The organism is Paracidovorax oryzae ATCC 19882, assembly GCF_000687165.1.
GTDB classification, from domain to species: domain Bacteria; phylum Pseudomonadota; class Gammaproteobacteria; order Burkholderiales; family Burkholderiaceae_C; genus Paracidovorax; species Paracidovorax oryzae.
The window spans coordinates 1-55,902 of sequence record NZ_JMKU01000006.1; the positions used below are offsets into that span (position 1 = coordinate 1).

A 55,902-nucleotide genomic window follows, 5' to 3' on the forward strand; every position below is an offset into this window, starting at 1 on the left:
AGGCACCGTACGCCCTGTGGTGATGCCGAACTGCTCGCTGAGCTGCGGCAGGAAATTGCAGAGCTTCCCAGCTACGGCTACCGGCGTGCCTGTGCCTTGGTCAACCGCCAGCGCGCTGCGAAGGGTGCTCCCAGAGTCAATGCCAAGCGCGTCTATCGCGTGATGGCCGGGGCCGGCCTGCTGCTGCCCAAGGCGCCACGCCGACGCCAGTCCGCCCGCACTCATGAGGGCCGGGTGGCGGTCTCGCGCAGCGACCTGCGCTGGTGTTCTGATGGCCTGGAAATCAAGTGCGACTCGGGTCAGACTGTGACGGCTACCTTCACCAAGGACTGCTGCGACCGCGAGGTCATGGCCTGGAGGGCCTGGGAGGGCAAGGGACTGCCCGGCGAGCCGGTACGCGAGATGCTCATCGAAGCGGTCGAGCGTCGCTTCGGTGCAGTAGAGGCGGTGCCGGCAGGCCAGGAGTTGGAGTTCCTGAGCGACAACGGCGGGGCCTACATCGCCGCCGAGACGAGGGCGCTGGCACGCACGTTGGGCCTGAAACCCATCCACACGCCCGTGTGCAGCCCGCAGAGCAACGGGATTGCCGAGAGCTTCGTCAACACCTTCAAACGGGACTACGTGGCCCGCATGGACCTGCGTGATGCAAGGACGGTGCTGGCCCAACTGCCGGCTGCCTTCGAGCACTTCAACGAGGTGCACCCACACTCGTCGCTGAAAATGTGTTCGCCTCGTGAGTTCAGGCGGCAGCAGGCCGCCCGGGTGCGGCTGGAGCCATCGGTGGACCAGACGCTTTATTGCGAATAGGACGGGACCGGGAATACGGGGGCAACATCACCGCACCAGCCCCCACGACTGCAGTTCCTTGAGCCCGATGCTCACATTGGATCGGGAAATGCCCAACTGTTCGCCGATGTCGTCGGCATGAAGCTGCCGCTCCGTAAGCGTCCGGCGAACCCATCTTGAACGCTGAGGCGGGACCAGCCAGGATGGTGTCCACCAAACGAGATAGGTGGACACCATGCCTGACGCCAAGCCGGACACGCGCCGGCGCCACGACCCGGAACTGAAGCGGCAAGTCCTGGCCGAATGCGCCGCGCCTGGCGCTTCGGTGGCCAAGGTGGCGATGAGCCATGGCCTGAACGCCAACCTCGTCCACAAGTGGAGGCGCTTGGCGGCCCTGGATCGTGATGTCGCCATCGCCAGTGCGTTCGTGCCGGTGAGCGTCGTGCCGGAGACACCGCCAGCCGTCGAGATGCCCCGGTTCATCGAGGTTGACCTGCAACGCGGCCCGGTCGCCGTGCAGGTGCGCTGGCCGATGGCGAGCGCAGCATCTTGCGGCACTTGGCTGCGCGAGATGCTGCGTTGATCCGGGTGGATGCGCTGTGGCTGGCGGTCGAGCCGCTGGACATGCGGGCCGGCACCGAGGCCGCCCTGGCGCGGGTGGTCTCCGTCTTCGGCGCAGCACGGCCGCACCATGCTTATCTGTTCGCCAACCGCCGGGCCAACCGGATGAAGGTGTTGGTCCATGACGGCATAGGCGTGTGGCTGGCCGCGCGGCGCCTGAATGCCGGCCGCTTCGTCTGGCCTTGCGACGTATCCGGCACCTTGAGCCTGAACCGCGCCCAGTTCGATGCCTTGGTGCTGGGGCTACCCTGGCAGCGCGTCGGCGAAGCGGGCGTCATCACGCTGCTGTAGCCGCACGTGCAATTGCGGCATGTGCCGATGGCGCGCGCGGCATCGCTGCGGCACGATCCCTTCTCGTTATCTCCGACGACCTCGACACCCTCGATGCCCAACAACTGCGCGACGCCTTGCGCGTGGCGCGCTCCGAGGTGGCGTTCAAGCAGGCCGTCCTCGACAAGCTCACCCACGAGAACGCGATGCTCAAGCGCTTGAAGTTCGCGGCGCAGAGCGAGAGGTTCAGCGCCGAGCAGAAGAGCCTGCTGGACGAGACGCTGGATGCCGACCTGGCAGCCGTGGCCGCCGAGATCGAAGCCTTGCAGCCCGCTCGGCCTGCCGGCGAGCGCCAGCAGCCCCGGCGCGAGAAGCTGCCGGCGCACCTGCCGCGCCGCGACGTGTGCCACGAACCCGAGAACACCACCTGCGGATGTGGCCAGACCATGCGGCGCATCGGCGAGGACGTTGCCGAGAAGCTGGACTACCAGCCGGGCGTGTTCACGGTAGAGCGCCACATCCGCGGCAAGTGGGTGTGCAAGTGCTGCGAGCGCATCGTGCAGGCGCCGGTTGCGCCGCACGTCATCGACAAGGGCCTGCCGAGCAGCGGCCTGCTGGCCCAGGTCCTCGTCGCCAAGTATCTCGACCACCTGCCGCTGTGCCGCCAGGAGGCCATCTTCGAGCGTGCCGGACACGCCATCGCGCGCTCGACGCTGGCGCAATGGGTGGGCGAATGTGGCGTACAACTGCAGCCGCTGGTGGACGCGCTTACCCGGGAACTGCTCAGCCAGGGCGTGCTGCACGCGGACGAGACGCCGGTGGCGATGCTCAAGCCGGGCCATGGCAAGACGCACCGCGCCTACCTATGGAGCTACTGCACGACGCAGTTCAGCCCGCTGCAGGCCGTGGTCTTCGACTTCGCGGACAGCCGTGGCGGCCAGCATGCCCGCGGGTTCCTGGGGTTACCAGGGACGCCAGCTCAATCCGGCTGGCGGGGCCATCTCGTCTGCGACGACTTCGCCGGCTACAAGGCCTGCTTCGAGCTGGGTGTGACCGAGGTCGGGTGCATGGCCCATGCGCGGCGCAAGTTCCACGAGCTCTGGGCCAACCACGGCAGCCAAGTCGGCGAGCAGGCACTAAAGTTCTTCGGCCAGCTCTACGAGGTCGAGCGCGGGGTCGCCAACGCCGGCAGACAAGCCCGGCATGAGGCTAGACAGGCGGCCCGGCCGCTGGCCGATGCGCTGCATCAGTGGCTACGACAGCAGCGCCAGCGCGTGCCGGATGGCTCAGCCACCGCCCGAGCTATCGACTACAGCCTCAAACGCTGGGTGGCGCTGACGCGCTACCTCGACGACGGCGACCTGCCCATCGACAACAACTGGGTGGAGAACCGCATCCGCCCCATCGCGCTGGGGCGGCAGAACTGGCTCTTCGCCGGGAGCTTGCGCGCCGGCAAACGGGCTGCGGCCGTGATGAGCCTGATCCATTCGGCCAAGCTCAATGGGCTTGATCCCTACGCCTACATCCGCGACGTGCTGCAGCGGATGCCGACGACGTCAGCCAGCCGCATTGGCGACTTGCTGCCGCACCGATGGCGAGCTGGTGCTGCGACACTGGCCGGATGAGCACCAAGTTCCAGCGCGCCCAGCCCCGCATCGCCTACCAGCTGCGCATTGAGCTGCAGCACATCGAGCCCCTGATCTGGCGGCGCATCCTCGTACCCGACAGCGTCAAGCTTGCCAAGCTCGACCGCATCGTGCAGGCCGCCATGGGCTGGACCAACAGCCATCTGCACGACTGGCACATCGAGCGGCAACGCTACGGCATCCCGGACGACGAATGGGCGGGCAGTGGTCACATGCGGGACGAGCGCAAGTTCACCATCGGCGCGGTGCTGGGCGAACTGGTCAACGAGTTCATGTACAGCTACGACTTTGGCGACGGGTGGGATCATCGCATCACGGTCGAGGAGCGGCAGCCGATCCAGGAGAGCCGCAACGGCTGGCCGATGTGCCTGGCCGGTGAGAACGCCTGCCCGCCGGAGGACGTCGGAGGCCCACCGGGCTACAGGGACTTCCTGCAGGCCATGCTTGACCCGCAGCATGAGCAGCACGCCGACTACTGGTCTTGGTGGGGCGGCCCGTTCGACCCGAAGGGCTTCGGAATCAATGCGGCCAACATGGTGATCCGCAAGCTGCGCTGAACCGCGCTTACCTCAAGGTGGGGTTCACCGGACGCTTACGACGTTCCAGCCGTACGACCCGAGCCAGGCGATGGGGAGCATGGATCCGGTGTTGCCGGTGCCGGCGAACGGGGGCGGGTGCGGGGGGATCGGGGCGATCATCATGATCGTCATCGCAGTGGTCGCGACGATCTACACGGCGGGGTTGCTCACCGGGGCTTCCGGAGCCTTGGGCGAGACGCTCGTGGCCGGCGCCCAGGCCATGTTGCCCGGAGGCATGACCATCGCCGAAGGAGCGATCGCCGGAGCCGTGGGATCGGTCGCCAGCCAGGCCGTCGGCATCGCCATTGGCGCGCAGAAGGGCTTCAATTGGAAAAGCGTGGGGCTCGCAGCCGTGAGTAGCGGAGTGACCGCGGGATTGGGCAACCCCAGCTGGTTGCCCGACCTGGGCACCTTCGGCAATGCGGCGATGAAGCAGGCTGTCTCGGGCACGATCTCCCAAGGCATCGGCACCGTGCTGGGCCTGCAGCCACGCTTCGACTGGAAGGGGGTGGTGGCTGGCGCCATTGGCGCCGGCGTGGGAGCTACCGTGGGCAGCGCTCTGGACAAAGCCAACGCGTTCGGAAGCTGGGGAAGCGATTTCGCGACGGGGTTGGCCCGCGGAACCGTGTCGGGCTTCGCTGCAGGGATGACCACCGCGGTGCTGAAGGGCGGGCGTGTCCGCGTGCAGCAGGTGGCGACTGATGCATTTGGCCATGCGTTGGGTAGCAGCCTCGCGGAGGCCTCGCGGCCCGAAACTCAAGGGCAAGGTCCGTGGTCGGATGCCGGCTACCGCAACGGGTCCGACATCGAGAGCGACAACTACAACCCCGCAAGCGCCTACGGCTACCGCAATGGCGCGGACATTGAAAGCGACAACTTCAATCCAGCCTCGGCCTATGGCTATCGCAATGGCATGGACATGGAGAGCGATGCGTTCAATCCGGCCAGCGCGTATGGCTACCGAAACGGAATGGATGTGGCGAGTGACACGTACAACGGAAGCCGTCGCACCGTTACTATCGGCGAGGGCCAAGGGCCGCTCGCGGCAATGGCCGCGATGGGCTTCAACGAGCAGCAGCAGCGCGCGATGTATGGTCAGCTTGTAAGCAGCGGTCAACTCTCGTTCGATGCCAAGGGCATGCCGGTGGTCCAGTCAGGCCAGGAGCTGTATGTAGACCTGGACGACATGAGCGGCGCTCGCCTGGGTGGGCGCTTGATTGCGGCTGAAAGCGGCAATCGTGCGGCCATCGCTGCGGCCGAACAGCGCGCGTACTGGGACTCGCTGCAGGTCGGTGCCTGGAGCGGTAGGACCGGCGAAGGCGGGCCTGTGTGGCATGTGGGCGGTGCGGGCACAGCAGGAGGCTCTCTCGATGTGCGCGGGGTGGTTGATAGAGCCAACAACCTGGCGTACAGCAAGGACCTGACGCGCGAACAGTTGCTGGGAGCGCTGGGTGAGGTTCGGTCCGCCATGGGGAGTGCAGGCTCGAATGAGCAGCAGTTATGGCTGCAAGGTGCTGCACTGAGCCTGCATGAGGCCGGCGCGAGCCGCGGGCTGATGCGGCCTGGTGAAACGGTCAACAGTCCCGAGATGCTGGGTCTGGGTGTGGTGTCAATGGCATTCGGCGGTTCGAGTGGGTCTGCGCCTAAGAGCGTCCTGCCAAGCAGCGGGTATGCAGGGCCATCGTACAGGTCGGCGTTCCGAGCCTTCAATTCTCCAGATGAGGTTGTGACCTTCCCGAACCGCTTCTCGGAGGATGCGATTGAGTTGCGGTCGGTCCCCGCGTTGACTCCTGAGCAGGCGTTGAGGATGCCGAAAAACATCCTGTACGTGGTCAAGGAAGATGGCGGGCTGGTGATTGCGCCTAGGCCGAAGGACTTCTCGTATGGGCACGTGGACTTGGCCCGTGGAGAGAACGTTCTTGCCGCTGGCGAAGGCAAGGTGTTTTGGGGTGAGGTCAAGTTCATCGACAACGCTTCAGGGCACTACTTGCCGCAAGGCCCGGCGGCTCAGTCTGCAGCAGTGAAGGCATTTACTGACTATGGCTTCAAGGTTCCTAGCGGGGCGTATCAAGATAAGGTCTACGACTTCAAGTTGCGAAAGTGGGTGGCCAAATGAAGAACCAAGTGCTTGATGAATTCGACGCGCTGAGCAAGAGAGTTGCTCAGTTGGCGGGGCCGACTCTCGGTGAAGATGAGTTGGAGCCCTTGTACGAAGAGGTGCTGGGCTTCCTAGAGGCACATCCAGCACATAGGGCAGAGCTGGCTCAACGCCTCATTGACGTGATGGGCGCCTATCGCTTCGGTCGAGAGAGGCAGGAAGCCTTGCTGCCTAGCACTGCCATCGCTTACAGCATGCATGTGCTGCGATGGCCAGAAGTACTTGCGTTCGCGGAGCAAGAGCACCGCGCCTTCTACGCTCCAAAGATGGCAACGTTGATGACGGCCATCATGGCGGCCTTTGAGGACGACTGGGAGGACAGGGACTTCTACAAGCGCTTCCAAAGCGAAAGCTGAACTTCTCTGACCTGCTCCCTGTAGCCGTACCAATCATTGGGAGAGAGGCTCAGGGTTTTGCAGGTCACCAGGAATGGTGCTGACCCGAAGGAGCGTTTGCCGAGCGCCAGCGGGGCGGCGCAGCTGGATGCCTTACCGGCCCTCATCCCCCAACCTCCCCCTCAAAAAATCCACAAACACCCGCACCTTCGGCGACAACTGCCGGCTCGCCGGCCACACCGCCCGGAACCGTCCCGCCGGCCGTCGCTCCGGATCCGGCAGCACCTGCCGCAAGGCCCCTTCCCGCAAAGGCCCCTCCACCAGGAAATCCGGCATGCACCCGATCCCCAGGCCGCCCAGCGTCGCGCCGCGCACGGCCTCCATGTTGTTGAATCCGAGGACCCGGCGCAGGCGGGGCAGGGGGGATGGCGATGGCGCCGACGACAACATCGACAGCGGTGGAGGCGGCTCTTCTGGCGCGGTGGCCCCGCCGGTTTCCGGCAGCGGCCAGGGCAGCCACTGCCCTGAATTGGGATAGCGGAACGCAATGCCGTCGTGGTCCGCGAGGTCGCCCACGGTGGCCGGGGTGCCGCGCCGCGCCAGGTAGTCGGGCGATGCGCAGAGCAGGGACCGGTAGTGCCGCAGGGGCAGGCTCCTGAGCCGCGAATCGGGCAGGTCGCCGCTGCGGATGGCGATGTCCACGCCTTCGCCGATCAGGTCCACGATGCGGTCGTTGAAGTCGATGTCCAGTTCCACCTCGGGGTAGCGCTCCAGGAACTCCGGCAGCCGGGGCAGGAGGAGGTGGTAGGCGACGATGGGTACGCTCACCCGCAGGCGGCCGCGCGGCGCGGCGGCCGACTGCGACACCATGGCGCGGGCGTCGTCCAGGTCGTCCAGGATGCGGCGGCAGCGTTCGTGGAACTGCCGGCCTTCTTCCGTCAGGGCGATGCGGCGGGTGCTGCGCTGGAGCAGGCGCACGCCCAGTTCCTGTTCCAGCTTCGCGACAGCCTTGCCGACGGCCGAGGCCGAGATGCCGAGCGCGCGGCCGGCCGCGACAAAGCTGCCCAGCTCCGCAGTGCGCACGAAGGCCAGGAGGGCGGAGAGGCTGGAGGGGGTGTCCATGGGATTGCGGCCTGGGTTTTGCTGGGACTGCGCTGAAGCGCATTGATTGCGGAATTTTCTTCCGGATTGATCGGAGGCGAGGCCTGTTTTTCATCGAATGCGGAAGTTCTATCTTCGCCGCATCGGGGCCGGCACCGCTTGGTGCTGTGGCCTGGTCCTTCCTTTCTTGGCCGTTTCGCATTCCTGTGCCGCCTCCGGGCGCTCTTCCACCATGTCCCAACTGTCCTCCGACACCCCGACTTTCTCGCTGGCGTCCCCCGGCACCCCGCCCGATCCCGACCGCGGCCGGCGCCTGCGTGTGCTCGCCTGCGTCTGCATGGCTTCGGCGACGATGCCGATGGTGTTCACCGGGCCGGCCGTGGCCCTGGGCGGCATCGCCGATGCGCTGCATGCGTCCGCCGCGTCGCTGGCCTGGGTGACGAATGCCTTCATGCTGGCCTTCGGCAGCTGCCTGCTGGCGGCCGGGGCGCTGGCGGACCGCATCGGGCGGCGCCGGGTGTTTTTGGCGGGGGCGTGGCTGTTCCTGGTGGCGTCGGCGGCATTGCCGTTCGCCACGGGCATGGCGGTATTCAACGCGCTGCGGGGCCTGCAGGGGCTGGCGGGGGCGGCGGTGTTCGCGGGCGGTGCCGCTGCGCTGGCCCAGGAGTTCGAGGGCGAGGCCCGCACCCGCGCGTTCAGCTGGCTGGGCACGGCGTTCGGCGTCGGGCTGGTGCTGGGGCCGGTCACGGCCGGTGCGCTGGCGGGGGCGTTCGGGTGGCGGGCGATTTTCGGGCTGGTGATGGGGGCCATGGGCGTGGCGGTGCTGTTGGGCCGGGGCGCGTTGCGGGAGACCCGGGCCCCTGCGATGCACGCTTTCGACACGGGCGGCGCGATGGCGTTCACGCTGGCGCTCAGCGTGCTGACCTGCGCCGTGCTGGTGGCGGCGCAGGCGGGATGGGCAAATCCCCGTGTGATCGGCGGCCTCGCGGTGGCAGGGCTGCTGTTCGCCGTTTTCGCGCGCATCGAGCAGCGGGGCACCGCGCCGTTGCTGGATCTGTCGCTGCTGCGCTACCGGCGCTTTCTCGGTATCCAGTTGCTGGCCGCTGCGCCGGCCTATGCCTTCGTCGTGCTGCTGGTGTTGCTGCCGATGCGTTTCGCGGGCATCGAAGGGATGGGCGCGGGCCGTGCGGGATGGATGATGGCGGCCCTGTCGGCGCCGTTGCTGGTGCTGCCGCTCGCGGCCGGGCGGCTGGCGCGCCGCTGGTTACCGGCCGGGTTGTGTGGCGTGGGCCTGCTGGCCTGCGCGGCCGGGCTGCTGTGGCTGGCGGCGGCGCGGACGGGGCTGCAGGCCCTGCCGGCGATGGTGGTGATCGGTGCGGGCATCAGCCTGCCCTGGGGATTGATGGATGGCCTCGCCGTCAGCGTGGTGCCGCCGGAGCGCGCGGGCATGGCGGCGGGGATGTTCAGCACCACGCGGGTGGCGGGCGAGGGGGTGGCGCTGGCGGTGGTCGGTTCCGTGCTGGCGGGGCTGATCCAGGCCCGGCTGCCCGGCGCCGCGCAGGGGCAGCCGGTGGCGCAGTTGCTGGGGGCGGGGCGGCTGGAGGATGCGATGGCCCTGGTGCCGGCGGTGGCCCCGCACATGCTGGTGGAGGCTTACGAAGCGGCGTTTTCGCGGCTGGCGCAGGGCCTGGCGGTGGTGACGGCCGTGACGGCGCTGGCCGTGTGGGCCTGCCTGGGGCGGGGCGGCCTGCGGCAGGAGGGCGGTGCGCCCGCGGAAGGGGGGAGGAAAACTGGAGCGGGTGAAGGGAATCGAACCCTCGTATGAAGCTTGGGAAGCTGCCGTTCTACCATTGAACTACACCCGCGCGTGGCGCCATTGCGGCGCACGACGGGCTGGATTCTAGCGCTACTTTCACGTGGGCCAGTGCAGGGAGAGCACGGAGCCTCCGCCGGGCGCGGCCTGGCAGGTGGCGTGGCCGCCGTGGGCCTCCGCGATGGCCTTGACCACGGCCAGGCCCAGGCCGCTGCCGCCGGCCTGCTGTGGGCGGGTGGGGTCTCCGCGGTGGAAGGCCTCGAAGACCTGGGCGGCGAGTTCCTCGCTCATGCCCGGGCCCTCGTCTTCCACGCCGAGGTGGCACTGGCCGTCCGCCACGCGGGCGTGGATGCGCACCAGGCCCGGGTCGGCATGCTTGCGCACGTTTTCCAGCAGGGCGATCAGGGCCTGGCGGATGCGCACGGGGTCGCAGGTCACGGTGCAGGGCGATGCGATGTCGGCCTGCACGGTGAAGCCGCGCGCATGCAGGTCCGGCCCGAAGGCATGCACGACGGAGGCGACTTCCTGCGCGAGGTCCGCCTGCATTTGCTCCAGTTCCAGGTGCCCGCTGTCGCGCAGGCCCAGCATGCGCAGGTCTTCGATCAGCCGGCTCAGGCCTTGCACATGGCGCAGCAGGCCCTGGAACAGCTCGGGCCGCGGCTCGAAGACGCCTTCCGTCAGCCCCTGCAGGCGCCCGTGCAGGATGGTGACGGGGGTGCGCAGTTCGTGGGCGATGGCGGCGTTCCAGAAGGTGCGCTGCTTTTCCATGGCCTGCAGGCGTTCGGCCATGGCGTTGAAGTCGCGCACCAGCTGGGCGGTCTCTCCCATGGAGTGCTCGTCCGTGGCGGCGCGGGCCTGCAGGTCGCCCTGGGCCACCTTGCGCAGGCTTTCGGCCACGGCGTTCAGCGGCGCGAGGATGCGGCGCGAGAGCCGAACGGCGACGGCGATGGCGATGGCCAGCGCGGCGAGCAGGGTGGCCAGCATCCAGGCCAGCTCCACCCGCGACGGCACCCAGGTTTCGGAAATGCTCGACGGCGAATAGGCCATGAGCACGGAATAGAAGCCGTAGGAGCCGATCACCGAGATCAGGATGATGCCCAGGGCCATGACGCCCAGCGACAGCATGACCTGCCGGCGCAGGCCGGGGGTGCTGCTCATTCGCCGCTCCCCAGGCGGTAGCCCACGCCGCGCACGCTGACGGGAAGGCCCTCCACGCCCAGCGGCTCGAGCTTCTTGCGCAGCTTGCTGATGTGGCTGTCCACCGTGCGCTCCAGGGTGTCGCCCTCGGGCAGGCAGGCTTCCAGCAGTTCGAGCCGGGTGAAGACGCGGCGGGGCGAGCGCATGAGGCAGGCGAGCAGCTTGAATTCGGTGAGCGTCAGGTCCAGCAGGTGGCGCTGCCCGTCCAGGTGCACGCTGGCCTCGTGGGTCTCGGGGTCGATCTGGAAGATGCCGGCGCGCAGCACCGCCTGGGCGTTCGCGCCGCCCCCGGCGCCCCGGCTGCGGCGCAGCACTGCCTGCACGCGGGCCACGACCTCGGCGGCGTTGAAGGGCTTGACCACGTAGTCGTCCGCGCCGATGCGCAGGCCCATGAGCTTGTCGATGTCCTGGTCCATGGCCGTCAGCATGACCACGGGCGTGTCGCCGCGGTGGCGGATTTCGCTGAGCACCTTCCAGCCGTCCACGCGGGGCATCTGCACGTCGAGCAGGACGAGGTCGGGCTTGAGTGCCTGGTGCATCGCGAGCGCGGCCTGGCCGTCCGGCGCATGCACGGTCTGCAGTCCGTCGCGCGCCAGGTAGGCGGCGAGGATCTCGGCGATTTCGGGCTCGTCCTCCGCGATGAGCACGAGCGCCTGGGACGCGGATTCCCGGAAGATGCGGTGGGGTGGGATCGACACGCAGCGCACTCTACCGAGATTTTCCGGCTCCATCGCATCTCCACACAACGCCCAATCCTTCGCAGCCGTGGGGCGCCACAGTAGCGCCTTTTTCGCACGCGAAGGATTCCCTGGATATGCACACCCCCCGACGGCGGCAGGCCGCGATGATGGCGGCGGCGCTGGCCGCGCTGGTATTGGCGGGCTGCGGCACCGACGAGGCGCAGGACGCCCCCGCGCCGCCGGTGCAGGTGTCCGTGGCCACGCTGGTGCCCGGCGATCTCGTGGTGGCCGACGACCTGCCCGGCCGCGTGGCCGCGGTGCGCACGGCGGAGATCCGGCCACAGGTCGGGGGCATCGTGCAGCGCCGGCTGTTCGAGCAGGGCGCGGAGATCCGGCAGGGCGCGGCGCTCTTCCGGATCAACCCCGCGCCGTTCCAGGCCGATGCCGACCTGGCGGAGGCGGCGCTGCAGCGCGCGCAGGCGGCCTGGGCCCGGGCACGCCTGCAGGCCGAACGGCTGGAGCCGCTGGTGCAGGCCGATGCCGTGAGCCGGCAGGCCTATGACGACGCGGTCTCGCAGCGCGACCAGGCCGCAGCCGAGGTGGCGCAGGCCCGCGCCACGCTCGCGCGCCGGCGGCTGGACCTGCGCTTCGCGACGGTGGAGGCGCCGATCGCGGGGCGGGTGGACCAGGCGCTGGTGACGGAAGGCGCGCTGGTCTCGCCCACCGATGCCTCGCCCATGGCGCGCATCCACCAGATCGGGCAGGTGTACGTGGACGTGCGCCAGCCGGCGTCGGCGCTGGACGGCCTGCGGGCGGCGGCGCGGCCGGAAGGCGGCGCGCCGGAGGCCCCCGTGCAGATCCTGCGCGGCAATGGCGAGCCCTTCGGGATGCAGGGGCGCTTGCTGTTTTCCGGCATCACGGTGGATGCCGGCACCGGCGAGGTGCTGCTGCGCATCCTGGTGGACAACCCGCAGCGGCGCCTGCTGCCCGGCATGTTCGTGCAGGCGCGCGTGCCGCGGGCGGCCTATGCCCGGGCGCTCACGGTGCCGCAGCAGGCGGTGGTGCGCACGGGCGGCCAGGCCAGCGTCTGGGTGGTCGATGCACAGCGGCGCGCGCATGCGGTGCCCGTGCAGCTGGGTGAACTGGTGGACCGGCGCTACCGCATCGCGGCCGGGCTGCAGGAAGGGCAGCAGGTGGTGGTGGAGGGTGCGGAGCGCCTGACCGACGGCGCGGAAGTGCAGCCGCGCGACTGGGCGGTGCCCGGCGCGGCAGCCGCGTCCGCGAGCGTACCCGCATCGTCCCCCGCGCCCGCGGCCAGCCGCTGAACACCGAGCCGAGCCATGCCCCAGTTCTTCATTCGCCGCCCGGTGTTCGCCTGGGTGATTGCCCTGTTCATCGTGCTGTTCGGCGCCATCGCCATTCCGCAGTTGCCGATCGCGCGCTACCCGGCGGTGGCGCCGCCGGCCGTGAGCCTGTTCGCGTCCTATCCGGGCGCCACGCCCCAGACCCTGAACGATTCCGTGGTGAGCCTGATCGAGCGCGAGCTCTCGGGTGTCAAGAACCTGCTGTACTTCGAGTCGTCGGTCGATACCTCGGGCTCGGCGCAGATCACTGCCACCTTCAAGCCGGGCACCAACCCGGAACTGGCGCAGGTGGATGTGCAGAACCGCATCAAGGCCGTGGAGCCGCGCCTGCCGCAGGCCGTGCGCCAGAGCGGCCTGCAGGTGGAATCCGCCTCGTCCGGCTTCCTGATGCTGGTCGGCATGACCTCGCGCGACGGCCGCTACGACGAGGTGGGGCTCAACGACTACATGGCCCGCAACATCGTGCAGGAGCTGCGCCGCATCGACGGCGTGGGCCGCGTGCAATTGTTCGGCGCCGAACAGGCGATGCGGGTCTGGGTGGATCCGGCCCGGCTGCTGTCCTACGGCCTGGCGATGGGCGATGTCACCCAGGCCATCGAGCAGCAGAACGCGCAGGTCGCCCCCGGGCGGGTGGGCGATGCGCCGACGCTGCCGGGCCAGCGCGTCACCGTGCCGCTCACGGTACAGGGCCAGCTGTCCACGCCGGAGCAGTTCGCGGCGATCGTGCTCAAGGCCGGCACCGACGGCTCGAAGGTGGTGCTGGGCGACGTCGCCCGGGTGGAGCTGGGCGCGCAGTCGTACGCCTTCGCCAACCGCGAGAACGGGCGGGTGGCCACCAGTGCCGCCATCCAGCTCTCGCCCGGCGCGAACGCAGTGCGCACCGCGCAGGCTGTGCAGGACCGGCTGGACGAACTGGCGCGCACCATGCCCGCGGGCATGGAGGTGTCGGTGCCGTTCAATACCGCGCCCTTCGTGAAGATCTCCATCGAGAAAGTGCTCCACACGCTGCTGGAGGCGATGGTGCTGGTGTTCGCGGTGATGTTCCTGTTCCTGCAGAACGTCCGCTACACGCTGATCCCGGCCATCGTGGCGCCCATCGCGCTGCTCGGCACGTTCACCGTGATGCTGGTGGCCGGTTTCTCGATCAACGTGCTGACCATGTTCGGCATGGTGCTGGCCATCGGCATCATCGTGGATGACGCCATCGTGGTGGTGGAGAACGTCGAGCGGCTGATGGCCGCGGAGGGCCTGTCGCCGCGGGACGCGACGGTACGGGCCATGCGGGAGATCACCGGGGCGGTGGTCGGCATCACCCTGGTGCTCACCGCCGTGTTCATTCCCATGGCCTTCGCCACCGGATCGGTGGGCGTCATCTACCGGCAGTTCACGCTGTCGATGGCCGTGTCCATCCTGTTCTCGGCCTTCCTGGCCCTGACGCTCACGCCCGCGCTCTGCGCCACGCTGCTGAGGCCGGTCGATCCGGGCCACCACGAGCGGCGCGGCTTCTTCGGTGCCTTCAACCGCGGCTTCGAGCGCCTGTCGCAGGGCTACGCGGCCCGCGTGGCGCGCCTGGCAGGGCGCAGCGGCCGCATGATGATAGCTTTCGCGCTGGTCTGCGCGGTGCTGGTGCTGGCGGCGCGCCAGTTGCCTTCGTCCTTCCTGCCCGAGGAGGACCAGGGCTATTTCATGACCTCCATCCAGTTGCCCACGGGCGCCACCAGCGAGCGCACGCTGGATGTGGTGAAGGCCTTCGAATCGCACGTGGGCTCCCGCCCGGGCCTGGCGTCCAACCTGGTGATCCAGGGGTTCAGTTTCTCGGGTTCGGGGCCGAATGCCGCGATGGCGTTCACCATGCTCAAGGACTGGAACCAGCGCGACGGCGCCAGCGCGCGCGATGAATCGGAGCGGGCCCAGGAGGCGATGCGCCACACGCCGGAAGGCACGGTGATGAGCCTGCTGCCGCCCGCCATCGACGAGCTGGGAACCTCCTCCGGCTTCACGATGTTCCTGCAGGACCGCGCCGGCCGCGGGGCGGAGGCCCTGGCGGCCGCGCAGGCCCGGCTCATGGAACTGGCCGCGCAGAGCCCGCTGCTGCGCAACGTCTATCCCGACGGCCTGCCGCCGGGGGGCAGCGTGCGCCTGGACATCGACCGCCGCAAGGCCGAGGCCATGGGGCTGTCGTTCAATGCGATCAGCACCACGCTCTCGGCCGCGATGGGCTCGGCCTACGTCAACGATTTCCCGAACGCCGGACGCATGCAGCAGGTGATCGTGCAGGCCGACGCCCCCGCGCGCATGCAGCTCGGCGACGTGCTGAAGCTGCGCGTGCGCAATGCCGCGGGCGGCCTCGTGCCGCTGGGCGAGGTGGCCACCCCGGTCTGGACCGAGTCGCCCCAGCAGATGATGCGCTTCCAGGGCTTTACCGCCGCACGCATCGCAGGCGGCGCGGCGCCCGGCGTTTCCAGCGGTGCGGCCATGGCGGAGATGGAGCGCCTGGTGGCGCAGCTGCCGCTCGGTTTCGCCGCGGCGTGGACGGGGCAGTCGCTGCAGGAGCGCCAGTCGGCCGCGCAGGCACCGCTGCTCATGGCGCTGTCGGCCCTGGTGGTCTTCCTGGTGCTGGCGGCCCTCTACGAGAGCTGGTCCATCCCGCTGGCGGTGATGCTGGTGGTGCCGCTAGGGCTGGTCGGGGCGGTGGCGGCGGTGATGCTGCGCGGCATGCCCAACGACGTGTTCTTCAAGGTCGGCATGATCACCATCATCGGACTCTCGGCCAAGAACGCGATCCTGATCGTGGAGTTCGCCCGACAGCTGCACGCGGACGGTCGCGGGCTGCTCGATGCGGCGGTCACCGCGGCGCGGCTGCGTCTGCGGCCGATCCTGATGACCTCGCTGGCCTTCGCACTCGGCGTGGTACCGCTGATGCTCGCCTCGGGCGCCAGCGCCGAGACGCAGCACGCCATCGGCACCGGCGTGTTCGGCGGCATGGTGAGCGGCACGGTGCTGGCGGTGTTTTTCGTGCCGGTGTTCTTCGTCTTCGTGATGGGGCTGCAGGAGCGCGTGGCCGCGTGGCGCGCGCGCCGCAGTCCGCCGGAGGCCCTTCCGGCACCGGCCGGTACACCCGGCGCACCCACCACGGGAGGGCAGTGAGCCATGCGTACCGTTGCGATGATGCCTCTCCTGGCACTGCTGTCCGCCTGCACGCTGGCCCCTCCGCTGGAGCGGCCGGCCCCGCCGGTGCCGGCGGCCTTCCCGGACTACGGCAGCCGTGCTGGCGCCGCCGCCGCTGCCGCGCCCCCGCCGGGCACCGCCGTGCGTCCGGATGTCGCCGCGTCCGAACTGGGCTGGCGCGACATGTTCGAAGACCCGCGCCTGCAGCGGCTGATCGCGGCCGCGCTGGAGCACAACCGCGACCTGCGGCTGGCGGCGCTGCAGGCCGAAGCCGTGCAGGCACAGTACCGCATCCAGCGCTCCGCGCGCTGGCCCGAGGTGGCGCTGGACGCTTCCGCATCGCGCGAGCGCGGGGCCCGCGCCGGCACCGGATCCGGTGCGGCCGGGGTCGCGGGTGCAGGTGCAGGTGCAGGTGCAGGTGCAGGTGCAGGTGCAGGCGCGGCAGTCTCCGGGCAGGCGGCCTTGAGCGTGGGCGTGAGCGCCTTCGAGCTGGACCTGTTCGGCCGCGTCCGCTCGCTGTCCGATGCGGCGCTGGCGCGGTACCTGGCCAGCGAGCACGGCCACCGCGCCGCGCGGATCGCCCTGGTGGGCGCGGTGGCGGACGCGTATTTCGCCCAGCGGCTGGCGCAGGAGCAGCTCCGTCTCACCGGGCGCACGCTCGCCGACTGGCGGCAGTCCCTGGAATTGGCGCGGCTGTGGCGGCAGGCCGGGCAGAACAGCGGGCTGGACGTGGTGCAGGCCGAAGGGCAGGTCGCCTCCGCGGAGGCCGACCTGGAGGCCCGCCAGCGTGCGCTCGACCAGGCGGACAACGCCCTGCGGCTGCTGCTGGGCTCCGATCCACCCGCCGGCCTGCCGGAGCCGATGCCGCTGGAGGCGCGGCCCGTCGCTGCCCGCCTGCCGGCGGGGCTGCCCTCCGGCCTGCTGCTGGCGCGGCCGGACCTGCTGCAGGCTGAGCAGGCGCTCGTGGCCGCTCATGCCGATGTCGGCGCGGCGCGGGCGGCGTTCTTTCCGCGGATCGCGCTCACCGCGTCCGTCGGCCGTGCCAGCGATTCGCTGGGCGGCCTGTTCGATGCGGGCTGGGGCACCTGGCGCTTCGCACCGCAGATCACCCAGCCGCTGTTCGACCGCGGGCGCCTGCGCGGCGAACTGCGCCTGGCACAGGTGCGGCGCTCCGAGGCGGTGGTTCAGTACGAACGGGCGATCCAGGTCGCCTTCCGCGAGGTGGCCGATGCGCTCGCGGGAGCGGCCACCTATGGCCGGCAGATCGACGCCCAGGCGCGCACGGTGGCCAGTGCCACGCGGCGCGTGGAACTGTCGGAGCTGCGCTACCGGGCGGGCACGGAAGGGCGGCTGGAGCTGCTGGACGCCCGGCGCCAGCAGTATGCCGCGCAGCAGGCGCTGCTGGACCTGCGCCGCGCGGAGCTCGGCAATGCGGTGGCGCTCTACAAGGCGCTGGGCGGCGGGCTTGCCGAACGCGGGCCCGGGCCTGTGGCCGCTTTGCAGCCCGGGGGTACGGCGCCCTGAGTACCGGCAGGAGGGCGCTACAACGGGCGGAGGACGTCTCGCAGGCGCGTCAGGCCGGGCGCAGCGCCGCCAGCAGGCCCGCGCATGCATCCTCCACCACGTCCAGCACGTGCTCGAAACCGTCGGCCCCACCGTAGTACGGATCCGGCACCTCGCGCGCCGGCAGGGCCTGGCGGAAATCGGTCAGGCGGTGCAGGCGGCTGCGCCGTGCAGGCGGGCACAGTGCGCGCGCCGCGGCCTCATTGTTGGCGTCCATGACCAGCACGAGATCGAAATCCTCGAAGTCCCGGCGGCCCAGGTGGCGTGCGCGCTGGGCGGACAGGTCGTAGCCCCTGCGCCGCGCATGGGCCTGGGCGCGTTCGTCGGGTGGCTCGCCCACGTGGTAGTCGTGCGTGCCGGCAGAGTCCACCTCGATCCTTCCGCCCAGGCCCGCGTCCGCGGCCATTGTCTCGAGCACGCCGTGGGCCGTGGGGCTGCGGCAGATGTTGCCCATGCAGACCATGAGGATGCGAACGGGGGCGGAGTCGGCGCGGGCCGTCCGCTGGCGCAGCGGGGCCAGGTCCGGAAGGGAAGAAGGGGTGGGGGTGTCGCTCATCGTCGTGGTCGCAAGGAGGGGCTGGATGGTGCCACGCGCCGCGCCTGCAGGCCGGCGAGCGACGGAATCGCTTCGCGCATCGCCTCCAGGAAGACGCGCAGGCGTGCCGGCGGATGGCGCGTGGGTGGATAGACCAGGTGCATGGGCAGGGGCTGGGCCATCCAGCCCGGCACGACATGCACCAGGCGGCCCGCGCGCAGGTCGTCCTGCACCACCCAGGCCGACACCAGGGCCGCGCCCAGGCCCGCCAGTGCCGCATTGCGCAGTGCATGGAGGCTGTCGGTGGCCATCCTCGGGCGGATGGCGATGGACTGCGGTCCGGCTGTACCGTCCGGCTTCGCCGCGGCAGCGGGCGCAGGGGCCTGGTCGGCCTCGGGATGCAATTCCACCTCACGCAGGTAATAGGTGCGCAGGGCCAGCCAGGGCAGGGCGCCCAGGCCCTGCGGGTGCGGCGGCGCGCCGCCGTGTGCCTCCAGCAGGCCTGGCGAGGCCACCACGATGCGGGGCACCTCGGCCACGTGGGTGGCGACCACGGACGGATCCCGCAGCGGCCCCACCTGGATAGCGCAGTCGATGCCGTCGGCGATGAAGTCCGGCTGGCGGTCGTGCAGCAGCCATTCCACCGAGACCTCGGGGTACCGGCGCAGGAAGGCCGCCAGTGGCACGATCAACTGGTCCTGCCCGAAGGCATGCGGCGCCTGCACGCGCAGCAGGCCGCGGGGCGTGTCGTGCGCGCCGCGCAGGTCCGATTCCATGGCCTGCCACTGCGCCAGCAGTTCCCTGGCGTGGGTGAAGCAGCGCTCGCCATCTTCCGTGAGCTTCATGCCGTGGGTGGAGCGCTGCAGCAGCCGCAGGCCCATGCCGCGCTCCAGCGCCTGCAGGCGCCGGCTGACGGTGGGCTGGGTGGTGCCGAGCTGCCGCGCCGCCGCGGACAGGCTGCCGCTGTCCACGATGCGGACGAAGGTCTGCAGCAATTCGATGCGGTCGGCACCGTTCAGGAGCAGGGACGGATTTGTCATGCGTTTGGCGTATATCTGATCTGCGCGCCGGCAGGCTACCGCATATCCTAAGGACCGGGAACACTGCAGCCATTGTCTTTCCCAGGCGTATTCCTATGACTTCCATTCATCCCGCGCATAACTCCGCCGGCGTGGCCCCGGCAGCTCCTGGCGGCACCGCGCAGCCCGCCGGGGTACCGGCGGCATTGGTTCTCCTGCTGGCCACCATCGCCGGCGTGAGCGCAGCGTCGCTCTACTACAGCCAGCCGATGCTCGGCGTGCTGGGCCCGGACATCCACGCGGACGGGCACTCCGTCGGCTTCGTGCCCACCCTCACGCAACTGGGCTATGCACTGGGCATCCTGTTGCTCGCCCCGCTGGGCGACCGGTACGACCGGCGCCGCATCATCCTGGCCAAGGCCGCGATGCTCGCCGCGGCGCTGCTGGCCAGCGCCATGGCTCCCAGCATCGCCGCGCTGCTGGCCGCCAGCCTGGCCATCGGCCTGTCCGCCACGCTCGCGCAGGACGTGGTCCCGGCCGCGGCCACCGTGGCGGCCCCGCATGCGCGCGGCAAGGTGGTAGGCACGGTGATGACCGGCCTGCTGCTGGGGATCCTGCTGTCGCGGGTGGTGAGCGGCCTGGGCGCGGCGGCCTTCGGCTGGCGCGCCGTGTATGGCGCCGCGGCCGCCGCAGTCGCGCTGCTGGGCGCGGCCGCCTGGCGCTGGCTGCCGCGCTTCGCGCCCACCACCCACCTGGGATACGGCGCGCTGCTCGCCTCCATGGCCGGGCTGTGGCGGTCGCAGCGCCCGCTGCGCCGCGCGGCACTCGCGCAGGGGCTGCTGTCAGTGGCGTTCAGCGCTTTCTGGTCCACGCTCGCGGTGATGCTGCACAGCGAGTTCCACTGGGGCAGCGCGGCGGCGGGAGCCTTCGGCCTTGCCGGAGCGGCCGGCGCGCTCGCCGCGCCCCTGGCCGGCCGGCTGGCCGACCGCCGCGGGCCCGGCCTGGTCACGCAACTGGGATCGGGGCTTGCCCTGGTGTCGTTCGCCTCGCTGCTGGCCGCGCACTGGCTCCCCGGCTGGGCACAGCTCGGCCTGCTGGTGGCCAGTGCCATCGGCTTCGACTTCGGCATCCAGGCGGCGCTGGTGGCCCACCAGACCCTCGTCTATGGCCTGGAGCCCGCCGCGCGCAGCCGGCTGAATGCCCTGCTGTTCACCGGCGTGTTCATCGGCATGGCCGCGGGTTCCGCGCTCGGCGCCCTGGCCATCGCCCGCTGGGGCTGGTCCGGCGTGGTCCTGCTGGCCATGCTGGCCTGTGCGGCAGCGCTGGCCGTGCGCATGGGCGATGCGCACGGTCGGGCCGCCCGGGCCTGAGCGTCGCCGGGCTCGGCAAAAAGGTGCACGGCCCGGCCGTGTTCCGGTCGGCGGAACAGCCCCTCGTGCCCCTGTGGGCGCAATGGCGGTTGGTGCGGAGGGGCGCCCTGGCCATGTCATCATCGCCCCCGACATGAGTGTTCCTTCCCCCACGCATTCCGACTTCCTGCGGACCGCCGGCGAGATGAGCGAGCGGGTGCGCAGGCACGACTGGTCCTCCACGCCGCTCGGCGCCATGGAGTCATGGCCCGAGGCGCTGCGGGTGGCGGTGCAGATGGTGCTGGCATCGCGCTTCCCCAAGTGCCTGGCCTGGGGGCCGGAAATGGTCTCCATCTACAACGATGCCTTCCGCGTCATCCTGGGGGCCAAGCCGGAAGCGCTGGGCCGGTCTTTCTACGATGTCTGGGCCGAGGCGTGGGACACGATCGGTCCGCTGGCCGAGCGCGCGCTGGCCGGGGATTCCGTGTTCCTGGAAGACTTCCCGCTCGTGATACGCCGCCAGGACTACGACGAACAGGCCTACTTCACCTTCTGCTACAGCCCGGTCTGCGACGGCTCCGGCACCGTGGTGGGCTTCATGGACACGGTGGTCGAGACCACCGGCAAGTTCCTGGCCCAGCGGCGGCTGCAGGACCTGGCCGCCACGCTGGAGCAGCAGGTGGCCGACCGCACGGCCGACCGCAACCGGCTCTGGCTGCTGTCGGACGCCATGCTGGTCGTCACGCGGCTCGACGGCACCATCGCCGCCGTCAATCCCGCCTGGCAGGCCACGCTCGGCTATTCCGAGGACGAAACCATCGGCCGGCGCATCCTGGCCTTCATCCATGACGACGAAGCGGTGCGCGTGCCGGGCGACGTGCAGCGCCTCGCCGAGGCCGTTCGCCACCAGGCCACGCTGCGCTTTCGCCACCGCAACGGCGCGGACCGATGGATCGACTGGACGGCAGTGCCCGGCGACGGCTTCGTGCAGGCCGTGGGCCGCGACGTGACCGACGAGCGCGCCCGTACCGAGGCGCTGCTGCAATCGCAGGAGCGCGTGCGGCACAGCCAGAAGATGGAGGCGATCGGGCAGCTCACGGGCGGCATCGCGCACGACTTCAACAACATGCTGCAGGGTGTGGTGCTGCCCCTGCAACTGATCGGCCAGCGCCATGCGCGCGGCCACATGGACGACATTCCCCGCTACGTGGAGGCCGGCCTGTCGTCGGCCCGGCGCGCCGCAGCCCTCACGCAGCGGCTGCTGGCCTTCTCCCGACGGCAGCCGCTGGACGTGCGGCCCGTCGATGTCGCCGCATCCATCCGCAATCTCGAGCCCATGCTGGCCAATACCTGCGGCGAGAACACGCGGCTGGATATCGACCTCCCCGCAGAGCTCTGGCCCGTGCTCACGGATGTCCACCAGCTCGAGAGCGCGGTGCTCAACCTCGCCATCAACGCCCGCGACGCCATGCCCGAGGGCGGCCGGCTGCGCATCACCGGGGGCAATGTCGGCGGAGCGCAGGCGCTGCCGCCGCAGGAACGCGAGGCGCTCGGGCTGCCGCCGGGCGACCTGGTGCGCGTGCAGGTGAGCGATACGGGCCACGGCATGTCCAAGGAGGTGCTGGACCTGGCCTTCGATCCGTTCTTCACCACCAAGCCGATCGGCCAGGGAACGGGGCTGGGTCTGTCGATGATCTACGGCTACATGCGCCAGTCGGGCGGTGCCGTGGCGCTGGAGAGCGAAGTGGGTCGCGGCACCTGCGTGTCGCTCTACTTCCCGCGCTCGTCCGAACAGGTCAGCGGCGAGGCGCCAGCCAGCCTGGACAGCGCCGAGGCGGGCAAGCGCCCGGACTCGGTCCTGGTGGTGGAGGACGACGCCACGGTGCGCGAATTCGTCTGCGAACTGCTGCGCGACCTCGGCTTCCAGGTGATGTCGGCCCGCACGGGGGCCGAGGGCATGGCGATGCTGTCGGGCGCGATCCACTTCGACCTGCTGGTGTCGGACGTGGGGCTGCCCGGGCCCAACGGCCGGCAGGTGGCGGACTTCGCGCGCGAGCGCCTGCCCGGCATCCAGGTGCTGCTCATGACGGGCTATGCCGAGCAGGCGGCCATGGACCCCGGCTTCCTGGCCACCCACCGGATGGAGCTCATCGTCAAGCCCTTCGATGCCCAGGCGCTGGTGCAGAAGGTGCTGGGCATGGTGGGTGCGCCCGACCGCTGAGCGCGCGCACCGCCGCCCGCCCGCGAAACCCCGCCGCGGCGACGGGACGGGCCGGTTGTTGCACAATGCGCTCCCTCATAACCGCCGCGTCTTTGCATCGGACCTCTGGTTCTTTGGCATTCAGCCGTACAGGCCGTAGAGTCGCGGGTTCCGCGCCCGGGGCACCGCCGTGGTGCCGTCCAAGGGCGCGGTGCTCCTTTCCTCTTCACCGTTTCCTTTTTCTCCAGAACCGATCCTGCTCCCACGCGACAGCCTCCCGGGCTGCCTGCCGCCGGAAAACAAGGGATCGCATCGCCATGATCGACTTACGGGGCATCACCCAGATTTACCAGGGGCCGAGCGGGCCCGTGGAAGCCTTGCGGGGCATCGACCTGCACATCCAGCCGGGCGAAGTGTTCGGCATCATCGGGCGCAGCGGCGCGGGCAAGAGCTCGCTGGTGCGCGTCATCAACCTGCTCAACCGCCCCACGGCCGGCGAGGTGATCGTGGCGGGCCGCGACCTCACGCAACTCGGCGACGCCGAACTGCGCGCCGCGCGCCGCGACATCGGCATGGTGTTCCAGCACTTCAACCTGCTGTCCTCGCGCACGGTGTTCGGCAATGCCGCGCTGCCGCTGGAACTGGCCGGCATGGACAAGGCCGCCATCCGCGAGCGCGTGAACCCGCTGCTCGAGCTGGTGGGCCTGTCCCACCTCGCGGACCGCTACCCGGCGCAGATCAGCGGCGGCCAGAAGCAGCGCGTGGGCATCGCGCGGGCGCTGGCCAGCCGGCCGAAGGTGCTGCTCTCGGACGAGGCCACCTCGGCGCTGGACCCGGAAACCACGCGCTCCATCCTGGCCCTGCTGCGGCAGGTGAACGAAGAGCTCGGCCTGACGGTGGTGCTCATCACCCACCAGATGCAGGTCGTCAAGCAGATCGCCGACCGCGTGGCCGTGATCGATGCCGGCCGCATCGCGGAAATCGGCCCGGTGCTCGATGTGTTCACGCGGCCCCGCCAGCCCATCACCAAGAGCCTGATCGACGAGATCGTCCCGCAGGAGCTGCCCGCGAGCGTGCTCGACCACGTGCGCCACCTGGCCGCGCAGCTGCCCGAGGGCGAGACGGGCGAGTTGCTGCGCCTGTCGTATTCGGGCGAGCGGGCCTACCAGCCGATCCTCTCCGGGCTGATCCGGGAGCACCGCCTGGACCTGTCCATCCTGCACGGTCAGATCGACGAGATCCAGCGCCAGACCTTCGGCTCCCTCGCGGTGTACGCGAGCGGCGAGCCCCCGCGCCTGGCGGCCGCCGTGGCGCAGCTGCGCGCCCAGGGCGTGGTGGTGGACGAAGTGAAAGTGGAAGCGGGAGTCTGAGGCGATGTTCGAGAACTTTACGGAAATGATGCTGGAGCTGTTCGCCACCTCGCTGTGGGAAACGCTCGTCATGGTGGGCATCTCGGGCGTGGTCGGGGCGCTGATCGGCATCCCCCTGGGCGTGTTCCTGCGCCTGACCGACCGCGGCGGCGTGCTGGAGAACGGCCCCGTCAACAAGACCGTGGGCTGGATCGTGAACGCCGTGCGTTCCACGCCCTTCATCATCCTGCTGGTGGCCATCATCCCGTTCACGCGGCTGATCACCGGATCGTCCATCGGCACCGCGGCGGCCGTGGTGCCGCTCACCATCGCCGCGGCGCCCTTCGTCGCCCGGCTGGTCGAGGCCTCGCTGCGTGAGGTGGACCCGGGCCTGATCGAGGCCGCCCAGGCCATGGGCGCCACCACGTCCCAGATCGTCTGGAAGGTGCTGCTGCCCGAGGCGCTGCCCGGCATCGTGGCCGGCCTCACCATCACCTTCGTCAGCCTCACGGGCTATTCGGCCATGGCGGGCGCCATCGGCGGCGGCGGTCTGGGCGACCTGGGCATCCGTTACGGCTACCAGCGGTTCCTGCCGGACATCATGCTGGCCGTGGTGGTCGTGCTGATCTTCTTCGTGCAGGCCGTGCAGAGCCTGGGCGACTGGGCGGTGCGCCGCTTGAGCCACCGCTGAACCGGTTTCCCGCGTCGGGCCGGATAGCCGGTGCCGATGTGCGTGATTGAAAACCCGCCGCACGCGCCGCCGTCCGCTTGCGTAACATTGCGTCACATTCAATCAAGCAGGTGAGACGCAATGGGTTTTTCTCGCATGACGGTCGCCAGGCGCCTGGCCGTCGCTTTCGGGATCGTGGTAGGGCTGCTGGTGGTGGTGGCGGCCATCGCCCTCGTCAAGGTGCAGGCCATCGACAGGGCCCTGGCGGCCAACGGCTCAGAGCACGTGCCGATCCAGCGCTACGCCATCAATTTCCGCGGCTCCGCGCATGACCGCTCCATTGCCGTGCGCGATGTCGTCCTCGCGGCCACGCCGCAGGAGCGCGAACGCGAGGTGGCGGTCATCGCCTCGCTCGCGGCGTTCTATGCGCAGTCCGCGGGGCCGCTGGAACGCATCATCGGATCGCCCGGAGCGGGCCCGGAACTGGCGCCCCTCTATGCCGACATCCAGCGGTCCGAGGCCCAGGCAGTGGCGACCACGCAGCGCATCGTGGCGCTCGCGGGCCAGGACAACGCCCAGGCGCGCGAAGTGCTCTGGACGCAGGCCAAGCCCCAGTACGTGCAATGGCTGGCGGCCATCAACCGGCTGATCGATTTCGAGGAAGCGCGCATCCAGGCCGAGAACGCCACGGCCATGGCGCAGGCGAGCGGATTCCGCGCCGTGATGGTGGGCGCGCTGGTCCTGGCGCTGGCCGCCAGCGTGCTGGTGGCCTGGGCCGTGTCGCGCAGCATCGCGGGACAGCTGGGCGCGGAGCCGCAGGCCCTGGCGGAGGTCGCGGGCCTGGTGGCATCCGGTGACCTGGGTTCCGTCCAGGGTGCTGCCACGGCGCGCGCAGGCAGCGTGCTGGCCTCCCTGGGCAGCATGCAGCAGAACCTGTCGTCGGTGGTCGCCCGCGTGCGCAGCGCTTCCGAGTCCATGGCGCACGGGGCGCTGCAGATCGCCGAGGGCAACTCCGGCCTGCTGCAGCGCACCGAGGCGCAGGCGCGGCACCTGGAGCACACGACGGCATCGATGGAACGCATGACCCTGTCCGTCAACGGCAATGCCGAATCCGCCCGGCAGGCGGCGCAACTGGCGGCATCGGCCAGCGCCGCGGCCGGCAAGGGCGGCGTGGTCGTGGGCGAAGTGGTGGCCACCATGACCGCGATCGCCGAGAGCTCCGGCAAGATCGCCGACATCATCGGGGTGATCGACGGCATCGCGTTCCAGACCAACATTCTCGCGCTCAACGCGGCCGTGGAAGCGGCGCGCGCGGGCGAGCAGGGCCGCGGATTCGCGGTGGTCGCCAGCGAGGTCCGCAGCCTCGCCCAGCGCAGTGCCCAGGCCGCCCGGCAGGTCAAGGCACTCATCGAGGACAGCGTGGCGCGCGTGGACGACGGCTCCCGCCTGGTGGGCCAGGCGGGCTCCACCATGGCCGACATCGTGGGGCAGGTGGAACGTGTCGCCCAGCTCATCGCCGAAATCAACGCCTCTACGGCGGAGCAGACCGGTGGCATCGCATCGGTGGGCGAGGCCGTCGCGCAGCTGGACGAATCGACGCGGCAGAACGCCGCGATGGTGGAGCAGGGGGCTGCGGCCTCGCGCACGCTGGAGCAGCAGGCCGCCCACCTGGCGCAGGCCGTGGGCGTCTTCAAGCTGGCGGCCTGACCGGGCCGGGCCGGCGAGGGCCTGCGGCCGCCCGGTGGTTTCCGGCATGAGGAAATGACAACCCGTTCTTTGGCGGAGCGGGCCCGTGCCGATACGATCCGCCTCCACACATTTCGAATGGAAAGTCACTCCTGTGAACAAGCGTTTTCTGCTCCGCTCCTTCATCGCCTCGTCGATCGCCCTGCTGCTGGCCCCTGGCGCCATGGCCCAGGACAAGCCGGTCAAGGTCGGCGTGACCGCCGGCCCCCATGCGCAGATCTTCGAGCAGGTCAGGAAGGTGGCCGAGAAGGACGGCCTGAAGATCCAGATCGTCGAATTCAGCGACTACGTGCAGCCGAACGCCGCACTCGCGGCCGGTGACCTCGACGCCAACAGCTACCAGCACAAGCCCTACCTCGACGCCCAGGTGAAGGACCGCGGCTACAAGCTGGTGTCCGCGGGCTACACGGTCAACTTCCCCATCGGCCTGTATTCGAAGAAGGTGAAGAAGCTCGAAGACCTGAAGGAAGGCGCACGCTTCGGCATTCCCAACGACCCGACCAACGGCGGCCGCGTACTGCTGGTGCTGCAGGACAAGGGCCTCATCAAGCTCAAGGAGGGCGCCGGCCTCAAGGCCACGCCGCTGGACGTCACCTCCAATCCGAAGAAGCTCAAGTTCGTGGAGCTGGACGCTGCCCAGCTCGCCCGCTCGCTGGACGACCTGGATGCCGCCGCGATCAACACCAACTTCGCGCTGTCCGCGGGCCTCAATCCCAAGACCGACGCCATCGCCCAGGAAAGCGCCAAGAGCCCGTACGTGAACATCATCGCCGTGCGCGAAGCCGACAAGGACAAGCCCTGGGTGGCCAAGCTCGTGAAGGCCTACCACTCCGAGGAGGTGCGCCAGTACATCGACACGCAGTTCAAGGGTGCGGTGCTCGCCGGCTGGTGAGCAGGCCTCTGGCGTGCAGGGATGGCGGCCCGTCATGGGCGCGCCCTGCCGGTAAAAGCCGCATGCAGCCTCGTGGGCGCATGCGGCTTTTTTGCGTGGCGGATAGCGGCTGGAGGCTTTTCCTGTCGGTGCTTTGATGGATGATTTTGTTGTGAAGTCTTAATTTTTTATTATTTTGGGTTCCGATGTGTGGGTTCTACAGTGACACGGCAGCGGGCGTTCGCGCCCTTTGAAAGCTGGCGTTCCACACCCCTACATTACAGGAGAATCCAATGTCATCCGCCGCCCTTGTCGATGCCGTACTGCCGCCCGAACTCGAGGCCGCGCGCGAACACGCGCAGGCCGCGGGGCTGCCGCACGCAGGCGGGGTCGTCCCGCCGGTGGCCTGGCGGCTGCACCAGCAGGGCCTTGCCGTGCTGGTGGACGTGCGCTCCGCCGAAGAGCGCAAATTCGTCGGCCATGTGCCCGGTTCGCTGCATGTTCCCTGGGCCACCGGAACGGCCCTCACGCGCAATCCGCGCTTCGTGCGCGAACTCGAGGCCCGGCTGGCGCCCTATGGCGGGCGCAACGCTGTGGCGCTGCTGCTGTGCCGCAGCGGCAAGCGCTCGGCCCTGGCTGCGCAGGCCGCGGCACAGGCTGGGTTCGGCACGGTGTTCAACGTGCTCGAAGGCTTCGAGGGCGAACTGGACGCGCTGGAACACCGCGGCGGCAGCGATGGCTGGCGCTTCCATGGCCTGCCCTGGGTGCAGGACTGATGCGGCGTGCTCCGGAGACTGCCCATGGCCACTTTCGACATCGCCGGCATCGCCCGGCAGCTGCACTCTGCCCGCAGCGAATGGCGCGAAGCGCAGAACCGTGAACAGGAACCTGCCAGCCGCGAGTTCCCTTCCCGCGATGCGGTGGCGCGCATCGTGGAGCAACTGAAGGGCGCGCTCTTCCCCCTGCGGCTGGGCCCGCACGACCTGCGTCCGGAAAGCGAAGACATCTTCGTCGCCCACGAGCTCGACGCGGCCCTGCAGGCGCTGCACGGGCAGGTGGTCCTCGAACTGCGCCACGGTGCCCGGCATGCCGGCGCGAGGCCCGTGGAGGAGGGCATGGAACCGGCGGCGCTGCATGCCGCGCGCGCTTTCGCCGAATCGCTGTCCGGCATCCGGCGCCTGCTGGATTCGGACGTGCTCGCCGCCTACCATGGCGACCCTGCCGCGCGCAGTGTGGACGAGGTCCTGCTCTGCTATCCCGGCGTGCTGGCCATGATCCACCACCGGCTGGCGCACGGGCTCTACGGCCTGGGCCTGCCGCTGCTGGCGCGCATGGTGTCCGAACTGGCGCACGCGCAGACGGGCATCGACATCCATCCCGGCGCGCGCATCGGTGCGGGATTCTTCATCGACCACGGCACCGGGGTGGTGATCGGCGAAACCGCCGTCATCGGCGAGCGCGTTCGCCTCTACCAGGCCGTGACGCTCGGCGCCAAGCGGTTTCCCACCGACGCCGAAGGGCGGCCGCGCAAGGGGCTGGCACGCCATCCGGTGGTGGAGGACGACGTGGTCATCTATGCCGGCGCCACCATCCTCGGCCGCGTGACGCTCGGACGCGGCGCGGTGATCGGCGGCAATGTGTGGGTCACCCGCGATGTGCCAGCCGGTGCGCACATCACCCAGGCGAGCGCCCGCGAGAGCACTTCCGCGCACGAGCCGGCGGGCAGGGGGGACGCATGACGGGGCATTTCGTCAGGAGCTTCGGCATCGCGGTGAGGCAGACGCGCATGTCGCTGGGCTGGTCGCAGGAGCGGCTCGCGGAGCGCTCCGACCTGGACCGGTCCTATGTGGGCGAGATAGAGCGGGGCACGGTCGTCGCGTCGCTGGCCACCGTCTCCAAGCTCGCGCAATCGCTGGCCGTGCCGGCCTCCACGCTGATCCTGCGGGGCGAGGCGCTCGCCAGCGCACGGCCCGGGCAGGAGGCCGATTGACGGCTATAGCCTGTTGAGCCCGACAGTGCCGGCCGGGACACTCCAGGGGTTTTCCATCACTGGCACGAACCACGGGAGTCTCAGACATGTCGGCAACACTGGGCGGCACCACCGCACTCGGCGACAACGCAGCACGGCAACTGGCCAACGCCACCAAGACCGCGCCGCAGCTTTCCACCATCAGCCCGCGCTGGCTCACGCACCTGCTGCAGTGGGTGCCGGTCGAGGCAGGCATCTACCGCCTCAACCGCGTCCGGAACCCTGAATCCATCAAGGTGACCTGCACCGCGAAGGAAGAGGAGAACCAGCTTCCCCGCACCTTCGTCGATTACGAGGAACATCCGCGCGAGTTCTTCCTTAACGCGGTCTCCACCGTGCTCGACGTGCACACGCGCATCTCGGATCTCTACAGCAGCCCGCACGACCAGGTGAAGGAACAGCTTCGCCTGACGATCGAAACCATCAAGGAGAACCAGGAAAGCGAGCTGATCAACAACCCGGACTACGGCCTGCTGGCCCAGGTGGCGGAAGAGCAGCGCATCTTCCCGCTCACGGGTGCGCCGACGCCGGACGACCTCGACGAGCTGCTCACCAAGGTCTGGAAGGAGCCCGCATTCTTCCTGACCAACCCGCTCGCCATCGCCGCCTTCGGCCGCGAGGCCACGCGCCGCGGCACGCCGCCGCCCACGGTGAGCCTGTTCGGCTCGCAGTTCATCACCTGGCGCGGCATCCCGCTGATCCCTTCGGACAAGGTGCCCGTGGCGGATGGCAAGAGCAAAATCCTGCTGCTGCGCGTGGGCGAACGCCGCCAGGGCGTGGTCGGCCTGTTCCAGCCGGGCCTGCCCGGCGAGCAGAGCCCCGGGCTCTCGGTGCGCTTCATGGGCATCAACAACCACGCGATCGCCTCCTACCTGATCTCGCTCTACTGCTCGCTCGCCGTGCTCACGCCCGACGCACTGGCCGTGCTCGACGACGTGGAGGTGAACCGCTACCACGACTATCCGGACACCTACAAGTGAGCGGCGGAGGCGCACCGATGGCGATCCCTTCCCCTTCGACTTCCCTCCTGCCCGGCGTGGCCGACGGGGCGCCGCCGCCGTTGGACGCCGCGCAGCTGGCCCGCATGGCCAACGCGCTTTTCAGCGCGCTGCCCGGGCAGGAGCCACCGGCCGCGGTGCCGGGCGTGCAGGCGCCGGTGAACGTGGCACCCGCGGGCTCTCCCCTGGCCAGCTCCGCCGGGCTGGCGCCGGGCGTGCCCGGAACCTTCCTGCCGCAGGGGCTGGTGCCCGGCGGCAACCTGCTGCCGGCTTCGCCGACGCCGCTGGCGTCGCTGGCCCACCGCGCGCCGGCCCTGGTGCCCCATGCCCAGTCGGGCAACGCGGTGCCGGACCATGCGTTCGCCGCCGTTCCCGCCTATGAGCCGCGCGCCGGCAGCGCGCTGACCGGTGTCGCACCGGTGGGCGAACCCGCTGCGAGGTCCGCGGCGGCATCGCCGTACTACTTCAGCGATTTCACGCACCCGGGCTCCGCCGGCGCCTCCGGGCAGGGGCTGGACGCGCTGTCCCGCCTTCCGTTCGCCGTACCCGACGTTCCGCAAGCTGTCCCGGCATCCGCTGCACGGGAAGCCGAGCCCTCGTCCGAACCGCGCTTCTACTTCGTGGATGCGGTCACGCTCCCCGACGGCTACGTGACGCCGGCGCATCCGTCCCGGCACGCAGCGCCGGCCGTGCCCGGGGCCTTGACCGGCGGCGGTGGCTTCGACGTGCATGCGGTGCGGCGCGATTTCCCGATCCTTTCCGAGCGCGTGAACGGCCGCCCGCTGGCCTGGCTGGACAACGCCGCCACCACGCACAAGCCGCGCGCGGTGATCGAGCGCATCAGCCACTTCTACGAGCACGAGAATTCCAACATCCACCGCGCCGCGCATGAGCTGGCCGCCCGCGCCACGGACGCCTACGAAGGTGCGCGCGAACGCGTGCGGCGCTTCCTGAATGCGCCGGACGTGAACGAGGTCATCTTCGTGCGTGGCACCACCGAGGCCATCAACCTCGTGGCCAAGAGCTGGGGCGAGCGGCACGTGGGCGAGGGCGACGAGATCATCGTCAGCCACCTCGAACACCATGCCAACATCGTTCCGTGGCAGCAACTCGCGGCCGACAAGGGCGCGAAACTGCGCGTGATCCCCGTGGACGACAGCGGGCAGGTCCGCCTGGACGAGTACCAGAAGCTGCTGAACAGCCGCACGAAGATCGTCGCGGTCACGCAGGTGTCCAACGCCCTCGGCACCGTGGTGCCCGTCAGGCAGATCGTGGAGATGGCCCACCGCGCGGGCGCCCGCGCGCTGGTGGACGGCGCGCAGTCCGTCTCGCACATGCGCGTGGACGTGCAGGACATCGGCGCGGACTTCTTCGTCTTCTCCGGCCACAAGGTCTTCGGCCCCACCGGCATCGGAGCGCTGTGGGGCCGGCGGGAGGTGCTGGAGGACATGCCGCCCTGGCAGGGCGGGGGCAACATGATCGCCGACGTCACCTTCGAGAAGACGGTCTACCAGCCCCTGCCCAATACCTTCGAGGCGGGCACCGGCAACATCGCGGACGCCGTGGGCCTGGGCGCGGCCATCGACTACGTCGGGCGCATCGGCATCGAGGCGATCGCGCGCTACGAGCACGAGCTGCTGGAGTACGGCATGCGCGCGCTGGGCAGCGTGCGCGGCGTGCGCCTCATCGGCACCGCCGCAGACAAGGCGAGCGTGATGTCGTTCGTGCTGGCCGGACACACGACCGCCGAGGTGGGCGATGCGCTCAACCGGGAAGGCATCGCGGTGCGCACGGGCCACCATTGCGCGCAGCCCATCCTGCGCCGCTTCGGCGTGGAGGCCACCGTACGGCCCTCGCTGGCGTTCTACAACACCTTCGAGGAGATCGACCGCCTGGTCGGCGTGGTGGAGCGCCTGTCCGCCCGGCGCTGAGGGCGCCGGTGCCCCGTGAATGCGCGCTTGCCTGACAGGCGTGCCTGCCATGGGGCGTGATGATGGAAACCGTCGCGCTGGCCGATGGCACAGCGCGCGTCCGTTTCCGTCGCCATCCCCTACCTCAAGGAGTCTCCATGAGCCAATACACCATCGCCGTCCTCGTGGGCAGCCTGCGCAAGGATTCGTTCAACCGCCGCATGGCCGATGCCCTGGCCAGGCTGGCGCCGCCCGATTTCACGCTCACCCAGGTGCGCATCGACGACCTGCCGCTCTACAACCAGGACGACGACGGCCACCAGAGCGAATCCGTGCTGCGGCTGAAGTCCGAAATATCCAAGGCCCAGGGCCTGCTGTTCGTCACGCCCGAGTACAACCGCTCCATCCCGGGCGTGCTCAAGAACGCCATCGACCATGCATCCCGCCCTTATGGCCAGAGCGTCTGGGGCGGCAAGCCGGCAGGCGTGATCGGGGTGTCCGTCGGTGCCATCGGCACCGCGCTCGCCCAGCAGCACCTGCGCAACGTGCTGGCCTACCTCGATGTCCCTACGCTAGGCCAGCCCGAGGCCTTCATCCAGGCCAAGGACGGCCTGTTCGCCGACGACGGCGGCATCGGTGAGTCGAGCCGGCAGTTCATCCAGACCTGGATGGACAAGTACGCGGCCTGGGTGCGCCGCCACGCGCAGGCCTGACAAGGGCTTGCAGATGCCTGCCCGCAGGCCGCAGCGCCGTGTTCAGGCCGCTTCGGCCAGCGCAGCGGCAGGTGCCGCGGCATGCGCCTGGATGTCGGCATCGGCGCTCGAGAGCGCCTGGGCGCGGGCGTCCGGGCCCATGGCCACGCCTTCGGCACGCACGAAGCGCACGTCGGTAACGCCGAAGAAGCCGAACACCGTCTGCAGGTAGCTTTCCTGGTGCTCCAGCGCCCGGCCGGCATCGCTCGTGGAATACACGCCGCCGCGCGACGACACCACGATCACCGTCTTGCCTTGCGCCAGGCCCTCGGGGCCGTTGGCGCCGTAGCGGAACGTGCGGCCGGGCTGGGCGATGCGGTCGATCCAGGCCTTGAGCTGCGTGGGGATGCCGAAGTTGTAGAAGGGCGCGCCGACCACGACCACATCGGCCGCGAGGAACTGGCTCACCAGCGTCTCGGACACGGCGTTCTCACGCTGCTGCGACTCGCTCAGCCCGTCGGTCTGCCCCGTGCGGGGAGCCATCGCGTCCATGGTGAAATGCCCCGGTGCCTGCGCCACGAGATCGAGGTATTGCACCTCGGTGCCGGGGTGGGCGGCCACCCAAGCGGCCACGGTCTTGGCCGTCAGCTGGCGCGAAACGGATGCGTTGCCGGTGATGGCGGAATCGATGTGCAGCAGTCGCATGGTTTTCTCCTGGTGTCGGGTAAGTGGGCCACACCATGTGGCGTTGATTGGATTGTGCGGCGGTGTGGATGCATTGATAAGGCAGAGCATTTACGATAGATCGTTCCATCCATGAGACGATGAACAGGGAGCCATGGCCATGCAAGACCTGAACGACATGCTGTATTTCGCCGAAGTGGTGGAGCGGGGCGGCTTTGCTGCCGCGGGCCGTGCCCTCGGCATCCCGAAATCCCGGCTGTCGCGGCGTGTGTCCGACCTCGAGGCGCAACTGGGCGTGCGGCTGCTGCAGCGCACCACCCGCAAGCTGTCGCTCACCGAGATCGGCGAGTCCTACCTGCGCCACTGCCAGGCCGTGCGGGAGGCCGCGCAGGCCGCCTCCGACGCGGTGGCCGAGGTCCAGACGGAGCCGCGCGGCACGGTGCGCGTGAGCTGCCCGGTCACGCTTGCCCAGACGGTGCTGGGCGAGTTGATGCCGATCTTCCTGGAGCGCCATCCCCAGGTGCGGGTGGAGATGCAGGTCACCAACCGGGCCGTCGATCTGGTGGAAGAGGGCGTGGACGTGGCCCTGCGCGTGCGGCCCAACCTGGACGACAGCGGCAGCATGGTCGTCAAGCGGCTCGACGATGCCCGGCAGGTGCTGGTGGCCAGCCCCGCACTGCTGGCCCGGCAGGGCACGCCGGCCAGCGTGGCCGGGCTGGCGCGGCTGGACAGCATGGCCATGTCCGCCATGGACGGCCGCTCCAGCCTGCGGCTGGTCGGGCCGGAGGGCCAGGAAGAGGTGGTGCAGCTCACTCCCAGGTACGTAGCGGACGACCTGCTTACCCTCAAGTTCGCCGCGCTCGCCGGCACCGGCCTGTGCTGGCTGCCCGACTACATGTGCCAGGCCGAACTGGGTGAGGGCCGCCTGGTGCGCATCCTGCCCGGCTGGTCCACCCCGCGCGGCGTGGTGCACGCCGTGTTCCCGTCGCGCCGCGGCCTGGCCCCGGCCGTGCGACGCTTCCTGGACTTCCTCGGCGAGACCGTTCCCGGGCACAACGAGGTGGTCTGCCGGCGCGGCGATACGCGCACTGCCTGATCCCCTGCGCGCGCTGCATTACACGCGCTTTACACACGTGCCGTACACTGTTTCGTAACTGATCGGTCACTTTGTGGACTCTTCGGTAAATCACGTACGCGCAGCGATATCCCTGGCGCTGGGATTGCAGGGGCCGCAAGTCCCGCCGCGCGTGTGCTCCCCCTGCTACGCAGGGCCTTCGTTGCCGTCCCTCCGTCCACCCATGAACACCGCTGCTTCCGCGTCCCCGGTGACGTTCCACGTTCCTCCGCAATCCATCCGCTGGCGCCGGCTGTGGCTGGCCTTCATGCTCCTGGGGCTGGCGCTCAGCGGCGCTGTCGCGTCCGTCCTTCCCGTCTCCGCCGGCTGGGAAAACGGCCTGCTGGAAGATGCACAGGTGGTCCTGCTGCTGGCGGGTGCCTGCATGGCCGTGCTGGTCGCCCGCGGGCGCATGGCAGGCCCGGTGGCCAAAGGGCTCGCGCTGGCCTCGGCGCCGGTCTGGTGCCTGATGGCGGCACGTGAATTGAGCTGGGGCGCCGCGCTGCTGCCCCCGATAGGCTTCTCTGCAGAAGGGCCGGTCTATTCCTCCTCGGTGCTCTGGTACAAGCCCGCGGTGGCCCCGTTGGCGCTCCTCGTGCTCGCGTGGTGCGCCTGGGTGCTCCTGCGTTCGCGGGTCCTGCAGGCTGTGCCCGCATTGCTGCGCTCCCGGCAATTCGCATGGCCGGAACTGGCCATCCTGCTGCTGGCCGCCGCGCTCAGCACCTATGCCGAAGGGCATCTGGGCATTCCGGTGCCTGGCTTCCTGCAGGGCCGGGCCGTGGTCGTGGAGGAATGGGCGGAACTGTTCGCCTACCTTGCCCTGGTGGCGGCCCAAGGGCAAGTGCTGCTGCTGCTGTGGCATGCGGGTGACCGTCGCCGGCCTGTCTGAATAGATGAGATATTCATAAATTCAGAACCAGATATTCGTTTGGGTTTTATAGCTGCCCCGCCAGAATCGCTCCATTCATGCATGCAAAGGAGCGATGCCCATGGCTGCAGCAGTCCCCCACAGCGAACCTCCGTGTCGGCAGTGCCACTGCCATCCCTTGGCGGCGGCGTCGGCCCTGCGGACGTATCCTCCCGTGCGGGGGCTGCCATGACCGGCTCGGACCGTTCCATCATCGTGGTGCCGGGCTGGCGCGACTCCGGTCCCGGCCATTGGCAGACTCTCTGGGCCGACCGCCTGCCCGGGGCGCGCAGGGTCGTGCAGGACGACTGGATCACCCCGACGCGCGAAGCCTGGGTGCGGACCCTGGAGCGCACCGTGCTGGAGGCACCCCACCCGGTGGTTATCGTCGCACACAGCCTGGGCTGCATCGCATCGGCGCACATGGGCCCGCAGGCCCGCTCCCGCGTGACCGGTGCCCTGCTGGTGGCGCCCGCCGATCCGGAGCGCCGGGCCGTGCTCAGCGATTTCGCGCCCGTGCCCTATGCACCCTTGCCCTATCGCAGCATCCTGGTGGCCAGCAGCAACGATCCGTATTGCCCCATCCGCCTGGCCGGCGCCTACGCCCGGGCCTGGGGCAGCGAATTCGTGCGGCTGCAGCAGGCAGGGCACATCAACGTGGATTCGGGCCACGGCGAGTGGCCGCTCGGCTGGGCCCTGCTGCACTCCCTGGCGGAAGACGTGGCCTGGGGCCCGGGCGGCGGCCTGGAGCCGGTGCGCTCGGCCGCGTGACAGGCAAGGCTCCATCCGTTGGTTCTTTATGCGCCATGCTGATTAATTAACAAAAATCTATTCTTTTGAGTTGGAAGAGGTGGCGTTCACAATGGGTTGCATTCACAGACAACCTGGGTGACGCACACATGAATTCCCGGACGAGACTCAAGACCCTCCTGGCCGCCCTGGCCCTTGCCGCCACGGCAGGCGTGGCGTCCGCGCAGACGACCACGCTGCTCAATGTTTCCTATGACGTCGCCCGGGAGTTCTACAAGGACTACAACCAGGCCTTCGTCGCCCACTACAAGAAGACCACCGGCAAGGACGTGCGCATCGACCAGGCCCACGGCGGCTCCAGCGCCCAGGCCCGCGCGGTGAACGACGGCCTCGCGGCCGACGTGGTCACGTTCAACACCACCACCGACATCGATTTCCTCGCCAGTAACGGCGTGGTCGCGAAGGACTGGGCGAAGAAATTCCCCAACGACGCCTCGCCCACCACCTCCACCATGCTGTTCCTGGTGCGCAAGGGCAACCCGAAGAACATCAAGGACTGGGACGACCTGGTCAAGCCCGGCGTGCAGGTGGTCGTGGTGAACCCCAAGACGGGCGGCAATGGCCGCTATGCCTACCTGGCCGCCTGGGGCGCCGTGCGCGAAAAGGGCGGTACCGACGCGCAGGCGGCAGACTTCGTCGGCAAGCTCTACAAGAACGTGCCGGTGCTGGGCAAGGGCGGCCGCGACGCGACCAGCATCTTCCTGCAGCGCAACACGGGCGACGTGCTCATCACGTTCGAATCCGAGGTGCTGTCCATCGAGCGCGAGTTCGGCAAGGGCAAGGTCGATGCCGTCTATCCCTCGGTGAGCGTGGTGGCCGAAAATCCTGTCGCCGTGGTGGAGCGCACCGTGGCCAAGAAGGGCACGGGCGAGCTCGCCAAGGCCTACCTGGATTACCTCTATTCCGACGAAGGCCAGGAAATTGCCGCCCAGCACGCCCTGCGTCCCCGCTCGGAAGCCGTGCTCAAGAAGCATGCCGACGTCTTCAAGCCGGTCAGGCAATTCACCGTTGCCAAGTACTTCGGGTCGCTGGGTGAAGCGCAGAAGGTGCACTTCAACGACGGCGGCCAGTTCGACAAGCTCTACACCCCCGGCGGCCGCTGATCCATGGGCGCGGCCATTCCTTCCCCGGGCGCCCGGGCGCCCGCGACCGGCCGTGCCCGGAGCGGCGGCGCCCGCCGCGTGCTGCCCGGCTTCGGGCTCACGCTGGGCTACACGCTCTTCTACCTGAGCATCATCGTGCTCATCCCGCTTTCGGCGCTGCTGTTCAAGACCTTCACGCTGACCTGGGACCAGTTCTGGACGGCCATCAGCGCGCCGCGGGTGCTGGCGTCGTACCGGCTCACGTTCGGTGCGTCCTTCCTGGCGGCGCTGGTGAATCTCGTGTTCGGCCTGCTGATCGCCTGGGTGCTGGTGCGCTACCGCTTTCCCGGCAAGAAGATCGTCGATGCGCTGGTCGACCTGCCGTTCGCGCTGCCGACCGCCGTGGCGGGCATCTCGCTCACCGCGCTGCTGGCCGGCAACGGCTGGGTGGGGCAGTACCTGGAGCCGCTCGGCATCCAGCTCGCGTTCAAGCCCGCCGGCGTGGTCATCGCCCTGATCTTCATCGGCCTGCCTTTCGTGGTCCGCACCGTTCAGCCCGTGCTGGAGGACGCCGAGAAGGAGCTCGAGGAAGCCGCCACCAGCCTGGGCGCGACCCGGTGGCAGATCTTCACCAAGGTCATCCTTCCTTCCATCACGCCCGCGCTGCTGACCGGTTTCGCCATGGCCTTCGCGCGCGCGGTGGGGGAATACGGCTCGGTGATCTTCATCGCCGGCAACATGCCCATGGTGTCCGAGATCACGCCCCTCATCATCATCGGCAAGCTGGAGCAATACGACTATGCCGGCGCCACGGCCGTGGCCGTGGTGATGCTGGTCATTTCCTTCGCGCTGCTTTTCATCATCAACGCGCTGCAGGCCTGGCAACGCAAAAGCACATGAATCCGACACGTACCGTCCGCCGAGCCCAGGCCGGCACCACCGAAGCCCCCTGGGTCCGCTGGACGCTGATCGGGATCGCGCTGGCCTTCCTGCTGCTGTTCCTCGTGCTGCCGCTCGCGGCGGTGTTCACCGAGGCGCTGAGCAAGGGCGTCAGCGCCTACCTGGATGCGCTGCGCGAGCCCGATGCCTGGTCCGCCATCCGCCTGACGCTCATCACGGCCGCCATCGCGGTGCCGCTCAACCTCGTCTTCGGCGTGGCGGCGGCCTGGGCCATCGCCAAGTACGAGTTCCGCGGCAAGGCCTTCCTCACCACGCTGGTGGACCTGCCGTTCTCCGTCTCGCCCGTGGTCGCCGGCCTGGTCTATGTGCTCATGTTCGGCGCCAACGGCTGGCTGGGCCCGTGGCTGGCCGCGCACGACATCAAGATCATCTTCGCCGTGCCGGGCATCGTGCTGGCGACCGTGTTCGTCACGTTCCCCTTCATCGCGCGTGAACTCATTCCCCTGATGCAGGCCCAGGGCAGCGACGAGGAGCAGGCCGCGATCGTGCTGGGCGCGAGCGGCTGGCAGACCTTCTGGCACGTGACGTTGCCCAACATCAAGTGGGGACTGCTGTACGGCGTGATCCTGTGCAATGCGCGCGCCATGGGCGAGTTCGGCGCCGTGTCGGTGGTCTCGGGGCATATCCGTGGGCAGACCAACACCATCCCGCTGCACGTCGAGATCCTCTACAACGAGTACCAGTCCGTCGCGGCCTTCGCGGCGGCCTCGCTGCTGGCCCTGCTGGCACTGGTCACCCTGGTGATCAAGACCTTCGCCGAGTGGCGCAGCGAGCAGGAGCGCAAGGCCGCCGCGCAGCTTCCGCCCGAGCGGCCCACCCCCATCCCTGCCGCCGCGCCCGTGGCGCCGGGCGTGCCTGCCGCTTCCGCCACGACGACCCGCTGACCCAGGACCGGGAGACACACATGAGCATCGAAATCCGCAACATCAGCAAGCAGTTCGGCGACTTCCAGGCCCTGCGGGACGTGAGCCTGGACATCCAGTCCGGCGAGCTCATCGCGCTGCTCGGGCCTTCGGGCTGCGGCAAGACCACGCTGCTGCGCATCATCGCGGGGCTGGAGACGCCCGACACCGGCAGCATCCACTTCTCGGGGGAAGACACGACCGACGTGCATGTGCGCGACCGGGGCGTGGGCTTCGTGTTCCAGCACTACGCGCTGTTCCGGCACATGACGGTGTTCGAGAACGTGGCGTTCGGCCTGCGCGTGAAGCCGCGCTCCGAGCGCCCGTCCGAGGCGCAGATCCGCCAGAAGGTGACGGACCTGCTCAAGCTCGTGCAGCTCGACTGGCTGGCCGACCGCCATCCCTCGCAGCTGTCCGGCGGGCAGCGCCAGCGCATTGCCCTGGCGCGCGCGCTCGCCGTGGAGCCCAAGGTGCTGCTGCTGGACGAACCCTTCGGCGCGCTGGACGCCAAGGTGCGCAAGGAACTGCGCCGCTGGCTGCGCCGGCTGCACGACGAACTGCATGTGACCTCGATCTTCGTCACGCACGACCAGGAAGAAGCGCTGGAGGTGGCCGACCGCGTGGTGGTGATCAACCAGGGCCGCATCGAGCAGAGCGGTTCCCCCCAGGAGGTCTGGGACCAGCCGGCGAGCCCCTTCGTCTATGGCTTCCTGGGCGACGTGAACCTGTTCCACGGCCGGGCGCACGAAGGCCTGGTGCACGTGGAGGGCATGGCCATCGATTCGCCCGAGCATGCCTCCGCCCAGAATGCCGCCGCCTTCGCCTACGTGCGCCCCCACGACCTGGACGTGGAGCGCTATTCACCAGGGCAGGGCGTGGGCGCCGACGGCCGTCCCCGCGGCATCGTGGCGCAGCTGTCCCGCGCCATCGTGGTGGGCCCGATCGCGCGCCTGGAACTTATCCCGGATACCGATCACAAATCAGCGGACAATGCGGAGCCCGAAGCCCTGATCGAAGCGCAGATACCGGCGCAGCAGTTCCGGGAGGCGGGATTCAGGGAGGGTGAAACGCTGGTGGTGACGCCGCGCCGCGCCCGCGTTTTTCTGGACCACGCCGCGGGCATCTGACACGCTGCATCCTTGCCGGATGCCGCCTGCGGCGCCCGGGTTTTCAAGGACAAGGATTCCATGGTTTCGAACTGGTTGGATGCCGCACCGCGCCGCGTGCTGGCCCTCATCTCCGCGGCCTGCATCGCGATGCTCGCCTTCGGCATGTACCTGCAGCACGTGGTCGGCCTCGAGCCGTGTCCCATGTGCATCGTGCAGCGCTACGCGCTCATCGGCGTGGCGGTGTTCACGGGCCTGGGCAGCCTGCGCAGCGGCCGCGGCTGGTGGATGAGCTGGGGCGTGCTGGCGCTGCTGCTGTCCGGATTCGGCGCCTTCGTGGCGGCGCGCCAGAGCTGGCTGCAGTGGTATCCGCCCGAGATCGCCACCTGCGGGCGCGACTTCTACGGGATGATCGAGAACTTCCCGATCAGCCGCGCCATTCCCATGATCTTCCGCGGCTCCGGCGACTGCGCCGCCATCGACTGGACCTTCCTGGGGGGCAGCATCGCGAACTGGTCCTTCGTCTGCTTCGTCGTGATGGCCCTGGTGCTTGTGGTGATGCTGGTGCGTGCTCCGCGCCGCAGCCGCGGCGGTTTTTCCGCAGCCTGAGCTTTTCCGGGCTGCTGGATCCTGCGGCCCCCGTGCACTGGCAGCGCGCCCTGTCGGGCGCGGTCGGAAGCCTTCAAGCGGCGCGGTCGCGTGCCTGTCCGGGCGGGAAGTAATGCACGTCCTGTCCCTCGCGCCACGCCGGGGCCTTGTGCATCACCTGTTCGAAGAGTGCTCCGCTTTCCCATGCCGCCAGCCATGCCTGCAGGCGCGGCCAGGGCCGGGAGCCCCAGGCCGTGCGGTCGATGGCCGCGTACTGGCGCACGAAGGGCATGAGCGCCACATCGGCCAGCGAGCCGCGGCTTCCGCACAGGAAGTCACCACGTGCCAGCCTGTCCTCCAGGCCTTCGAGCCATTCCCGGGCCTGTGACTGCGCCGCTCCGGATGGCACTTCCGGATGGCGTTCTGGGTATTTGCACCGGTCCAGCGCCTGCTTGAACGGGCCGTCGCAGGAGGCGATCAGCGCCTCCACGTCGCCCGGCTCGCCCGCCTGCAGCCAGCCCGCAGGGTCATGCTGCGCCAGTGCCCACCGCATGATGTCCAGGCTCTGCTCCAGCACCCGGCCGCCGGGCAGTACCAGGACGGGCACCGTGCCTTTGGGCGATGCCGCGAGCAGGGCGGCCGGCTTGTCGCGCAGCACCACCTCCCGCCATTCGCAGCGCTGCCCGCTGGCAGCGATCGCCATGCGTGCCCGGATGGCATACGGGCACCGGCGGAAGCTGTAGAGCACCGGCAGGGATGCGTCGGCTTCCGCGGGCCCCGTACCATGGTCTTGGGCTGCGGAGCCTGCGACCGGGCCGGCACGGGGCGGCGTCGGCAGGCGGGCGCCCAGGTGCTCCGTGCCGCGCTCCCGGGCCAGGGCCATCTGCCGCTCCCGCTCGGCCAGCGCGCGCTCTTCCTCCGCGGGCCGCGTGCCGCGGCAGTGCGGGCACCGCACGCCCGGCAGGTAGTCGGGCGAGGCCAGGTCCTGCGGGCCGAGCGGCATGCGGCAGGACCGGCACAGGTGCCGGTGCGTTCCGGGCACGAGGCCATGGGACACGGAGACCCGTTCGTCGAAGACGAAGCAGTCGCCTTCCCAGCGGCTGCCTTCGGCGGGTACGTCTTCCAGGTACTGCAGGATGCCGCCTTCGAGGTGATAGACCTCGCCGAATCCCTGCATGCGCAACAGCGCCGTGGATTTTTCGCAGCGGATGCCGCCGGTGCAGAACATCGCCACGCGCGGCTTGCCGGCCAGCAGGCCGCCGGGCGCGGTCTGCGCCTCCACCCAGGCGGGGAATTCGGTAAAGCTCCGGGTCCCGGGCCGCACCGCGCGCGTGAAGCTGCCGATGGCGCTTTCGTAGCCGTTGCGCACGTCGATCACCACCACCTCGGGATCGTCGATGAGCGCGTTCCAGTCCCCGGGCTGCACATAGGTGCCGGCATCGCGGGCCGCATCCACGCCGGGTACGCCCAGGGTGACGATCTCGCGCTTGACCCGTACGCGCATGCGGTAGAAGGGCATGCGGTCGCCCCAGGCTTCCTTGTGCCGCAGGGCGGCCAGCGGCGGCTGGGCACGCAGCATGGCCAGCACGGCGCTCACTCCCTCCGCCGTACCGGCGATGGTGCCGTTCACGCCTTCCGGGGCCAGCAGCAGCAGGCCGCGCACCCCATGGCGGTCGCATTCGGCCTGCAGGGGGCCGCGCAGTGCCTCGCAGTCGGGCAGCGTCGCGAAGTGGTAGAGGGCGGCAGTCAGGATCTGGGACATGGGGCGGGGATGATAAGGCGGGGCTACGGCCCCACGGCCGGGGACGCCGGCGGCTCCATGGGCGCGCCGCTCACGGCGCAGGCGTGCAGCAGCCATTCCCGGAAGGCCGTGAGTGCGGGTGACGCTGCGCGCGACCGCAGGCGCGTGAGCCAGTAGGCCCCGAGCGCGATCTCGTGGTTGAACGGCCGCACCAGCCGGCCCTGGCGCAACTCGCGCTCGAACAGGCGTGCGGGCAGCAGGGCCGCGCCCGCGCCCTGGGCCGCCGCTTCGGCGAGGGCCAGGGAGGAGTCGAATACCGTACCCCGCACCACCGGGCAGGCCACGCCCGCGGCACCGAACCAGGCGGCCCATTCATCGGCGCGGTACGAGCGCAGCAGCGACTCCCGCGCCAGGTCGGACGGCGCGCGCAGCCGGGCGGCGAGCGCGGGCGAGCACATGGGCGTGAGGGGCGCTTCGAGCAGGCGGTCCGACTCCGTGCCGTGCCAGGCGCCGTCGCCGAAGCGGATAGCACAGTCCAGCCCTTCGCCCGCAAGGTCCACCCGGTTGTTGTTGGTGAGCAGGCGCAGGTCCACGAATGGACACTGCTGCTGGAACGCCTGCAGCCGCGGCAGCAGCCATCCCACGGCGAAGGTGCCCACGGCGCCCACGGTGAGCACCTCGCGCGGGCGCGTGTCGCTGCACTGCGCCAGCGCGCGCTCGATGCGGCCGAATGCGTCCGCCAGCGCCGGCAGCAGCGCCAGCCCTTCATCGGTGAGCGCCAGCCCGCGCGGCAGCCGGCGGAACAGCGGTTTGCCCAGGCGCTCTTCGAGATTGCGGATGTGCTGGCTGACCGCGGTCTGCGTCACATGCAGCTCTTCCGCCGCGCGGGTGAGGTTCAGATGCCGCGCCGAGACTTCGAACGCCCGCAGGGCATTGAGCGGCAGGTGCATGGATCGAGGGTAAAGTTTTTCTGGGGGAAGACGCCAATTATTGTCGATGGTCACCGGCCGTGCGGGCCGATATCGTTGCGGCCATTGTTCAATGATGGAGTGACGAGATGGCAATGCTGAGAAGGACGTGGATGGTGGCGGCAGTGTGTGGGGCGGCGGCCCCGTGGGCACCTGAAGCTTGGGCCGAGGGCAAGAAATCCATGGGGTCCGGTGCGGGCGCGTTCGCCCGTGCAGTGCAGGAGGTCGAGGCGTCAGTCGGAGGCCGCCTGGGCGTGGCGCTGCTCGACGTGGCCACAGGGCGGCAGGACGCACACCGGGGCGATGAGCGGTTTCCCCTGTGCAGCACCTTCAAGCTGGTGCTGGCGGCCCATGTGCTGCGGCGCGTGGACCAGGGACAGGAACGGCTGGACCGTCGCATTACCTATCGCAAGTCCGACCTGATGGAGTACTCGCCCGCGACGGAACGCCACGTGGATGGCGATGGCATGACCGTGGAGCAACTGTGCGAGGCGGCCGTCACGCTCAGCGACAACACGGCCGCCAACCTGCTGCTGGGCACGCAGGGCGGGCCGCTCGCGCTGACAGCGTGGCTGCGGTCGCTGGGCGATTCCCAGACCCGGCTGGACCGCATGGAGCCGGCGCTCAACGACGTGCCGCCTGGGGAGGTGCGTGACACCACCACGCCCCGTGCGATGGCCCGCACCGTGTGGGCCGTCACCCAGGGGGAAGCGCTTTCCGCTGCGGCGCGTGCACGGATGCTCGCCTGGCTCGTGGGCAACCGCACTGGCGACCGGCGACTGCGGGCCGGTATGCCCGAAGGCTGGCGCGTCGGCGAAAAAACGGGCACCGGCCCGCGCGGGACCAGCAACGACATCGGCCTGTTCTGGCCGCCGGACCGCGATGCGGTGATGGTGAGCTGCTACCTGACGGGCAGTCCTGCGCCTGCGGAGCAGCGCGATGCTGCGCTGGCCCGTGTCGGCGCGCTGGCCGCACGCTGGGCCCTGGAGGGCACAGCCCCGGCAGTCAAGGGCTGACCGTCCACCCTGGACGACTTCAGAGCGTTTTCACCAGCACCTGGCTGCGGCGGTCCCAGTTGTATTTCTTCTTGCGGGCCTCCGGCAGCCATTCCGGATCCACGGGCTGGAAGCCGCGCTTGATGAACCAGTGCATCGTGCGGGTGGTGAGCACGAACAGGCTCTTCAGGCCCATGGCGCGGGCACGCTGCTCGATGCGCTTGAGCAGCTTTTCCCCGTCGCCCGTGCCCTGGCTCTGCGGCGACACCGTGACGGCGGCCATCTCGGCGGTGCCGGCTTCCGGGTATGGGTAGAGCGCGGCACAGCCGAAGATCACGCCGTCGTGCTCGATGATCGTGTAGTTGGCGACGTCGCGCTCGATCTCGGTGCGGTCGCGCTTGACCAGCGTTCCGTCCTTCTCGAACGGCTCGATGAGCTGCAGGATGCCGCCCACGTCGTCGGGCGTGGCCTCGCGCAGTTCCTCGAGCTTTTCGTCCACCACCATGGTGCCGATGCCGTCGTGCACGTAGATTTCCAGCAGCAGCGCGCCGTCCACCGCGAACGGGATGATGTGGCTGCGCTCCACGCCGTTGTGGCAGGCCTTCACGCAGTGCTGCAGGTAGAACGCCGTGTCCGTCGGCTTCTGCCCCGGGGGCACGCGGGCCAGCATCTGCCGGGCCTGCGCCAGAGGCAGTTCGGTGTCGATCGGGTTGTCCTCGCTCTCGGGCTGCTCGGGATCGGTGCGGATGCCCGGCACCTCGCAGACGAAGACGAGCTTGTCTGCCTTGAGCGCGATGGAGACGGACGTCGCCACTTCCTCCATCGTGAGGTTGAAAGCCTCGCCGGTGGGCGAGAAGCCGAACGGCGATATCAGCACCAGCGCATCCATCTCCAGCGACCGGCGAATGCCCGCCACGTCCACCTTGCGCACCAGCCCCGAATGCTTGAAGTCCACGCCGTCCACGATGCCCACGGGGCGCGCGGTGATGAAGTTGCCCGAGATCACGCGCACGGTCGAGCCCGCCATGGGCGTGTTGGGCAGGCCCTGGCTGAATGCGGCCTCGATCTCGTAGCGCAGTTGCCCGGCTGCCTCCTGCGCGCAGTCCAGCGCCACCGAATCCGTGATGCGGATGCCGTGCGAATACCGCGCCGCATGCCCCTTGGCCGCCAATTGCTCGTTCACCTGCGGGCGGAAGCCGTGCACCAGCACGATCTTCACTCCCATGGCCTGGATCATCGCCAGGTCCTGCGCGATCGCCTGCAGCTTGCCGGCCGCGATCGCTTCGCCCGTGAGCGCGATCACGAACGTCTGGTGGCGGAACTTGTGGATGTAGGGCGCCACCGACCGGAACCAGGGCACGAAGGTGAAATTGAAGACAGCGGACATGGCGGGAAGATGAAGGGGCGGGGCCGGGCTCCTGCGCGGTAGGGCAGGCAGTGGTTGTCGGGGAGGCGGGCGCCGTGCGGTGCGCGCCGGATTATCGTCGCCAGCGCGCAGGGCTGAAAGGCGCGATGTCGATCTCTGGCGGGCAGCCGTCCAGCAGCTGCGCCACCACGCGGCCCGTGCGTGCCGACGAGCCCAGCCCGACATGGCCGTGCCCGTAGGCGTGGACCACGTCCGCGCAACCCGTCGCCGGGCCGATGCAGGGCAGGCCATCGCTGGTGCTCGGGCGCCGGCCCAGCCAGAACCGGGCGCCGCTTTCCAGCACGGGGCGCGGCAGGGCGGGGTAGAGCGCGAACAGGTGCTCCAGCAGGATGCGCGCGCGGCGCCAGTCGGGCGCGGCCTGCAGCCCGGCGATCTCCACCTGGCCCGCCACGCGCAGGCCATGCTCCATCTGGTGGACGATGAGCTTGCGGTCCATCACCATGGTGGATGTGCGTGGCCCCGGCGGCGGCGCTTCGCCCGGCCGGGCGCGCACATCCAGCATCGCGTGGTATCCGCGTTCGGTATCGAGCCACACCCGGTCACCCGCGTCGCGGGCCAGGGGGAGGGAATAGGCTCCGGCCGCGATCACCGCGGCATCGCACGGCACGTCGCCCGCGTCAGTCCGGACGGCAACCAGGCGGCCCGATGCGATGTGCAGGCCGGTGGCCCGCGCGGCGACGCGGCGCGCACCCAGGGACTGGGCATGCGCGGCCAGTGCCTCCAGATAGGCGCCGGGGTTCGCGCAGTGGCCCGCCTCATCGACACGCACGCCGAAGCCATAGTCCGGTGCCAGCGCGGGCTCCTGCGCGCGCAGCTCGCCGGCTTCCAGCGTCCGGAAGGCAATGCCTTCCTCGCCACGCAGGCGCCAGCCGAGTGCGTCGGCCTCGAAGTCCGCACGCGAGCGATAGACATGCAGCAGGCCCCGCTGCGCGACCAGGTGCGGCACGCCGGCGTCAGCAGCCAGCCGCGCGTGCAGCGCTGGCGCGTCCCGCAGCAGTTGACGCAGTGCATGCGCGGTGCGGGCCACCCGGGCCGGCGTGCGCCCGGAGCGCAGGAACCGCCAGAGCCAGGGCAGGGCGCGGGGCAGGTAGCCCCAGCGCACGGTGAGCGGACCCTGCGGGTCCAGCAGATAGCCCGGCAGCTGCTTCCACATGCCCGGGCCGGACGGTGGGAGGATGGAATGGGACGACAGCCAGCCGGCGTTGCCGTAGCTCGTCGCTTCCGGCCCGCCGGGCGCATGGGGATCGAGCAGCGTCACGGAGCGGCCGGTGCGCAGGATCTCGATCGCGCATGCCGTGCCCACGATGCCTGCGCCGATCACGGCGACATGGCGCCGCCGGCCGGCCTGGACCGGCATCGGGAATGCGGGTGAAGAGATGGAGAGTTCAGGGGAGAGGGGGACGGGCATCGCAGCGCAGCAAGGGACTGTTGGGTGTCCCGGTGCTGTCATTGTCCACGGAATCGGTGTGGCGCCGCCGCCTGGGAAAGGCCTGGCGGCGGCGCGCGGGGCTTCAGCCGTCCCAGCCGCTGCGCAGCGCGTGCTGCAGTGCCATGCGGTCGGCGCGGCGCTGCGCGCCCTGGCTGCGGATGTGGCGTCCTCCGCCGCCGCCCAGGCTGCGCGCCGCCAGGGCGCGCGCGACGGGGTTGCGGGGTGGCGCGCTGGCCTCGACATGCAGCGCGATCGGCTGCTTCATGCGGCGCAATGCCTTCACCCGGCCTGCCTCGTAGGCGCGGGAGCGTTTCTGTGCACTCATGCGTGCGGTTCCTCACAAAGAAAAAGCCCCGGCTGGACGGCCGGGGCTTCGCGTGCCTGCCACTCCATGGGAGCGCAGCGCGGCCTCGTGCCGGACGGTGTGTGAAACGGAACACACGGTCCAGCCGGGGCGTGGGGAACCGTGGTCAGTCGATGTGGTGGAACGAAAGGGTCATGGGAAAAAGCTCCTGTCCTGTGGCGTGCCGCGGCAAGGTTGCTCGTTGCCGTGGCGAAATGGGGCGGATGCGGGCCGGAGGCGGCGGCCAGGGCAGGCCGGCGCAGGCGACGCGGCGGATTTTCCCCGGTGCTGCCGCGTGCGCGCAAGGCTGCCGGATGGCCTGCGTTGCACCACGCCAACGGATCGTTCGGATAATGCGGGTCTCTATGACAGGTTCCGCGCCCCCGAAATCCCCCATCCCCCAGCCCGCCCCGTCCGCACCGCCACGCCGTGAGGTCCCGGCCCCGGCGGCACCGCTGCGCATCGAGTTCCCGCCCGGCCTGCCGGTCTCGGGCAAGCGCGAAGAGATCATGGCCGCCATGCAGGCGCACCAGGTCATCATCGTCTGCGGCGAGACCGGCTCGGGCAAGACCACGCAGCTGCCCAAGATCGCGCTGGCGCTCGGTCGCGGCAAATGCAATGCCAGGCCGGGCGAGAAGGGGCGACTGATCGGCCACACGCAGCCGCGGCGGATCGCGGCCAGCAGCGTTGCCAAGCGCATCGCCGAAGAGTTGCAGACCCCTCTCGGCGACGTCGTGGGCTACAAGGTGCGCTTCCAGGACCGCCTGTCGCGCGATGCCTCCGTCAAGCTGATGACGGACGGCATCCTGCTGGCCGAGACGCAGACCGACCCGCTGCTGACGGCCTACGACACGATCATCATCGACGAGGCGCACGAACGCAGCCTGAACATCGACTTCCTGCTGGGCTACCTCCGCCAGATCCTGCCGCGCCGGCCCGACCTGAAAATCGTGGTCACCTCGGCCACGATCGACGCGGAGCGCTTCGCCAGGCATTTCGAGTCGGCGAAGGGGCCTGCACCCGTCATCTACGTGTCCGGCCGCACCTTCCCGGTGGAGCAGCGCTACCGGCCCTTCGAGGAGAGCCGCGACTACGGCTTGAATGAAGCGATTGCCGACGGCGTCGATGAACTCTGGACCGGCAACGCGGCTGGCGACATCCTCGTCTTCCTGCCCGGCGAGCGCGAGATCCGGGAGGCCGCGGACCACCTGCGCAAGCACCTCTCGCACCAGCCGGTGATGCGCGGCGCCGAAGTGCTGCCGCTATTCGCGCGCCTCTCGCAGGCCGAGCAGGACCGCATCTTCGAAGGCCACACCGGCCGCCGCATCGTGCTGGCGACCAACGTGGCCGAAACCTCGCTCACGGTGCCGGGCATCCGCTACGTGATCGACGCCGGCACCGCACGCGTCAAGCGCTACAGCTTCCGCAGCAAGGTCGAGCAGCTGCTGATCGAGCCGGTGAGCCAGGCGGCGGCCAACCAGCGGGCCGGCCGCTGCGGCCGGGTGGCCAACGGCATCTGCATCCGCCTCTACGACGAACCGGATTTCAACGGCCGGCCGCGCTTCACCGATCCGGAAATCCTGCGCTCCTCGCTCGCGGGCGTGATCCTGCGCATGAAGTCGCTGCACCTGGGCGACGTGGCCCAGTTCCCGTTCATCGAGGCGCCCTCGGGCCGCGCCATCGCCGACGGCTACCAGCTGCTGGCCGAACTGGGCGCGGTGGACGATGCCAATGAACTCACGCCCATGGGCGTGGAACTATCGCGCCTGCCGCTCGATCCGCGCGTGGGCCGCATGATCCTGGAGGCGCGCGACCGCCAGGCACTGGACGAAGTGCTGGTGATCGCCTCGGCCCTGTCGGTGCAGGACGTGCGCGACCGGCCGCTCGAGGCCCAGCAGCAGGCCGACCAGGCGCATGCCAAGTTCGACGACGAGAAGAGCGAATTCAGCGGCTACCTCAAGCTCTGGAAATGGATCAACGAAGCCCGCGGCGGCGCGCCGAGCCTGCCGTCCGCGAGGGCGCAGCGCGACGCCGCGCGCAAGGGCGCGCCTTCGCAGGCCGTGCTGCCGGTGGCGCAGCGCCAGGCGCGCGGCAGTGCCGACGCGGCCGCGCCCGCAACGGCCGCTGCAGCGTCCGTGCCGGCCCCCACGCCCACCCACAAGCTCAGCAACCGGCAGTACGAATCGCTGCTGCGCCAGAACTTCATCAGCGTGCGGCGCCTGCGCGAGTGGCGCGACATCCACACGCAGCTGCTCACGGTAGTCACCGAGCACCGCTGGCGCCTGAACATCCAGCCGGCCAGCTACGAACAGATCCACCGGTCCATGCTCGCCGGGCTGCTCGGCAACATCGGCGTGAAGAGCGAGGAAGAGGACTGGTACCTCGGCGCACGCGGCATCAAGTTCTACAGGCATCCCGGGGCGCACCTGTCGAAGAAGCCGGGGCGCTGGATTGTGGCCGCGGAACTGGTCGAGACCACGCGCCTGTTCGGGCGCGGCATCGCGGCCATCGAGCCGCAGTGGATCGAGGAAATGGGCGGCCACCTGCTCAAGAAGCAGATGCTGGACCCGCACTGGGAGCGCAAGGCAGCGCAGGTGACGGCGCTGGAGCGCGCCACGCTCTATGGCATCGTCATCTACAACAACCGGCGCGTGAACTTCGGCAAGGTGGACCCGCGCACTGCGCGGGAAATCTTCCTGCGTGAGGCGCTGGTGGGCGACCAGTGGCCGCAGGACTGGGAGCGGCGCCTGCCGTTCCTGATGGCCAACCGCAAGCTGATCGCGAAGGTGGAGGAGCTGGAGCACAAGTCGCGCCGCCAGGACGTGCTGGTGGATGAGGAGCTCATCTACGCCTTCTACGACCAGCAGGTGCCTGCCGACATCTGCACCGGCGCCGATTTCGAATCCTGGTACCGCGAGGCCAGCCGCGCGAAACCGGACCTGCTCAAGCTCACGCGCGACGAATTGATGCGGCACGAGGCCGCCGGCATCACCACCAGCGCCTTCCCGCGCGTGGTGCGGCTGGGCGGGGTGGACTGCGCGGCCAGCTACCTGCACGAGCCCGGCGACCCGCGCGACGGCGTCACCGTCACGGTGCCGCTCTTCGTGCTCAACCAGGTCAGCGAAGAGCGCTGCGAATGGCTGGTGCCGGGCATGCTCAAGGACAAGATCCAGGCACTGCTCAAGAGCCTGCCGCAGCGCCCGCGCAGCCGTTTCGTGCCGCTGCCGGACAATGCCGCGCGCTTGGCCGAACTGCTCGGCACGCCCGAGCGCTTCGGGCAGGGCAGCCTGGTGGACGTGCTGCTCAAGCAGGTGCGGGACGAGACCTCGCTCGACGTGAAGCGGGCCGACTTCAAGCTCGACATGCTCAGCCCGCACCTGTTCATGAATTTCCGCGTGGTCCACGAAGACGGCCGGCAGCTCGGCCAGGGGCGCAACCTGGGCGCGCTCAAGGCCGAATGGGGCGCCAAGGCCCGGGGCGCGTTCCAGGCCCTGGCGGGGCTCAAGCTCGCAGGTTCCGCGCCGGAGACCGGGGGTGATGCGTCGCCTGCGGAAACGGCATCCGCTGTGCGACCCGGCAAGGGCGGCGCGCAGGGTTGGCCTGCGGACGGCCGTGCGGCTGCCGCCGCCGGCAAACAGGCCAGTGCCGGCCCTGTGGCCGCTCCCGCACCGGCCGCTGTTCCGGCGGGCCAGCGCTACACGGCCTGGACCTTCGGCGAACTGCCCGAGCTCATGGAGATCCGCAAGGGCGGGCAGACGCTCATCGGCTTCCCTGCACTCATCGATGGCGGTGATGCCGTGACCATCGAAGTGTTCGACGAGCCCGGCGTGGCCGCGGCGCGCCACCGCGCGGGCCTGCGCCGGCTGTTCGCGCTGCAGATCAAGGATGCGCTCAAGTACCTGGAAAAGAACATCCCGGACCTGCAGAAGATGGCTGTCGCCTACATGCCGCTGGGTACGCAGGAGGAGTTGCGCGCACAGGTCATCGACGTGGCGCTGGACCGTGCCTTCCTGGTCGATCCACTGCCCACGACCGAGACAGACTTCCAGCGCCGCGTGCAGGAGGGCCGCGGCCGGCTCACCCTGATTGCCAACGAGGTGGCGCGGCTGGCCGGGGCGATCCTGCTCGAATACGCCGCGGCGGCACGCAAGATCAAGGACACGAAAGGTGCGCCCGACGCCACGCAGGACGCGCAGCAGCAACTGCAACGGCTCATGCCGAAGAACTTCCTGGCGGTGGCGCCCTGGTCCCAGCTCACGCACTTCCCGCGCTACCTGAAGGCCATCACCCTGCGCCTGGACAAGGTGCGTGCCGATGCTGCACGCGACGCCACGCGGCTCGCGGAACTGCGCCCACAGGAGCAGCGCTACTGGCGCCTCGTGGCCGAGCGCAAGGGGCAGGTGGATGCGCGCATGCAGGAATTCCGCTGGCTGCTGGAGGAGCTGCGGGTGAGCTTCTTCGCGCAGGAGCTGCGCACGCCGCAGCCCGTGAGCGTGAAGCGCCTGGACAAGCTCTGGGCGCAGATCAACAGCTGAGGCCGTGGGCGGCGGGCCGCGGCTGAGGTCGGCCTCCTGCAGGTCATTGCAGCACGGCTTCGGCGGCGGCCCAGCGTTCCAGTTCCGCCCGCACATCGGCCATGCGGCCGGAGATCACGAATCGCTCCGGCGTACCTGCCTGCCGGCGCTGTACCACGCGCACCGCGCCCGGCGCCCGCGCCGCGCAGGTGCGCTGGCTGCCGGCCAGCGAGCGCGCGGGGCGCTCCACCGTGGCCGACTGCACCGCGGTAGAGGCATCCGCGGGCAATTCCATGGATGTTGCAGTGCTGGCTGCAGCGCTGCCATGGACGGTGGCGGCCGGCGGGCCGTCGGACGGGCGGTGGCTGGCGGTGGATGTGTCGGACGCCCCGCGACCGTGCGCAGGACAGTCCGGCCATCGCGACCATGCGGCGGGGCGGCCGGGCGCATTCCCTGAGGAGGCGCCCCGCAGCCAGCGGACGAGGCCGTGCAGTGGTTGCAGGCAGGACGAGAGGGTGGCGAGATCGAGCAAAGCCTTTGCCATGGAAAACTCCAGCGGTCAGAATGGGTTGAACACTGGCAGGATTGGCTTTAGACGGGCAGGGCGATGCCGCAGGGTTGGCCATCCACGCGAAGCGGAAAGCCAGACGCCCGCCACCTGGGCAACGCCAAACGGGGAAACAGGGCGCGAACCGTGCTCAGGCGCCATGCGCCGGGCGGCCCGCAGCCTGCTACATCAGCATGGTGTTGCGGATGAGGCCCACGGCCAGCCCTTCGATCTCGAACGATTCGCCGGGCTGTACGGTGATGATGGGATAGTCGGGGTTCTCGGGCAGCAACTCGATGGCGCCCGCGGTGCGCCGCAGCCGCTTGACGGTGACTTCGTCACCCAGGCGGGCGACGATGATCTGGCCGTTACGTGCCTCGCGGGTGGACTGCACGGCGAGCAGGTCGCCATCCATGATGCCGGCATCGCGCATGGACATGCCCCGGACCTTGAGCAGGTAGTCGGGCTTGTGCTGGAAAAGGCTGCCTTCCACGCTGTAGGTTTGGTCCACGTGTTCCTCGGCGAGAATCGGTGAGCCTGCAGCGACGCGGCCGATGAGCGGCAGCATGAGCTGCGAGATGCCGGGAATGGGCAGGTGGAACTGGGTGCCCCGGGCCGCATTGATGGACCGCACGGCCTCGCCGCGCAGCCGGATGCCGCGCGACGTGCCGCTCACGAGCTCGATGACGCCCTTGCGTGCCAGTGCCTGCAGGTGTTCTTCGGCCGCATTGGCGGACTTGAAGCCGAACTCCGCGGCGATTTCCGCCCGGGTGGGGGGCGCGCCGGTGCGTGCAATGGCGGTCTGGATGAGATCCAGGATCTGCTGTTGGCGGGCGGTGAGCTTGGGGCTGTCGAGCATGCGGGGCACTCCAGTGAAGGAAGATCGCGCCGGACGGGCGCTGGGTGGATCGAATCACCTGTGGATCGATCCAGTCACTGTATTTTTAAACAGTTTTCAAAGGCAATGCAAGTGTTTGCAGGAAAAATCCTGGTGCTTGGCACCGGTGGAACCATCGCCGGCACGGCGGGGAGCGCGGAAGACAACATCGGCTACACCGCCGCGCAGGTCGGCATCGACCAGTTGCTGGCAGCGGTGCCGGGCCTGGAGCGCGCCGCCGGCGGCGCGCGGCTGGCAGCGGAGCAGGTCGCGCAGATCGACAGCAAGGACATGGACGGTGCCGTATGGCGTGCCCTGGCCCTGCGCTGCGAGGCCGCATTGGCGGAGCCCGGCGTGCGTGCCGTCGTGGTCACGCACGGCACCGATACCCTCGAAGAAACCGCATGGTTTCTCCATCGCGTGCTCGCGGGCGCGCAAGACAAGCCCGTGGTGCTTGTCTCGGCGATGCGCCCGGCCACCGCACTGGCGCCCGATGGCCCGCAGAACCTGCTCGACGCCGTCGCCGTGGCCGCTACGCCGGGCGCGCGCGGGGTGGTGGCCGTGGCCGCCGGGGAAGTGCACGGGGCGCAGCGGGTGCAGAAGGTGCATCCTTACCGGCTGAACGCCTTCGCATCCGGCGAAGCGGGGCCCCTGGGCTGGGTGGAAGAGGGCCGCGTGCGGCTCGCGGCCGGCTGGCCCGTGGCGGAATCATCGGAATCATTGGCCGAGGCTCACGCCGCGCTGGAGGCGCTGCGCAACGGAGCGGGGTGGCCGCGCGTCGAGGTCGTGGTGTCGCATGCGGGCGCGAGCGGGCGCATGGTGGATCTGCTGGTGGTCGACGGGGTGCACGGCCTGGCGGTGGCCGCTACCGGCAACGGCACGCTGCACCACCAGCTTCAGGCAGCCCTGGAGCGGGCGCAGGCCGCCGGCGTGGCTGTCAGGGTGGCCACGCGGTGCCCCCTGGGCCAGCTGCTGCCCCGTCCGGGCGGCACACTGCCTGCCGCTCAGGGGCTGAGCGTGGTGAAGACGCGGGTGGAACTGATGCTGCAGGGGCTGGCGAAGCTCCGCGCATAAGACGCGATCGACCCGATCCGGAAACGAAAACGCCGCCCGGAGGGCGGCGTCGGTCATGGGCCGGCCAGGCGCCGGCCCCGTGCCAGGAACTCAGTCCGCCAGGGCGGCCAGCGCGCGCTGGGTGATTTCCTCCACCGTGCCGGTACCGCTGATGGCACGGTACCTGGGGGCGTTGGCCGGATCGTTCTTCGCCCAGGTGGAGTAATACTCCACGAGCGGGCGCGTCTGCGCGCTGTACACCTCCAGGCGCTTCTTCACCGTGTCTTCCTTGTCGTCCTCGCGCTGGATCAGGTCCTCGCCAGTGACGTCGTCCTTGCCTTCCACCTTGGGCGGGTTGAACTTCACGTGGTAGGTGCGGCCGCTGGCAGGGTGCGAGCGGCGGCCGCTCATGCGCTCGATGATGGCATCGAACGGCACGTCGATCTCCAGCACGTAGTCCAGCTTGACGCCCGCGGCCTTCATGGCATCGGCCTGGGGAATGGTGCGCGGAAAGCCGTCGAACAGGAAGCCCTTGGCGCAGTCCGGCTGGGCGATGCGGTCCTTCACGAGATTGATGATGAGGTCGTCGCTCACCAGCTTGCCGGCATCCATGACGGCCTTGGCCTGCTGTCCCAGCGGCGTGCCGGCCTTCACGGCAGCGCGCAGCATGTCGCCGGTGGAGATCTGCGGAATACCGTATTTCTGGCAGATGAACGCGGCTTGCGTGCCCTTCCCGGCGCCGGGCGCGCCCAAAAGAATCAGTCTCATGGAGGTCCTCTAAGTGTTGAAATCAGCCAGCGCCGGAAGCCCGGGGCTTGCCGTAGGCCCGGGTTGGCGCTTCAATCGCGGGCAAGGATAGCATGCGGGTCCTTCCGTCTGCCTGACAGCCGCGACACCATCGTGACGGCACCAGGTCCGCGGTTTCAGCCCAACAGCGAACGCACCCGTTCGAGGTCTTCCGGCGTGTCCACGCCCGGCCCCGGTGCGGTGTCCGCCACGTGCACGGCGATGCGGTGCCCGTGCCACAGTGCACGCAACTGCTCCAGCGCTTCCAGGGCTTCCGTCGGGGCGGGCGCCAGGGCGGAAAACGCCCGCACGAAAGCGGCCCGGTAGCTGTAGATGCCGATGTGGCGCAGCGGCGCGCAACCTGCGGGTACGCCTGCGTGCCCGCCTTGCCACCAGGCCGTGTCCGCGTGGCCGCGCGCGTG

The 55,902-nt window shown here is 69.6% G+C and carries 48 protein-coding genes, 1 tRNA gene and 2 pseudogenes (1 of these 51 only partly in view); 34 read left to right on the forward strand and 17 right to left on the reverse strand.

Going from position 1 to position 55,902, the window contains the following annotated elements; genetic code table 11:
• Positions 1 to 807, forward strand: an 807-nt coding sequence (locus T336_RS0104995; RefSeq protein ID WP_026431711.1) for an IS3 family transposase, incomplete at its 5' end; no start/stop codon positions are given.
• 30 nt (positions 808 to 837) lie between these two features.
• Here T336_RS0104995 and T336_RS27585 read toward each other — a convergent pair.
• Positions 838 to 1,023: pseudogene (locus T336_RS27585) on the reverse strand (hypothetical protein); the annotation flags it as partial.
• On the opposite strand from T336_RS27585, the gene tnpA reads away from it, so the two are divergent.
• From tnpA to T336_RS0105025, 6 genes are all read left to right on the forward strand, one after another.
• Entirely contained in the window at positions 1,022 to 1,369 is a 348-nt protein-coding gene (gene tnpA, locus T336_RS0105000) for an IS66-like element accessory protein TnpA (RefSeq protein ID WP_035225358.1), read from the forward strand. The pseudogene T336_RS27585 and the gene tnpA overlap by 2 nt on opposite strands.
• On the forward strand, positions 1,345 to 1,698 hold the full coding sequence (gene tnpB, locus T336_RS0105005; RefSeq protein ID WP_156957791.1) for an IS66 family insertion sequence element accessory protein TnpB: 354 nt from the start codon (positions 1,345 to 1,347) through the stop codon (positions 1,696 to 1,698). Before tnpA ends, tnpB begins: the two co-directional genes overlap by 25 nt.
• A 41-nt stretch (positions 1,699 to 1,739) precedes the next feature.
• Positions 1,740 to 3,302 carry an IS66 family transposase gene (tnpC, locus tag T336_RS0105010; RefSeq protein WP_026431714.1) on the forward strand — a complete coding sequence of 521 codons (1,563 nt, stop codon included), beginning with the start codon at positions 1,740 to 1,742 and terminating at the stop codon, positions 3,300 to 3,302.
• Positions 3,299 to 3,880 (forward strand): plasmid pRiA4b ORF-3 family protein, encoded by a 582-nt coding sequence (locus T336_RS0105015; RefSeq protein WP_026431715.1) that lies wholly within the window; start codon positions 3,299 to 3,301, stop codon positions 3,878 to 3,880. The genes tnpC and T336_RS0105015 overlap by 4 nt, the downstream gene beginning before the upstream one ends.
• Before the next feature lie 142 nt (positions 3,881 to 4,022).
• Positions 4,023 to 6,017, forward strand: a complete 1,995-nt coding sequence (locus T336_RS0105020) for a hypothetical protein (RefSeq protein WP_156957792.1) — start codon at positions 4,023 to 4,025, stop codon at positions 6,015 to 6,017.
• On the forward strand, positions 6,014 to 6,415 hold the full coding sequence (locus tag T336_RS0105025; protein WP_035225333.1) for a hypothetical protein: 402 nt from the start codon (positions 6,014 to 6,016) through the stop codon (positions 6,413 to 6,415). Before T336_RS0105020 ends, T336_RS0105025 begins: the two co-directional genes overlap by 4 nt.
• A gap of 132 nt (positions 6,416 to 6,547) precedes the next feature.
• On the opposite strand, the gene T336_RS0105030 is transcribed toward T336_RS0105025, so the two are convergent.
• Positions 6,548 to 7,516: a LysR family transcriptional regulator gene (locus tag T336_RS0105030; protein ID WP_026431718.1), complete on the reverse strand. Its 969-nt coding sequence runs from the start codon at positions 7,514 to 7,516 to the stop codon at positions 6,548 to 6,550.
• Between the two features lie 211 nt (positions 7,517 to 7,727).
• On the opposite strand from T336_RS0105030, the gene T336_RS25715 reads away from it, so the two are divergent.
• Positions 7,728 to 9,320, forward strand: coding sequence for an MFS transporter (locus T336_RS25715; RefSeq protein ID WP_051647064.1), 1,593 nt, complete (start codon positions 7,728 to 7,730; stop codon positions 9,318 to 9,320).
• Here T336_RS25715 and T336_RS0105045 read toward each other — a convergent pair.
• From T336_RS0105045 to T336_RS0105055, 3 genes are all read right to left on the reverse strand, one after another.
• A tRNA-Gly gene (locus T336_RS0105045) sits at positions 9,287 to 9,360 on the reverse strand. The two genes, T336_RS25715 and T336_RS0105045, sit on opposite strands and share 34 nt — an antisense overlap.
• A gap of 47 nt (positions 9,361 to 9,407) precedes the next feature.
• Positions 9,408 to 10,466: an ATP-binding protein gene (locus tag T336_RS0105050; protein WP_026431721.1), complete on the reverse strand. Its 1,059-nt coding sequence runs from the start codon at positions 10,464 to 10,466 to the stop codon at positions 9,408 to 9,410.
• Complete coding sequence (locus T336_RS0105055; RefSeq protein WP_013595092.1) at positions 10,463 to 11,236, reverse strand: response regulator; 774 nt, start codon at positions 11,234 to 11,236, stop codon at positions 10,463 to 10,465. Before T336_RS0105055 ends, T336_RS0105050 begins: the two co-directional genes overlap by 4 nt.
• Before the next feature lie 83 nt (positions 11,237 to 11,319).
• Here T336_RS0105055 and T336_RS24770 point away from each other — a divergent pair, with 83 nt between their 5' ends.
• Genes T336_RS24770 through T336_RS0105075 form a run of 3 tightly spaced genes read left to right on the forward strand, consistent with a single transcriptional unit; the run spans position 11,320 to position 17,241 of the window.
• The gene (locus T336_RS24770) at positions 11,320 to 12,510 is read left to right on the forward strand and encodes an efflux RND transporter periplasmic adaptor subunit (protein WP_035225335.1); all 1,191 of its coding nucleotides are present in this window, start codon (positions 11,320 to 11,322) and stop codon (positions 12,508 to 12,510) included.
• A gap of 15 nt (positions 12,511 to 12,525) precedes the next feature.
• Positions 12,526 to 15,696: a multidrug efflux RND transporter permease subunit gene (locus T336_RS0105070; RefSeq protein ID WP_026431723.1), complete on the forward strand. Its 3,171-nt coding sequence runs from the start codon at positions 12,526 to 12,528 to the stop codon at positions 15,694 to 15,696.
• 3 nt (positions 15,697 to 15,699) lie between these two features.
• Positions 15,700 to 17,241, forward strand: a complete 1,542-nt coding sequence (locus T336_RS0105075) for an efflux transporter outer membrane subunit (protein WP_026431724.1) — start codon at positions 15,700 to 15,702, stop codon at positions 17,239 to 17,241.
• A 49-nt stretch (positions 17,242 to 17,290) separates the two neighbouring features.
• Here T336_RS0105075 and T336_RS0105080 read toward each other — a convergent pair whose 3' ends face one another.
• Entirely contained in the window at positions 17,291 to 17,743 is a 453-nt protein-coding gene (locus T336_RS0105080; protein WP_026431725.1) for a low molecular weight protein-tyrosine-phosphatase, read from the reverse strand.
• 89 nt (positions 17,744 to 17,832) lie between these two features.
• A complete protein-coding gene (locus tag T336_RS0105085) occupies positions 17,833 to 18,855 on the reverse strand; it encodes a LysR family transcriptional regulator (protein WP_026431726.1) in 1,023 nt (340 codons plus the stop codon).
• Between the two features lie 95 nt (positions 18,856 to 18,950).
• Here T336_RS0105085 and T336_RS0105090 point away from each other — a divergent pair, with 95 nt between their 5' ends.
• From T336_RS0105090 to T336_RS0105145, 12 genes and pseudogenes are all read left to right on the forward strand, one after another.
• Positions 18,951 to 20,204, forward strand: coding sequence for an MFS transporter (locus tag T336_RS0105090; protein WP_026431727.1), 1,254 nt, complete (start codon positions 18,951 to 18,953; stop codon positions 20,202 to 20,204).
• 133 nt (positions 20,205 to 20,337) lie between these two features.
• On the forward strand, positions 20,338 to 22,404 hold the full coding sequence (locus T336_RS0105095) for a hybrid sensor histidine kinase/response regulator (protein WP_026431728.1): 2,067 nt from the start codon (positions 20,338 to 20,340) through the stop codon (positions 22,402 to 22,404).
• A gap of 296 nt (positions 22,405 to 22,700) precedes the next feature.
• Positions 22,701 to 23,753 carry a methionine ABC transporter ATP-binding protein gene (locus T336_RS0105100; RefSeq protein ID WP_013595084.1) on the forward strand — a complete coding sequence of 351 codons (1,053 nt, stop codon included), beginning with the start codon at positions 22,701 to 22,703 and terminating at the stop codon, positions 23,751 to 23,753.
• A 4-nt stretch (positions 23,754 to 23,757) separates the two neighbouring features.
• A complete protein-coding gene (locus T336_RS0105105; RefSeq protein ID WP_011795636.1) occupies positions 23,758 to 24,423 on the forward strand; it encodes a methionine ABC transporter permease in 666 nt (221 codons plus the stop codon).
• Between the two features lie 120 nt (positions 24,424 to 24,543).
• Positions 24,544 to 26,109, forward strand: coding sequence for a methyl-accepting chemotaxis protein (locus T336_RS0105110; RefSeq protein ID WP_026431729.1), 1,566 nt, complete (start codon positions 24,544 to 24,546; stop codon positions 26,107 to 26,109).
• A 133-nt stretch (positions 26,110 to 26,242) separates the two neighbouring features.
• Positions 26,243 to 27,040: a MetQ/NlpA family ABC transporter substrate-binding protein gene (locus T336_RS0105115; protein WP_026431730.1), complete on the forward strand. Its 798-nt coding sequence runs from the start codon at positions 26,243 to 26,245 to the stop codon at positions 27,038 to 27,040.
• A gap of 272 nt (positions 27,041 to 27,312) precedes the next feature.
• Positions 27,313 to 27,795 (forward strand): rhodanese-like domain-containing protein, encoded by a 483-nt coding sequence (locus T336_RS0105120; RefSeq protein ID WP_026431731.1) that lies wholly within the window; start codon positions 27,313 to 27,315, stop codon positions 27,793 to 27,795.
• Between the two features lie 24 nt (positions 27,796 to 27,819).
• The gene (gene epsC, locus T336_RS0105125; protein WP_026431732.1) at positions 27,820 to 28,758 is read left to right on the forward strand and encodes a serine O-acetyltransferase EpsC; all 939 of its coding nucleotides are present in this window, start codon (positions 27,820 to 27,822) and stop codon (positions 28,756 to 28,758) included.
• Positions 28,755 to 29,026, forward strand: a pseudogene (locus T336_RS24775) (helix-turn-helix domain-containing protein). The gene epsC and the pseudogene T336_RS24775 overlap by 4 nt, the downstream one beginning before the upstream one ends.
• A gap of 69 nt (positions 29,027 to 29,095) precedes the next feature.
• Entirely contained in the window at positions 29,096 to 30,028 is a 933-nt protein-coding gene (locus tag T336_RS0105135) for a family 2A encapsulin nanocompartment shell protein (protein WP_026431733.1), read from the forward strand.
• Positions 30,029 to 30,045: 17 nt separating this feature from the next.
• The gene (locus tag T336_RS0105140) at positions 30,046 to 31,977 is read left to right on the forward strand and encodes a family 2A encapsulin nanocompartment cargo protein cysteine desulfurase (protein ID WP_035225338.1); all 1,932 of its coding nucleotides are present in this window, start codon (positions 30,046 to 30,048) and stop codon (positions 31,975 to 31,977) included.
• A gap of 137 nt (positions 31,978 to 32,114) precedes the next feature.
• On the forward strand, positions 32,115 to 32,669 hold the full coding sequence (locus T336_RS0105145; protein WP_026431735.1) for an NADPH-dependent FMN reductase: 555 nt from the start codon (positions 32,115 to 32,117) through the stop codon (positions 32,667 to 32,669).
• A gap of 42 nt (positions 32,670 to 32,711) precedes the next feature.
• Here T336_RS0105145 and T336_RS0105150 read toward each other — a convergent pair whose 3' ends face one another.
• Entirely contained in the window at positions 32,712 to 33,353 is a 642-nt protein-coding gene (locus T336_RS0105150) for an FMN-dependent NADH-azoreductase (protein ID WP_026431736.1), read from the reverse strand.
• A 139-nt stretch (positions 33,354 to 33,492) separates the two neighbouring features.
• On the opposite strand from T336_RS0105150, the gene T336_RS0105155 reads away from it, so the two are divergent.
• The 8 genes from T336_RS0105155 to T336_RS0105190 all read left to right on the forward strand — a co-directional run bounded on the left by T336_RS0105155 (position 33,493) and on the right by T336_RS0105190 (position 40,822).
• Entirely contained in the window at positions 33,493 to 34,428 is a 936-nt protein-coding gene (locus T336_RS0105155) for a LysR family transcriptional regulator (protein ID WP_026431737.1), read from the forward strand.
• Between the two features lie 202 nt (positions 34,429 to 34,630).
• A complete protein-coding gene (locus tag T336_RS0105160) occupies positions 34,631 to 35,335 on the forward strand; it encodes a hypothetical protein (protein ID WP_026431738.1) in 705 nt (234 codons plus the stop codon).
• Positions 35,336 to 35,542: 207 nt separating this feature from the next.
• Entirely contained in the window at positions 35,543 to 36,124 is a 582-nt protein-coding gene (locus T336_RS0105165) for an RBBP9/YdeN family alpha/beta hydrolase (protein ID WP_019701019.1), read from the forward strand.
• A gap of 128 nt (positions 36,125 to 36,252) precedes the next feature.
• The gene (locus T336_RS0105170; protein ID WP_026431739.1) at positions 36,253 to 37,266 is read left to right on the forward strand and encodes a sulfate ABC transporter substrate-binding protein; all 1,014 of its coding nucleotides are present in this window, start codon (positions 36,253 to 36,255) and stop codon (positions 37,264 to 37,266) included.
• A gap of 3 nt (positions 37,267 to 37,269) precedes the next feature.
• Positions 37,270 to 38,145 (forward strand): sulfate ABC transporter permease subunit CysT, encoded by an 876-nt coding sequence (cysT, locus tag T336_RS0105175; RefSeq protein WP_019701017.1) that lies wholly within the window; start codon positions 37,270 to 37,272, stop codon positions 38,143 to 38,145.
• Complete coding sequence (gene cysW / locus T336_RS0105180) at positions 38,142 to 39,089, forward strand: sulfate ABC transporter permease subunit CysW (protein WP_026431740.1); 948 nt, start codon at positions 38,142 to 38,144, stop codon at positions 39,087 to 39,089. The genes cysT and cysW overlap by 4 nt, the downstream gene beginning before the upstream one ends.
• Before the next feature lie 20 nt (positions 39,090 to 39,109).
• Entirely contained in the window at positions 39,110 to 40,234 is a 1,125-nt protein-coding gene (locus T336_RS0105185) for a sulfate/molybdate ABC transporter ATP-binding protein (RefSeq protein WP_019701015.1), read from the forward strand.
• 60 nt (positions 40,235 to 40,294) lie between these two features.
• Positions 40,295 to 40,822 (forward strand): disulfide bond formation protein B, encoded by a 528-nt coding sequence (locus tag T336_RS0105190; protein WP_026431741.1) that lies wholly within the window; start codon positions 40,295 to 40,297, stop codon positions 40,820 to 40,822.
• A gap of 73 nt (positions 40,823 to 40,895) precedes the next feature.
• On the opposite strand, the gene trhO is transcribed toward T336_RS0105190, so the two are convergent.
• Complete coding sequence (gene trhO, locus T336_RS27545; protein ID WP_026431742.1) at positions 40,896 to 42,563, reverse strand: oxygen-dependent tRNA uridine(34) hydroxylase TrhO; 1,668 nt, start codon at positions 42,561 to 42,563, stop codon at positions 40,896 to 40,898.
• A 23-nt stretch (positions 42,564 to 42,586) separates the two neighbouring features.
• Positions 42,587 to 43,492: a LysR family transcriptional regulator gene (locus tag T336_RS0105200; RefSeq protein WP_026431743.1), complete on the reverse strand. Its 906-nt coding sequence runs from the start codon at positions 43,490 to 43,492 to the stop codon at positions 42,587 to 42,589.
• Between the two features lie 113 nt (positions 43,493 to 43,605).
• Here T336_RS0105200 and bla point away from each other — a divergent pair, with 113 nt between their 5' ends.
• Complete coding sequence (gene bla, locus T336_RS0105205) at positions 43,606 to 44,526, forward strand: class A beta-lactamase (protein ID WP_026431744.1); 921 nt, start codon at positions 43,606 to 43,608, stop codon at positions 44,524 to 44,526.
• 19 nt (positions 44,527 to 44,545) lie between these two features.
• Here bla and argA read toward each other — a convergent pair whose 3' ends face one another.
• The 3 genes from argA to T336_RS0105220 all read right to left on the reverse strand — a co-directional run bounded on the left by argA (position 44,546) and on the right by T336_RS0105220 (position 47,685).
• The gene (gene argA, locus T336_RS0105210; RefSeq protein ID WP_019701010.1) at positions 44,546 to 45,892 is read right to left on the reverse strand and encodes an amino-acid N-acetyltransferase; all 1,347 of its coding nucleotides are present in this window, start codon (positions 45,890 to 45,892) and stop codon (positions 44,546 to 44,548) included.
• A gap of 91 nt (positions 45,893 to 45,983) precedes the next feature.
• Positions 45,984 to 47,288: an NAD(P)/FAD-dependent oxidoreductase gene (locus T336_RS0105215; RefSeq protein WP_026431745.1), complete on the reverse strand. Its 1,305-nt coding sequence runs from the start codon at positions 47,286 to 47,288 to the stop codon at positions 45,984 to 45,986.
• Between the two features lie 154 nt (positions 47,289 to 47,442).
• Positions 47,443 to 47,685, reverse strand: a complete 243-nt coding sequence (locus tag T336_RS0105220) for a hypothetical protein (protein WP_019701008.1) — start codon at positions 47,683 to 47,685, stop codon at positions 47,443 to 47,445.
• A 383-nt stretch (positions 47,686 to 48,068) separates the two neighbouring features.
• On the opposite strand from T336_RS0105220, the gene hrpA reads away from it, so the two are divergent.
• Positions 48,069 to 52,238, forward strand: a complete 4,170-nt coding sequence (hrpA, locus tag T336_RS0105225; protein ID WP_026431746.1) for an ATP-dependent RNA helicase HrpA — start codon at positions 48,069 to 48,071, stop codon at positions 52,236 to 52,238.
• A gap of 43 nt (positions 52,239 to 52,281) precedes the next feature.
• On the opposite strand, the gene T336_RS27315 is transcribed toward hrpA, so the two are convergent.
• On the reverse strand, positions 52,282 to 52,761 hold the full coding sequence (locus tag T336_RS27315; protein WP_237711397.1) for a hypothetical protein: 480 nt from the start codon (positions 52,759 to 52,761) through the stop codon (positions 52,282 to 52,284).
• A 187-nt stretch (positions 52,762 to 52,948) separates the two neighbouring features.
• Complete coding sequence (lexA, locus tag T336_RS0105235; RefSeq protein WP_011795657.1) at positions 52,949 to 53,623, reverse strand: transcriptional repressor LexA; 675 nt, start codon at positions 53,621 to 53,623, stop codon at positions 52,949 to 52,951.
• A gap of 105 nt (positions 53,624 to 53,728) precedes the next feature.
• Between lexA and T336_RS0105240 the strand changes: the two genes are divergently transcribed.
• Entirely contained in the window at positions 53,729 to 54,715 is a 987-nt protein-coding gene (locus T336_RS0105240; protein ID WP_026431747.1) for an asparaginase, read from the forward strand.
• A gap of 90 nt (positions 54,716 to 54,805) precedes the next feature.
• On the opposite strand, the gene adk is transcribed toward T336_RS0105240, so the two are convergent.
• Both adk and kdsB read right to left on the reverse strand, forming a co-directional pair.
• On the reverse strand, positions 54,806 to 55,462 hold the full coding sequence (gene adk, locus T336_RS0105245) for an adenylate kinase (RefSeq protein ID WP_019701003.1): 657 nt from the start codon (positions 55,460 to 55,462) through the stop codon (positions 54,806 to 54,808).
• Positions 55,463 to 55,617: 155 nt separating this feature from the next.
• A protein-coding gene (gene kdsB / locus T336_RS0105250) for a 3-deoxy-manno-octulosonate cytidylyltransferase (RefSeq protein WP_026431748.1) crosses the window boundary here: on the reverse strand, positions 55,618 to 55,902 show its end. It continues 507 nt past the right edge of the window; the window shows 285 of its 792 coding nt (coding positions 508–792); the start codon falls outside the window, past its right edge — the gene reads right to left on this strand; it ends in the stop codon at positions 55,618 to 55,620.

Coding starts and splice junctions, on each gene's coding strand:
- tnpA (WP_035225358.1), top strand. CDS start 1,022: ATGCCTGACGCCAAGCCGGACACGCGCCGGCGCCACGACCCGGAACTG.
- T336_RS0105015 (WP_026431715.1), top strand. CDS start 3,299: ATGAGCACCAAGTTCCAGCGCGCCCAGCCCCGCATCGCCTACCAGCTG.
- T336_RS0105020 (WP_156957792.1), top strand. CDS start 4,023: ATGATCGTCATCGCAGTGGTCGCGACGATCTACACGGCGGGGTTGCTC.
- T336_RS0105025 (WP_035225333.1), top strand. CDS start 6,014: ATGAAGAACCAAGTGCTTGATGAATTCGACGCGCTGAGCAAGAGAGTT.
- T336_RS0105030 (WP_026431718.1), bottom strand. CDS start 7,516: ATGGACACCCCCTCCAGCCTCTCCGCCCTCCTGGCCTTCGTGCGCACT.
- T336_RS25715 (WP_051647064.1), top strand. CDS start 7,728: ATGTCCCAACTGTCCTCCGACACCCCGACTTTCTCGCTGGCGTCCCCC.
- T336_RS0105050 (WP_026431721.1), bottom strand. CDS start 10,466: ATGAGCAGCACCCCCGGCCTGCGCCGGCAGGTCATGCTGTCGCTGGGC.
- T336_RS0105055 (WP_013595092.1), bottom strand. CDS start 11,236: ATGGAGCCGGAAAATCTCGGTAGAGTGCGCTGCGTGTCGATCCCACCC.
- T336_RS24770 (WP_035225335.1), top strand. CDS start 11,320: ATGCACACCCCCCGACGGCGGCAGGCCGCGATGATGGCGGCGGCGCTG.
- T336_RS0105070 (WP_026431723.1), top strand. CDS start 12,526: ATGCCCCAGTTCTTCATTCGCCGCCCGGTGTTCGCCTGGGTGATTGCC.
- T336_RS0105075 (WP_026431724.1), top strand. CDS start 15,700: ATGCGTACCGTTGCGATGATGCCTCTCCTGGCACTGCTGTCCGCCTGC.
- T336_RS0105080 (WP_026431725.1), bottom strand. CDS start 17,743: ATGGTCTGCATGGGCAACATCTGCCGCAGCCCCACGGCCCACGGCGTG.
- T336_RS0105085 (WP_026431726.1), bottom strand. CDS start 18,855: ATGACAAATCCGTCCCTGCTCCTGAACGGTGCCGACCGCATCGAATTG.
- T336_RS0105090 (WP_026431727.1), top strand. CDS start 18,951: ATGACTTCCATTCATCCCGCGCATAACTCCGCCGGCGTGGCCCCGGCA.
- T336_RS0105095 (WP_026431728.1), top strand. CDS start 20,338: ATGAGTGTTCCTTCCCCCACGCATTCCGACTTCCTGCGGACCGCCGGC.
- T336_RS0105100 (WP_013595084.1), top strand. CDS start 22,701: ATGATCGACTTACGGGGCATCACCCAGATTTACCAGGGGCCGAGCGGG.
- T336_RS0105105 (WP_011795636.1), top strand. CDS start 23,758: ATGTTCGAGAACTTTACGGAAATGATGCTGGAGCTGTTCGCCACCTCG.
- T336_RS0105110 (WP_026431729.1), top strand. CDS start 24,544: ATGGGTTTTTCTCGCATGACGGTCGCCAGGCGCCTGGCCGTCGCTTTC.
- T336_RS0105120 (WP_026431731.1), top strand. CDS start 27,313: ATGTCATCCGCCGCCCTTGTCGATGCCGTACTGCCGCCCGAACTCGAG.
- epsC (WP_026431732.1), top strand. CDS start 27,820: ATGGCCACTTTCGACATCGCCGGCATCGCCCGGCAGCTGCACTCTGCC.
- T336_RS0105135 (WP_026431733.1), top strand. CDS start 29,096: ATGTCGGCAACACTGGGCGGCACCACCGCACTCGGCGACAACGCAGCA.
- T336_RS0105140 (WP_035225338.1), top strand. CDS start 30,046: ATGGCGATCCCTTCCCCTTCGACTTCCCTCCTGCCCGGCGTGGCCGAC.
- T336_RS0105145 (WP_026431735.1), top strand. CDS start 32,115: ATGAGCCAATACACCATCGCCGTCCTCGTGGGCAGCCTGCGCAAGGAT.
- T336_RS0105150 (WP_026431736.1), bottom strand. CDS start 33,353: ATGCGACTGCTGCACATCGATTCCGCCATCACCGGCAACGCATCCGTT.
- T336_RS0105155 (WP_026431737.1), top strand. CDS start 33,493: ATGCAAGACCTGAACGACATGCTGTATTTCGCCGAAGTGGTGGAGCGG.
- T336_RS0105160 (WP_026431738.1), top strand. CDS start 34,631: ATGAACACCGCTGCTTCCGCGTCCCCGGTGACGTTCCACGTTCCTCCG.
- T336_RS0105165 (WP_019701019.1), top strand. CDS start 35,543: ATGACCGGCTCGGACCGTTCCATCATCGTGGTGCCGGGCTGGCGCGAC.
- T336_RS0105170 (WP_026431739.1), top strand. CDS start 36,253: ATGAATTCCCGGACGAGACTCAAGACCCTCCTGGCCGCCCTGGCCCTT.
- cysT (WP_019701017.1), top strand. CDS start 37,270: ATGGGCGCGGCCATTCCTTCCCCGGGCGCCCGGGCGCCCGCGACCGGC.
- cysW (WP_026431740.1), top strand. CDS start 38,142: ATGAATCCGACACGTACCGTCCGCCGAGCCCAGGCCGGCACCACCGAA.
- T336_RS0105185 (WP_019701015.1), top strand. CDS start 39,110: ATGAGCATCGAAATCCGCAACATCAGCAAGCAGTTCGGCGACTTCCAG.
- T336_RS0105190 (WP_026431741.1), top strand. CDS start 40,295: ATGGTTTCGAACTGGTTGGATGCCGCACCGCGCCGCGTGCTGGCCCTC.
- trhO (WP_026431742.1), bottom strand. CDS start 42,563: ATGTCCCAGATCCTGACTGCCGCCCTCTACCACTTCGCGACGCTGCCC.
- T336_RS0105200 (WP_026431743.1), bottom strand. CDS start 43,492: ATGCACCTGCCGCTCAATGCCCTGCGGGCGTTCGAAGTCTCGGCGCGG.
- bla (WP_026431744.1), top strand. CDS start 43,606: ATGCTGAGAAGGACGTGGATGGTGGCGGCAGTGTGTGGGGCGGCGGCC.
- argA (WP_019701010.1), bottom strand. CDS start 45,892: ATGTCCGCTGTCTTCAATTTCACCTTCGTGCCCTGGTTCCGGTCGGTG.
- T336_RS0105215 (WP_026431745.1), bottom strand. CDS start 47,288: ATGCCGGTCCAGGCCGGCCGGCGGCGCCATGTCGCCGTGATCGGCGCA.
- T336_RS0105220 (WP_019701008.1), bottom strand. CDS start 47,685: ATGAGTGCACAGAAACGCTCCCGCGCCTACGAGGCAGGCCGGGTGAAG.
- hrpA (WP_026431746.1), top strand. CDS start 48,069: ATGACAGGTTCCGCGCCCCCGAAATCCCCCATCCCCCAGCCCGCCCCG.
- T336_RS27315 (WP_237711397.1), bottom strand. CDS start 52,761: ATGGCAAAGGCTTTGCTCGATCTCGCCACCCTCTCGTCCTGCCTGCAA.
- lexA (WP_011795657.1), bottom strand. CDS start 53,623: ATGCTCGACAGCCCCAAGCTCACCGCCCGCCAACAGCAGATCCTGGAT.
- T336_RS0105240 (WP_026431747.1), top strand. CDS start 53,729: ATGCAAGTGTTTGCAGGAAAAATCCTGGTGCTTGGCACCGGTGGAACC.
- adk (WP_019701003.1), bottom strand. CDS start 55,462: ATGAGACTGATTCTTTTGGGCGCGCCCGGCGCCGGGAAGGGCACGCAA.